The organism is Ruegeria sp. CI8 (genome assembly GCF_056536865.1).
This window is the reverse complement of the sequence record NZ_JBQFQL010000004.1, coordinates 1-55,907: the sequence shown is the minus strand read 5'-3', so window position 1 is coordinate 55,907 and position 55,907 is coordinate 1. Positions and strand designations below refer to the sequence as shown.

The 55,907-nt window shown below is 62.8% G+C and carries 55 protein-coding genes (1 of these 55 running past the window's edge); 21 read left to right on the top strand and 34 right to left on the bottom strand.

All coding sequences use genetic code 11. The annotated features are described in order from the left end of the window. Positions 1–1,069, bottom strand: the 5' portion of a protein-coding gene (glcE, locus tag ACR0DA_RS15340; protein WP_480754776.1) for a glycolate oxidase subunit GlcE. The gene continues 32 nt to the left of window position 1, outside the view; the window shows 1,069 of its 1,101 coding nt (coding positions 1–1,069); it begins with the start codon at positions 1,067–1,069; its stop codon lies beyond the left edge, outside the window. 25 nt (positions 1,070–1,094) lie between these two features. Beyond that, positions 1,095–2,543, bottom strand: a complete 1,449-nt coding sequence (locus tag ACR0DA_RS15335; RefSeq protein WP_170600997.1) for an FAD-linked oxidase C-terminal domain-containing protein — start codon at positions 2,541–2,543, stop codon at positions 1,095–1,097. Positions 2,544–2,624: 81 nt separating this feature from the next. Between ACR0DA_RS15335 and ACR0DA_RS15330 the strand changes: the two genes are divergently transcribed. Beyond that, positions 2,625–3,335 carry a DUF599 domain-containing protein gene (locus ACR0DA_RS15330; protein WP_480754771.1) on the top strand — a complete coding sequence of 237 codons (711 nt, stop codon included), beginning with the start codon at positions 2,625–2,627 and terminating at the stop codon, positions 3,333–3,335. Positions 3,336–3,370: 35 nt separating this feature from the next. Continuing rightward, positions 3,371–3,718 (top strand): hypothetical protein, encoded by a 348-nt coding sequence (locus ACR0DA_RS15325; protein WP_170365640.1) that lies wholly within the window; start codon positions 3,371–3,373, stop codon positions 3,716–3,718. A 3-nt stretch (positions 3,719–3,721) separates the two neighbouring features. Here ACR0DA_RS15325 and ACR0DA_RS15320 read toward each other — a convergent pair whose 3' ends face one another. The 4 genes from ACR0DA_RS15320 to ACR0DA_RS15305 all read right to left on the bottom strand — a co-directional run bounded on the left by ACR0DA_RS15320 (position 3,722) and on the right by ACR0DA_RS15305 (position 6,613). Continuing rightward, positions 3,722–4,207 (bottom strand): flavodoxin family protein, encoded by a 486-nt coding sequence (locus ACR0DA_RS15320; RefSeq protein ID WP_480754769.1) that lies wholly within the window; start codon positions 4,205–4,207, stop codon positions 3,722–3,724. Positions 4,208–4,212: 5 nt separating this feature from the next. Next, complete coding sequence (gene rlmH / locus ACR0DA_RS15315) at positions 4,213–4,683, bottom strand: 23S rRNA (pseudouridine(1915)-N(3))-methyltransferase RlmH (protein ID WP_480754767.1); 471 nt, start codon at positions 4,681–4,683, stop codon at positions 4,213–4,215. Between the two features lie 44 nt (positions 4,684–4,727). After that, positions 4,728–5,087, bottom strand: a complete 360-nt coding sequence (gene rsfS / locus ACR0DA_RS15310; RefSeq protein ID WP_093963679.1) for a ribosome silencing factor — start codon at positions 5,085–5,087, stop codon at positions 4,728–4,730. 164 nt (positions 5,088–5,251) lie between these two features. Then, on the bottom strand, positions 5,252–6,613 hold the full coding sequence (locus ACR0DA_RS15305) for a mechanosensitive ion channel family protein (RefSeq protein ID WP_170343174.1): 1,362 nt from the start codon (positions 6,611–6,613) through the stop codon (positions 5,252–5,254). 266 nt (positions 6,614–6,879) lie between these two features. Here ACR0DA_RS15305 and leuC point away from each other — a divergent pair, with 266 nt between their 5' ends. The 5 genes from leuC to ACR0DA_RS15280 all read left to right on the top strand — a co-directional run bounded on the left by leuC (position 6,880) and on the right by ACR0DA_RS15280 (position 11,731). Continuing rightward, on the top strand, positions 6,880–8,283 hold the full coding sequence (gene leuC, locus ACR0DA_RS15300; RefSeq protein ID WP_480754766.1) for a 3-isopropylmalate dehydratase large subunit: 1,404 nt from the start codon (positions 6,880–6,882) through the stop codon (positions 8,281–8,283). A 38-nt stretch (positions 8,284–8,321) separates the two neighbouring features. Continuing rightward, positions 8,322–8,876, top strand: coding sequence for an HdeD family acid-resistance protein (locus ACR0DA_RS15295; RefSeq protein ID WP_170343176.1), 555 nt, complete (start codon positions 8,322–8,324; stop codon positions 8,874–8,876). Positions 8,877–8,919: 43 nt separating this feature from the next. Beyond that, positions 8,920–9,525, top strand: coding sequence for a 3-isopropylmalate dehydratase small subunit (leuD, locus tag ACR0DA_RS15290; protein ID WP_170343177.1), 606 nt, complete (start codon positions 8,920–8,922; stop codon positions 9,523–9,525). A 332-nt stretch (positions 9,526–9,857) separates the two neighbouring features. After that, positions 9,858–10,688, top strand: a complete 831-nt coding sequence (locus ACR0DA_RS15285) for a hypothetical protein (RefSeq protein ID WP_170359843.1) — start codon at positions 9,858–9,860, stop codon at positions 10,686–10,688. Further along, positions 10,685–11,731 (top strand): endonuclease/exonuclease/phosphatase family protein, encoded by a 1,047-nt coding sequence (locus ACR0DA_RS15280; RefSeq protein ID WP_480754764.1) that lies wholly within the window; start codon positions 10,685–10,687, stop codon positions 11,729–11,731. Before ACR0DA_RS15285 ends, ACR0DA_RS15280 begins: the two co-directional genes overlap by 4 nt. Here the strand turns inward: ACR0DA_RS15280 and ACR0DA_RS15275 are convergent. Beyond that, a complete protein-coding gene (locus tag ACR0DA_RS15275; RefSeq protein WP_480754762.1) occupies positions 11,726–12,637 on the bottom strand; it encodes a Rossmann-fold NAD(P)-binding domain-containing protein in 912 nt (303 codons plus the stop codon). The genes ACR0DA_RS15280 and ACR0DA_RS15275 overlap by 6 nt on opposite strands. Before the next feature lie 96 nt (positions 12,638–12,733). Here ACR0DA_RS15275 and ACR0DA_RS15270 point away from each other — a divergent pair, with 96 nt between their 5' ends. Together ACR0DA_RS15270 and leuB are read left to right on the top strand one after the other, a co-directional pair. Then, on the top strand, positions 12,734–13,627 hold the full coding sequence (locus tag ACR0DA_RS15270; RefSeq protein WP_480754760.1) for a LysR family transcriptional regulator: 894 nt from the start codon (positions 12,734–12,736) through the stop codon (positions 13,625–13,627). Positions 13,628–13,770: 143 nt separating this feature from the next. Then, complete coding sequence (gene leuB / locus ACR0DA_RS15265) at positions 13,771–14,874, top strand: 3-isopropylmalate dehydrogenase (protein WP_093963789.1); 1,104 nt, start codon at positions 13,771–13,773, stop codon at positions 14,872–14,874. Between the two features lie 48 nt (positions 14,875–14,922). Here leuB and ACR0DA_RS15260 read toward each other — a convergent pair whose 3' ends face one another. Beyond that, the gene (locus ACR0DA_RS15260; protein ID WP_480754759.1) at positions 14,923–17,109 is read right to left on the bottom strand and encodes a transglycosylase domain-containing protein; all 2,187 of its coding nucleotides are present in this window, start codon (positions 17,107–17,109) and stop codon (positions 14,923–14,925) included. A 255-nt stretch (positions 17,110–17,364) separates the two neighbouring features. Here ACR0DA_RS15260 and ACR0DA_RS15255 point away from each other — a divergent pair, with 255 nt between their 5' ends. Both ACR0DA_RS15255 and ACR0DA_RS15250 read left to right on the top strand, forming a co-directional pair. After that, the gene (locus tag ACR0DA_RS15255) at positions 17,365–17,703 is read left to right on the top strand and encodes a P-II family nitrogen regulator (RefSeq protein WP_480754758.1); all 339 of its coding nucleotides are present in this window, start codon (positions 17,365–17,367) and stop codon (positions 17,701–17,703) included. Positions 17,704–17,737: 34 nt separating this feature from the next. Further along, a complete protein-coding gene (locus ACR0DA_RS15250) occupies positions 17,738–19,066 on the top strand; it encodes an ammonium transporter (protein WP_170359834.1) in 1,329 nt (442 codons plus the stop codon). A 69-nt stretch (positions 19,067–19,135) separates the two neighbouring features. Here ACR0DA_RS15250 and ACR0DA_RS15245 read toward each other — a convergent pair whose 3' ends face one another. The 4 genes from ACR0DA_RS15245 to ACR0DA_RS15230 all read right to left on the bottom strand — a co-directional run bounded on the left by ACR0DA_RS15245 (position 19,136) and on the right by ACR0DA_RS15230 (position 22,110). Next, positions 19,136–20,320, bottom strand: a complete 1,185-nt coding sequence (locus ACR0DA_RS15245) for an amino acid aminotransferase (RefSeq protein WP_480754756.1) — start codon at positions 20,318–20,320, stop codon at positions 19,136–19,138. Beyond that, complete coding sequence (gene sseA / locus ACR0DA_RS15240; protein ID WP_170391701.1) at positions 20,320–21,174, bottom strand: 3-mercaptopyruvate sulfurtransferase; 855 nt, start codon at positions 21,172–21,174, stop codon at positions 20,320–20,322. The genes ACR0DA_RS15245 and sseA overlap by 1 nt, the downstream gene beginning before the upstream one ends. A gap of 80 nt (positions 21,175–21,254) precedes the next feature. Continuing rightward, entirely contained in the window at positions 21,255–21,524 is a 270-nt protein-coding gene (locus ACR0DA_RS15235; protein ID WP_170359828.1) for a CBU_0592 family membrane protein, read from the bottom strand. Positions 21,525–21,546: 22 nt separating this feature from the next. Continuing rightward, positions 21,547–22,110, bottom strand: a complete 564-nt coding sequence (locus ACR0DA_RS15230; RefSeq protein ID WP_480633911.1) for a helix-turn-helix domain-containing protein — start codon at positions 22,108–22,110, stop codon at positions 21,547–21,549. Between the two features lie 105 nt (positions 22,111–22,215). Between ACR0DA_RS15230 and ilvD the strand changes: the two genes are divergently transcribed. Further along, positions 22,216–24,048: a dihydroxy-acid dehydratase gene (gene ilvD, locus ACR0DA_RS15225; protein ID WP_170436372.1), complete on the top strand. Its 1,833-nt coding sequence runs from the start codon at positions 22,216–22,218 to the stop codon at positions 24,046–24,048. Positions 24,049–24,247: 199 nt separating this feature from the next. Here ilvD and ACR0DA_RS15220 read toward each other — a convergent pair whose 3' ends face one another. After that, a complete protein-coding gene (locus tag ACR0DA_RS15220; protein WP_170367498.1) occupies positions 24,248–25,066 on the bottom strand; it encodes a sulfotransferase family protein in 819 nt (272 codons plus the stop codon). 143 nt (positions 25,067–25,209) lie between these two features. Here ACR0DA_RS15220 and ACR0DA_RS15215 point away from each other — a divergent pair, with 143 nt between their 5' ends. Continuing rightward, positions 25,210–26,787, top strand: coding sequence for a DUF5928 domain-containing protein (locus tag ACR0DA_RS15215; protein ID WP_480754753.1), 1,578 nt, complete (start codon positions 25,210–25,212; stop codon positions 26,785–26,787). 44 nt (positions 26,788–26,831) lie between these two features. On the opposite strand, the gene amaB is transcribed toward ACR0DA_RS15215, so the two are convergent. Then, positions 26,832–28,331, bottom strand: a complete 1,500-nt coding sequence (amaB, locus tag ACR0DA_RS15210) for an L-piperidine-6-carboxylate dehydrogenase (protein ID WP_480754751.1) — start codon at positions 28,329–28,331, stop codon at positions 26,832–26,834. Positions 28,332–28,348: 17 nt separating this feature from the next. After that, positions 28,349–29,455 (bottom strand): saccharopine dehydrogenase family protein, encoded by a 1,107-nt coding sequence (locus tag ACR0DA_RS15205; RefSeq protein ID WP_480754749.1) that lies wholly within the window; start codon positions 29,453–29,455, stop codon positions 28,349–28,351. 246 nt (positions 29,456–29,701) lie between these two features. Between ACR0DA_RS15205 and ACR0DA_RS15200 the strand changes: the two genes are divergently transcribed. Next, entirely contained in the window at positions 29,702–30,700 is a 999-nt protein-coding gene (locus tag ACR0DA_RS15200) for a LacI family DNA-binding transcriptional regulator (RefSeq protein ID WP_480754747.1), read from the top strand. Here the strand turns inward: ACR0DA_RS15200 and ACR0DA_RS15195 are convergent, their stop codons facing one another. Next, positions 30,701–31,834: a Gfo/Idh/MocA family protein gene (locus tag ACR0DA_RS15195; protein WP_480754745.1), complete on the bottom strand. Its 1,134-nt coding sequence runs from the start codon at positions 31,832–31,834 to the stop codon at positions 30,701–30,703. It abuts the gene before it with no gap. Positions 31,835–31,877: 43 nt separating this feature from the next. Continuing rightward, on the bottom strand, positions 31,878–32,981 hold the full coding sequence (locus ACR0DA_RS15190; RefSeq protein WP_480754743.1) for a Gfo/Idh/MocA family protein: 1,104 nt from the start codon (positions 32,979–32,981) through the stop codon (positions 31,878–31,880). A gap of 96 nt (positions 32,982–33,077) precedes the next feature. On the opposite strand from ACR0DA_RS15190, the gene ACR0DA_RS15185 reads away from it, so the two are divergent. The 3 genes from ACR0DA_RS15185 to ACR0DA_RS15175 are packed head-to-tail and all read left to right on the top strand — an operon-like array spanning position 33,078 to position 35,764. Then, on the top strand, positions 33,078–34,082 hold the full coding sequence (locus ACR0DA_RS15185) for a PfkB family carbohydrate kinase (RefSeq protein ID WP_480754741.1): 1,005 nt from the start codon (positions 33,078–33,080) through the stop codon (positions 34,080–34,082). 9 nt (positions 34,083–34,091) lie between these two features. After that, on the top strand, positions 34,092–34,928 hold the full coding sequence (locus tag ACR0DA_RS15180) for a 5-deoxy-glucuronate isomerase (protein ID WP_170452036.1): 837 nt from the start codon (positions 34,092–34,094) through the stop codon (positions 34,926–34,928). Beyond that, on the top strand, positions 34,925–35,764 hold the full coding sequence (locus tag ACR0DA_RS15175; protein WP_480754740.1) for a class II fructose-bisphosphate aldolase: 840 nt from the start codon (positions 34,925–34,927) through the stop codon (positions 35,762–35,764). Before ACR0DA_RS15180 ends, ACR0DA_RS15175 begins: the two co-directional genes overlap by 4 nt. A gap of 42 nt (positions 35,765–35,806) precedes the next feature. On the opposite strand, the gene ACR0DA_RS15170 is transcribed toward ACR0DA_RS15175, so the two are convergent. From ACR0DA_RS15170 to iolG, 10 genes are all read right to left on the bottom strand, one after another. Beyond that, positions 35,807–36,223 carry a VOC family protein gene (locus ACR0DA_RS15170; protein WP_170407128.1) on the bottom strand — a complete coding sequence of 139 codons (417 nt, stop codon included), beginning with the start codon at positions 36,221–36,223 and terminating at the stop codon, positions 35,807–35,809. A gap of 90 nt (positions 36,224–36,313) precedes the next feature. After that, positions 36,314–37,072: an SDR family NAD(P)-dependent oxidoreductase gene (locus ACR0DA_RS15165; protein ID WP_480754738.1), complete on the bottom strand. Its 759-nt coding sequence runs from the start codon at positions 37,070–37,072 to the stop codon at positions 36,314–36,316. Then, a complete protein-coding gene (gene iolB / locus ACR0DA_RS15160; protein ID WP_480754737.1) occupies positions 37,069–37,875 on the bottom strand; it encodes a 5-deoxy-glucuronate isomerase in 807 nt (268 codons plus the stop codon). Before iolB ends, ACR0DA_RS15165 begins: the two co-directional genes overlap by 4 nt. Positions 37,876–37,918: 43 nt before the next feature. Next, on the bottom strand, positions 37,919–39,100 hold the full coding sequence (locus tag ACR0DA_RS15155; RefSeq protein ID WP_480754735.1) for a phytanoyl-CoA dioxygenase family protein: 1,182 nt from the start codon (positions 39,098–39,100) through the stop codon (positions 37,919–37,921). Between the two features lie 42 nt (positions 39,101–39,142). After that, on the bottom strand, positions 39,143–40,042 hold the full coding sequence (iolE, locus tag ACR0DA_RS15150) for a myo-inosose-2 dehydratase (RefSeq protein ID WP_480754733.1): 900 nt from the start codon (positions 40,040–40,042) through the stop codon (positions 39,143–39,145). Beyond that, entirely contained in the window at positions 40,039–41,871 is a 1,833-nt protein-coding gene (gene iolD / locus ACR0DA_RS15145; protein ID WP_480754730.1) for a 3D-(3,5/4)-trihydroxycyclohexane-1,2-dione acylhydrolase (decyclizing), read from the bottom strand. The genes iolE and iolD overlap by 4 nt, the downstream gene beginning before the upstream one ends. A gap of 158 nt (positions 41,872–42,029) precedes the next feature. After that, positions 42,030–42,851, bottom strand: a complete 822-nt coding sequence (locus ACR0DA_RS15140) for an ATP-binding cassette domain-containing protein (protein WP_093963708.1) — start codon at positions 42,849–42,851, stop codon at positions 42,030–42,032. A 1-nt stretch (position 42,852) separates the two neighbouring features. After that, positions 42,853–43,959 (bottom strand): ABC transporter permease, encoded by a 1,107-nt coding sequence (locus tag ACR0DA_RS15135; RefSeq protein ID WP_170343202.1) that lies wholly within the window; start codon positions 43,957–43,959, stop codon positions 42,853–42,855. Between the two features lie 62 nt (positions 43,960–44,021). Then, positions 44,022–44,942: a sugar ABC transporter substrate-binding protein gene (locus ACR0DA_RS15130; RefSeq protein WP_170343203.1), complete on the bottom strand. Its 921-nt coding sequence runs from the start codon at positions 44,940–44,942 to the stop codon at positions 44,022–44,024. A gap of 122 nt (positions 44,943–45,064) precedes the next feature. Beyond that, positions 45,065–46,078 carry an inositol 2-dehydrogenase gene (gene iolG, locus ACR0DA_RS15125; RefSeq protein WP_170367483.1) on the bottom strand — a complete coding sequence of 338 codons (1,014 nt, stop codon included), beginning with the start codon at positions 46,076–46,078 and terminating at the stop codon, positions 45,065–45,067. 300 nt (positions 46,079–46,378) lie between these two features. Here iolG and ACR0DA_RS15120 point away from each other — a divergent pair, with 300 nt between their 5' ends. Genes ACR0DA_RS15120 through ACR0DA_RS15110 form a run of 3 tightly spaced genes read left to right on the top strand, consistent with a single transcriptional unit; the run spans position 46,379 to position 49,406 of the window. After that, positions 46,379–47,341 (top strand): HlyD family secretion protein, encoded by a 963-nt coding sequence (locus ACR0DA_RS15120; RefSeq protein ID WP_480754728.1) that lies wholly within the window; start codon positions 46,379–46,381, stop codon positions 47,339–47,341. Further along, complete coding sequence (locus ACR0DA_RS15115) at positions 47,338–48,264, top strand: ABC transporter ATP-binding protein (protein ID WP_170526259.1); 927 nt, start codon at positions 47,338–47,340, stop codon at positions 48,262–48,264. The genes ACR0DA_RS15120 and ACR0DA_RS15115 overlap by 4 nt, the downstream gene beginning before the upstream one ends. Next, positions 48,261–49,406, top strand: coding sequence for an ABC transporter permease (locus ACR0DA_RS15110; RefSeq protein ID WP_480754726.1), 1,146 nt, complete (start codon positions 48,261–48,263; stop codon positions 49,404–49,406). The genes ACR0DA_RS15115 and ACR0DA_RS15110 overlap by 4 nt, the downstream gene beginning before the upstream one ends. A 65-nt stretch (positions 49,407–49,471) precedes the next feature. Here the strand turns inward: ACR0DA_RS15110 and ACR0DA_RS15105 are convergent, their stop codons facing one another. The 4 genes from ACR0DA_RS15105 to mgtE are packed head-to-tail and all read right to left on the bottom strand — an operon-like array spanning position 49,472 to position 53,283. Continuing rightward, on the bottom strand, positions 49,472–50,515 hold the full coding sequence (locus ACR0DA_RS15105) for a succinylglutamate desuccinylase/aspartoacylase family protein (RefSeq protein WP_480754724.1): 1,044 nt from the start codon (positions 50,513–50,515) through the stop codon (positions 49,472–49,474). 4 nt (positions 50,516–50,519) lie between these two features. Next, complete coding sequence (gene rimK, locus ACR0DA_RS15100; protein ID WP_093963715.1) at positions 50,520–51,425, bottom strand: 30S ribosomal protein S6--L-glutamate ligase; 906 nt, start codon at positions 51,423–51,425, stop codon at positions 50,520–50,522. Continuing rightward, positions 51,422–51,907, bottom strand: coding sequence for an ATP-dependent zinc protease family protein (locus tag ACR0DA_RS15095; RefSeq protein WP_170343208.1), 486 nt, complete (start codon positions 51,905–51,907; stop codon positions 51,422–51,424). The genes rimK and ACR0DA_RS15095 overlap by 4 nt, the downstream gene beginning before the upstream one ends. 2 nt (positions 51,908–51,909) lie before the next feature. Next, positions 51,910–53,283, bottom strand: coding sequence for a magnesium transporter (gene mgtE, locus ACR0DA_RS15090; RefSeq protein ID WP_170373268.1), 1,374 nt, complete (start codon positions 53,281–53,283; stop codon positions 51,910–51,912). Between the two features lie 82 nt (positions 53,284–53,365). Here mgtE and ACR0DA_RS15085 point away from each other — a divergent pair, with 82 nt between their 5' ends. Next, on the top strand, positions 53,366–53,653 hold the full coding sequence (locus ACR0DA_RS15085) for a hypothetical protein (RefSeq protein WP_170440145.1): 288 nt from the start codon (positions 53,366–53,368) through the stop codon (positions 53,651–53,653). A 48-nt stretch (positions 53,654–53,701) separates the two neighbouring features. Here the strand turns inward: ACR0DA_RS15085 and ACR0DA_RS15080 are convergent, their stop codons facing one another. The 3 genes from ACR0DA_RS15080 to ACR0DA_RS15070 are packed head-to-tail and all read right to left on the bottom strand — an operon-like array spanning position 53,702 to position 55,715. Next, positions 53,702–54,931, bottom strand: coding sequence for an RNA polymerase sigma factor (locus ACR0DA_RS15080; protein WP_480754721.1), 1,230 nt, complete (start codon positions 54,929–54,931; stop codon positions 53,702–53,704). A gap of 3 nt (positions 54,932–54,934) precedes the next feature. Next, entirely contained in the window at positions 54,935–55,294 is a 360-nt protein-coding gene (locus ACR0DA_RS15075) for a YciI family protein (RefSeq protein WP_170365705.1), read from the bottom strand. Positions 55,295–55,322: 28 nt separating this feature from the next. Then, a complete protein-coding gene (locus tag ACR0DA_RS15070; RefSeq protein WP_170367475.1) occupies positions 55,323–55,715 on the bottom strand; it encodes an MAPEG family protein in 393 nt (130 codons plus the stop codon). Positions 55,716–55,907: the final 192 nt, after the last annotated feature.

Sequence of the window (55,907 nt, the reverse complement as noted above, 5' to 3'; positions counted from 1 at the left end):
GCGGGTCGAATTTCTGTCGAATCCCCTGTGTCAGAGCCGCAATGCCCTGCGGTTCCGGCTGGAACCGGCCCAACCGGGCAAGGGTATCGGCCCCGGCCCGCACCAGCGTGGCGTGGCCGGAAAACGCGCCAATGCGGGCGCGCAGGTCGGTGCCTGCGGGCACCAGCGCCCAGATCAACCCGCCGCCCCAATCGAACAGGGTGCGGTCGGCCTCGGCCCGCACGGCGATTTCGGGCGCGTCGCCGGGTTTGACCGAAATCCGCCAGACATCGCCGGGCGTGTCGGCTAAATCGGCCGCATCGCGGATCGCCTGCCACAGGGCGTCCGATGGCTCGACCGGATCAACTGCGCCGAACTGGGCAAGCAACTCCTGCAGACGCCCGGTGCGATACGAGACCGATTCCGCAAACCCCTCGATCCGGATCAAGGCGCGCTGCTGCTGCGGATCATAGGCTGCGCCGGTGACCTCAAAGGGTGATTTCAGGGCCTCGGACAGGATGCGAACCGCAGTCGCGGCGTCCTTGGCGGGTACAGCCAGCGTCGCGCTGGCCTCGGGTTTGGGCAGCACTTTCAGCGACACCTCGGTCAGCACGCCCAGCGTGCCCCAGGACCCGGCCATCAGCTTGACCAGATCATAGCCGGTGACGTTCTTCATCACCCGCCCGCCATTCTTGATGATCTGCCCCTGCCCGTCGACAAAGCGCACGCCCAGCAGGAAATCGCGGCAGGCCCCGGCCTGGATCCGGCGCGGCCCCGAGACGTTGGCGGCCACGACTCCGCCGATCGTGGGCGCGCCCGTGGAACCAAGGAGGGCGCGATGGTCCATCGGCTCGAATGCCAGTTGCTGGCCTTCGGCCTCCAACGCGGCCTCGATCTCAGCCAGCGGCGTTCCGGCCTGCGCCACAAGCGTCAACGCCCCCGGCTCGTACAGGGTGATCCCGCGCAGCCCCTCGGTGCTCAGCGTCCGGTCGGAGCCGGTCACACCGCGCGTGCCGCCACCGACAACGCGTACCGGTTCGTTCAGGCCGGCCACGATTTCGGCCAGTTCAGACTCTGATTCAGGTCTCATTGCGGGGTCCGTTCTGTCTTGGGATTCATTCCGCCGCCATCGGCACGACGCGTCGGGCCGCACTGGCATCCAGCGGGAACACCTTGGCGGGGTTCAGCAGCCATTTCGGGTCGAACACGTCCTTCACGGCCATTTGCGCCTCAAGGTCCTGAGGCGCGTATTGATGATGCATCAGGTCGCGCTTTTCGATGCCCACCCCATGCTCGCCGGTCAGGCAGCCGCCGGCGTCCACGCACAGTTTCAGGATTTCGGCCCCGAAGGACTCGCATTTTTCCAGATCGCCGGGCTTGTTCGCATCGAACAGGATCAGCGGATGCATGTTGCCGTCGCCGGCATGGAACACGTTACCCACGGGCAGGCCAAACTCTTTGCTCAGTTCGCCGATGCGGCGCAGCACGTCCGGCAGGGCCGACACCGGAATCGTGCCGTCCAGACACATATAGTCGTTGATCTGCCCCATCGCGCCAAAGGCCGATTTCCGGCCCAGCCAGATGCGGGCGCTTTCCTCGGCCGACTGGCTTTCGCGCAGCTCGACCGGGTTGTGTCGTTTGGCGATCTCGACGATCTTGGCCAGCTGGCTGTCGATCTCGGCGTCCGAGCCTTCGACCTCGACGATCAGCAGCGCCTCGCAATTCGGATAGCCGGCATGGGCAAAATTCTCGCAGGCTTCGATGCACAGCCGGTCCATGAACTCGATCGCCACGGGCAGGATGCCCGATTTGATGATGTCCGAGACGCATTCGCCCGCCACCGCGTTGTCATCAAAACCCATCAGGACCGGGCGGGCGCCCTCAGGCTTGCGGAGGATGCGCAGCGTCGCCTCGGTGACGACCCCCAGTTGCCCTTCCGAGCCGCAGATCACGCCCAGCAAATCCAGCCCGCCGGAATCCAGATGCGCGCCGCCGATCTCGACCACGCGGCCATCCATCAGGACCATGGTCACGCCCAACAGGTTGTTGGTGGTTACGCCGTATTTCAGGCAATGCGCGCCGCCCGAGTTCATCGCGATATTGCCCGCAATGGCGCAGGCCAGCTGCGACGACGGATCGGGCGCATAGAAGAATTCCTGCTCTTCGACCGCGCCGGTGACGCTCAGATTGGTGCGGCCGGTCTGCACGCGGATGAAGCGGTTGTCATAGTCGACCTCAAGCACCTCGTTCATGCGGGCCACGCCCAGGATCACGCAATCGGCGGTGGGCAGCGCCCCACCGGCCAGCGAGGTCCCGGCCCCGCGCGGCACGACCGGCACGCCTTCGTCATGGCAGATGCGCAGAGTATCCGAGACCTCCTGCGTCGAGGACGGCAGCACCGCGATCATCGGCGCGCATTTGTAAGCGGTCAGGGCGTCGCATTCATAGGCGCGGGTTTCGGATGGATCGGCGATGATGGCATCTTCGGGCAAAACCTGCCGCAGACGGGCTAGCACGTTGGCCTTGCGGGCCAGAACGTCGGGGTTGGGCTGTGGCATGTCCATGGCGGATCCTCCAGTTTGGTAAAATAATATTACCAATTTCTGCATCTGGCAAGTTGCCTTCGTCGGACGTACTGTCGCGCCATGACACTGACCGAACGCGCCCTGCTGTTTTCACCCCTGGACTACGCCGCCGTCCTGCTGTTGCTGATCGCCTGGCAATGGATCGGATGGCGGATCGAGAACCCCGCGCCCGGCAAGCGCTCGGTCGCGGTGATGATGGACGAATTCCGCCGCTGCTGGATGCGCGAAATGGTGACCCGTCAGCCCCGCATGTTCGACGCCCAGGTCGTGGGCACGATGCGTCAGGGCAGTACGTTTTTTGCCTCGACCACGATGATCGCCATCGGGGGCGGGATGGCCCTTCTGGGCAATACCGAGCGGCTGTCGGGCGTCGCCAAGGATCTGGCCATCGGCAGCGCGCCGGCCATGGTGTGGGAGGTCAAGATCCTGATCGTGCTGCTGTTTCTGTCGAATGCCTTTCTGAAATACGTCTGGGCGCACCGGTTGTTCGGCTACTGCGCGGTGCTGATGGCGGCGGTGCCCAACGAGCCCGAGGATCCGCAGGCCTATCCGCGCGCGGCACAGGCGGCCGAGATCTGCGTGACCGCCGCGCGCAGCTTCAACCGTGCCTTGCGGGCCACCTATTTCGCGCTGGCCTCGCTGGCCTGGATCCTGGGCCCGATCACTTTGATCATCGGCACGCTTCTGACATTGGGGGTTCTTTATCGGCGCGAGTTTGCCTCGCATTCCCGCGCGATCCTGCTGAGCCTGCCGCCGGACACGCAGACGTGATCGCGCCCCGCCCGATCAGACCCTAGACTGGCGAAATGCGACACCTGATCCCCTGCCTGTTTCTGGCCGTCCCGGCCCTCGCCGACCCGCCGACGGTCGAAAATGTCACCGCGACGCGCACGGGCGAGACCTGGCGATTCGACGTGACCATCCGCCACCCCGATACCGGGTGGGACCACTATGCCGATGGCTGGCGCGTTCTGGCGATGGACGGAACCGAGCTGGGGATGCGGGTGCTGCATCACCCGCACGAGACCGAGCAGCCCTTTACCCGATCCCTGGGCGGGGTCGCGATCCCCGAAGGCGCGAGTCAGGTTCAGGTACAGGCCCGGTGCAGCGTCGATGGCTGGAACGCAGACACCACGCTTGTAACGCTCGACTGATCGTCAGAACACGCCCAGCGACAGCCCGGCGCCCAGCGCGGCGCCGATCTCGCGACATTTGTCCAGTTCATCCTCGGGGATGGTCTTTTCCGCCAATATCGCCTCGGGCGTCTGGGCGTGGGTGCAGAGGATGAGCGGCGGTTGCACCTCTTTCAGGCGCCAACCGGTGGCGATGCGCGCCAGTTGCCGCGCCGCGTTCTGACCGTCGGACCCGGCGCAGATCATCTGCGCATAGGGCCGCCCCTCGATCCGGCCCAGAACCGGATAGTAGCATCGGTCGAAGAAGTCCTTCATGACGCCTGACAGCGCCGCGAGGTTCTCGGGCGCGCAAAAGATGTATCCGTCGGCCGCCAGCAGATCGTCGGGTCCCGCCTGCTCGGCGGGTTTCAGGCTGACCTCGGCCTCGGCGCTGCCCGCCTGAGCGGCCGCTTCGGCCATCTGCCGGCTGCCGCCGGTGCGTGAATGGTAGACGATCAGCAGACGGGCCACAGCGGTCAGGCCCGATGATACGGGCCGCCCGACAGGATCGTCGCGGCACGATAGAGTTGTTCGGACAGCATCACCCGGACCAGCATATGCGGCCAGACCATCGCGCCGAAAGAAATCGAAAAATCAGCCTCGGCCCGCAGCGCCGGGTCGATCCCGTCGGCGCCACCGATGACAAAGGCCAGATCCTGCCGGCCCATGTCTCGCCACCCGGCCAGCTTCCGCGCGAAATCGGGGGAAGCAATCACCTTTCCCCGCTCGTCCAATGTGCAGATCACCGCGCCAGCGGGCAGCGCCTTGCGCAGCAAGCCGGCCTCGGCGCCCATACCGGCGTTTTTCTTGTCTTCGACCTCGATCACGCGCGCAGGCCCAAGGCCCAGGCCGCGGCCGGTCCGGTCGAAACGGGTCAGATAGTCGTCAAGCAGGATCTTCTCCGGTCCGGCACGCAATCGCCCGACCGCACAAATGCTGATACGCATGTCGCTCTCGCCGCCGGCCCTTTAATACGGGCCGGGATGGCGCCTCAGTTCGCCGAGGCGCTGCCGCCCTGAGGCAGCCACATCTTTTCCAGCTGGTAGAATTCGCGCACTTCGGGGCGGAAGATATGGACGATCACATCGCCCGTATCGATCAGCACCCAGTCACCGGCATCCTTGCCTTCGACCTTCGAGGTGAAACCGAATTCCTGCTTGATGCGATCCGTCAGCTTTTCTGCCATCGCCGACACCTGACGCGTCGACCGGCCCGAAGCGATGACCATGTAGTCGGCCACCGAAGACTTGCCCTGCAGGTTGATCTGCACAACATCTTCGGCCTTGTCATCGGAAAGTGAGGAAAGGATGCGTTCAAGCAGCTTGTCGCTGATTGACTGAGAGCGGGCCATCACAGCGGCCCCTTCATCGGCGGGCAAACCCGCCTGTGTGTGTAGAGACAGGACATGGTCCTCCTTGCTAAAGCGCCGTGTAACCCCGGCGCCGGGGTACTATTAAGGTAGCAAGGCAATTGCAACATTTCAATGAACGGCAACCGCTGATGGCACGGGGTTGATCAATCCGTGTCCAGATGTGGCACAGCGGTGTCGGTGGCACCCTGCCCCAGCAGGCGCACTTCGCGCTGCGGGAAGGGGATCGAGATGCCCTCGGCCTGGAATGCATCCCACAGCGCCAGATAGACATTGCCGCGGATGTTGGTCAGGCCGGCCGTCGGGTCCCGGATCCAGAACCGCAGCACGTAATCGACGCTGCTGTCTCCGAACCCGGTGATATGGCAGACCGGTTCGTGCTTGCCGCCGCTCAGAACGCGTTTGACTGATTTCACCGTTCGCACGGCGGTCTCGCGCACCTTGTGCGGGTCGTCGCCGTAGCTGGTGCCGAAGGTCAGATCTAGGCGGACGAACTCGTCGGAATGGGACCAGTTCACCACCTGCCCGGTAATCAGATCCTCGTTCGGGATCAGGTATTCGCGCCCGTCGCGGGTGACGACCGAGACGTAGCGGGCGCCCAGCGCGTTGATCCAACCGAACGTGTCGCCCAGCGAGATCACGTCGCCCGGCTTGATCGACCGGTCCATCAGGATGATGATCCCCGAGATCAGATTCGACACGACCTTCTGCAGGCCGAAGCCGATACCGACGCCAACCGCACCGGACAACAGCGCGATCCCGGTCAGGTCGAATCCCAGCGTCCGGATCCCGACCAGAAAGACCAGCCCGTAAAACGCGACCTGGATCCCCTTGGCCAGCAGCACCTGCATCGAGGGCGAGATGTCGTCATTGCTTTTCAGCCCGCGTTCAGCCGCCCGGGTACCAAGCCGCGCCAGCACCAACAACGTGCCGATCAGCAGAATGGCCTTGAGAATCCCCAATGCCGAGATGTGAAGGCTGCCGATCGAAATCGCCACGCCGTCCAGAAACTCGGCGACGTCATCGGTCAGACTCAGCGCGACCAGCGTGGCGTAGATCCACATCGACCAGCGGAAGATGCGCCGAATCGTCCGGTTGCGGACCAGTCGCGAAATCAGCGCGATCGCCAGCCACGCGGTTGCCAGCGTTGCCAGAACACCGATGATGTAACTGCGCGATGGCCAGGTGACCTGCTGCATCACCAGATAAACGCCCCAAGCCAGCACGACGAAGTAGACCAGCGTCATCCGCTGCATCAGCTGAACCAGAACCCGCAACCGCCATTTGGGCCATCCGCTGCGCGCCCGCGCCCAGGCTTCCCACCGGCCTTTTGTCAGCAGAGTCAAAAGGAAGGACAGCGCCACCAGCCCCAGGATGATGGCGATCTGATACTGCCGCCACCCCGGAGTCACGATCAGCTCGACCAGGTTCCCAAGCTGCAACAGAAAGGCCTCGGCCATGTTGTCGAACAGCTCTGAAATCGAACTTGGGATCAAATCATTGTCCATGCGCGTCTCCTGCCGCCAGATTGAACAGCAATGTGGCGGCTTGCAAGGCCCACCGACCTGTCGCGGGACGCGGATTGAGCCTTGATTGACGAGGGGGCGCGATATATCTGGATCGCATGAGATTCCATCAGGCCCCTGCTCCCAACCTGCAAGACCGCGCGCGCCTGCGTGAACGGTTCTTCGGGGCCGCCCGCACGGTTCTGGCCCGCCTATAATCGGCGCCCAGCCACTCGCCAGCATTTCTCAATACAGACGGGAGAGGACCGATGTCCCCCAAAACACTCTATGACAAGATCTGGGATGCCCATGTCGTGCACGAAGCCGACGATGGCACCTGCCTGCTTTATATCGACCGCCACCTGGTGCACGAAGTGACCAGCCCGCAGGCCTTCGAAGGCCTGCGCATGGCGGGCCGCAAGGTGCGCGCGCCGGAAAAGACCATCGCCGTGCCGGACCACAACGTGCCCACCACGCCCGACCGCGTGAACGGAATCGAGAACCCCGAATCGCGCATCCAGGTCGAAGCACTGGACAAGAACGCCCGCGAATTCGGCATTCACTACTACCCGGTGAATGATATCCGTCAGGGCATCGTCCACATCGTCGGCCCCGAACAGGGCTGGACCCTGCCGGGCATGACCGTGGTCTGCGGCGACAGCCACACCGCCACCCACGGCGCGTTCGGCGCGCTGGCCCACGGCATCGGCACCTCCGAGGTCGAGCATGTTCTGGCCACGCAGACTCTGATCCAGAAAAAGTCCAAGAACATGAAGGTCGAGATCACCGGCAAACTGCAGCCGGGCGTGACCGCCAAGGACATCACCCTGGCCGTGATCGGCGAAACCGGCACCGCCGGCGGCACCGGCTATGTGATCGAATATTGCGGCGAAGCGATCCGCGACCTGTCGATGGAAGGCCGCATGACCGTCTGCAACATGGCCATCGAGGGCGGCGCCCGCGCCGGCCTGATCGCGCCGGACGAAAAGACGTTCGAATACGTCAAGGGCCGCCCGCATGCCCCCAAGGGCGCGCAGTGGGAGGCCGCTCTGACCTGGTGGAAGACGCTCTATTCCGATGATGACGCCCATTGGGACAAGGTCGTCACCATCCGCGGCGAGGACATCGCCCCCGTGGTTACCTGGGGCACCAGCCCCGAAGACGTTCTGCCGATCACCGCGACCGTGCCCAACCCCGAGGATTTCGAGGGCGGCAAGGTCGAGGCCGCGCGCCGCTCGATCGAATACATGGGGCTCAAGCCGGGCCAGAAACTGAGCGACATCGAGATCGACACGGTCTTCATCGGCTCCTGCACCAACGGCCGGATCGAGGATCTGCGCGCCGCTGCCGAGATCCTGAAGGGCAAAAAGATCAAGGACGGCATCCGCGCCATGGTCGTGCCCGGCTCGGGCCTCGTGCGCGCGCAGGCCGAAGAGGAAGGCATTGCCGAGATCTTCAAGCAGGCCGGGTTCGAATGGCGCCTTGCGGGTTGTTCGATGTGCCTGGCGATGAACCCCGACCAGCTGACCCCGGGCGAGCGCTGCGCCGCCACCTCGAACCGCAATTTCGAGGGCCGTCAGGGCCGCGGCGGACGCACCCATCTGCTGAGCCCCGCGATGGCTGCCGCTGCGGCAATCACGGGAAAGCTGACAGATGTGCGTGAATTGATGTAAGGTCCCCTCATATCTAGATATTTGAGGGAGAGACTGAAATGAGTGAATGGGTCAAATGGCTCCTGATGGGGCTTCTGTCGATCGTGTTCGGCATATTCGTGCTGGGCGCACCGGTTGTGGCATCCGTGGCAGTGACCGTGGTCACCGGCGTCCTTTTGCTGGTGTCCGGCGTTCTGCAGGTTGTCGGCGGTTTCACCGTCGAAGGAACCGGAAACAAGATCCTGGCCTTCATCATGGGTGCGGTCATGCTGTTCCTGGGCTGGTCGTTTCTGGACCATCCGCTGGCAGGCACTCTGACGCTGGCAACAGTGGTGCTTATCTTGTTCATGGCAGGCGGGATCGCACGGATCATTCTCTCGTTTCAGATGCGAGGCACGTCATTTTTCTGGCCAACCCTGATCTCGGGCATCTTGTCGATCATCCTGGCAGGCATCATCTGGTCTTATGCAAGCTCGGAACCGGCGGTGCTGTTCCAGTTGCTGGGCATCCTGCTGGGCATCGAGATGCTGTTCAACGGGTTCGGATTGGTCTTCATGGCGTTCTTCGTCAAGAACGCGCCCAAAGACGAAACAACAGAAGCTCAACAAGCTTGAAACGCGGGGCATGGGGCCTGACCTCTCCCGCAGGAGTGTGAACATGGAAAAGTTTGAAAAAGTCCACGGTGTGGCAGCCCCCATGCCCCTGATCAATATCGACACCGATATGATCATTCCCAAGGTGCATCTGAAAACGATCAAACGGTCCGGCCTCGGCGTCGTCCTGTTCGACGAGATGCGCTATCACGATGACGGGCGCGAGAACGAAGAGTTCGTCCTGAACAAACCCGCTTATCGCAATGCAGAGATTCTGGTGGCCGGCGACAACTTCGGGTGCGGCTCATCTCGGGAACACGCGCCTTGGGCGATCAAGGATTTCGGTATCAAGGTGGTCATCTCGACCAGCTTCGCCGACATCTTCTTCAACAACTGCTTCAAGAACGGCATCCTGCCCATCGTGGTCGAAGAACACCACCACGTCATTCTGATGGAGGATGCCCACAAGGGCGAGAACGCACGTATGACCGTGCATCTGGAAGATCAGCAGATCGTCACCTCGGACGGCGTCGTGATCGAGTTTGATATCGACCCGCACCGCAAGCATTGCCTGCTGAACGGTCTGGACGATATCGGCCTGACGATGGAAAAAGACCACCACATCGACACGTTCGAATCCCATGCCGGACAGGCGCGCCCCTGGGTGTGATTCTGGGGATGAACCTGTGGATACTCAACCAGACGGGGTCGCCAAGGCGGCCCCGTTCGCATTCTTGGGGTTAAAGTCAAAGCAACCACAACATGTAGAGAATCATTTCCATTACACGTCGAATTTGCGACGTGAATGATGCAAAGCCGCACCAGTTTCGCCATCTTTTTGCCCGAAATCACGTGTTTTCTGCACCTCGGCTTGAGCGAAATGCCGCTTATCGCCAATGATGGCGCTAAAGGGGCATCCGCCAAATATCGAGATTGGCGGGCATCAAGTTGGAACCAAGTCGGCGAAGAATCGACTGGTCCGGTTTGGAAAGGGTTCGGATAGTGATTGCTCGCACAACAGGGGCTGCGATACGGGGATTGTTGGTGGCACTTCTGGTGCTGACACCCGCATTGTATCTGCCCGCATCAACGTCCAACGGGACCGAGATCGTTGTCTTTCTGGCAATCCTCGCATTCATCCTGACCTTCGCCGAATACAACTCGGCCTTTCCCAGCTTTATTGAATTCCGCGATGCGCCACCCGTGAACAGACTGCGCTTTGTCGGCCTGATGTCGATGATCTCGTTCCTGACCTTGATCTGCAAGAACGCCTATGCGCCGACGGAACTGACCAGCACCGTGTATTCGGTCGGCCTGGCCGTCGCGAATGTCGTGGACTTCCCCTATTCACCTGTCCGCCTGGTGGTGTTGATGCTGCCTGCTGACGCGAGCCAACCCCTGGTCGAGTTGGTACGCATCACGGCAAGTGTCGCCTATGTCGCCGCTTTGGTCACGATCGCCAGCTTTGCCTATGCGGTCAAACTGCGTGGGTGGCCCACTGGCAACGGGGCGTTCAATGTCTGGACCAACCTGCCCCTGTTCGACCCCACCAAGGGCGGAGACGTGGTGACTCGCCTGCAGCGCGACGGTCGGTTGAACATCTCGGTCGGCGTTCTGCTGCCGTTCCTGATTCCGGCCCTGATCAAGCTGCTCACGGATTTCATTGATCCGCTGTCGTTGTCCAATCCGCAGACGTTGATCTGGACCATGAGCGCGTGGGCTTTCCTGCCGGCCAGCATGATCATGCGCGGGATGGCAACCCTGCGCATTGCCGGGCTGATCGTGGAAAAACGCCGCGCCTACTCGACCACCGAGACGACCCAAACCGCATGATCCGTATTCTTGTTCTGCTGTTGCTGCCGTTTGTGGCGCAGGCAGAGCCAGTGCGCGTTGCCAGCTTCAATGCTGAGCTAGGCCGGAAAGGTCCGGGCCTGCTGCTGCGGGATATTCGGCGTGATGATCCCCAGGTGCAGGCCGTGATCGAGGTTCTGACCGCCGCTGCCCCCGATGTTCTGGCCCTGCAAGGCATCGACTGGGACCATGACAACCTGGCCCTGTCCGCGCTGGCTGATCGGTTGCGCGCGGCAGGGCTGGATTACCCGCATCTCTTCGCTGGTCAGCCCAACTCGGGGCTGATGACGTCGCTCGATCTGGACGGGGACGGAGAACGGGGCGGACCCGGAGACGCCCAGGGATGGGGCCGTTTCACCGGAAATGGCGGGCTGGCCGTGCTGTCCCGTTATCCGATCGCAAAGGATGAGGTTCGTGACCTTTCAGCGCTGCTTTGGAAGGACCTGCCCGGCGCGACGCTACCCACCCTTGGCGGGTTGCCTTTCCCGTCCGAACAGGCCCACGCTGTTCAGCGCCTGTCGTCGACCGCCCATTGGATCGTGCCGGTGGAGACACCTCAAGGCCGCCTGAACCTGATGACCTTTCACGCCACCCCTCCTGTCTTCGACGGGCCTGAGGATCGCAACGGATTGCGCAATCGCGATGAGATCCGGCTGTGGTCGGTGTTGCTTGACGGCGGGCTGGGTCCAGCCCCGAAAAGTCGTTTCATCATTGCCGGTGACGCAAATCTCGACCCGAACCTGGGCGATGGGCGCAATGAAGCCATCCGCGATCTGTTACAGCACCCCAGCCTGCAGGATCCGCAACCCGTGGATGGCGCAGGCTCGGCTGTAACGGTGGTTTGGAAGGCGGTGGGTGAACGGCGTGTTGACTATCTGCTGCCATCAGTCGACTGGGTGGTTGAAGACGCCGGCATCCACTGGACCGACGCCAAAGGCGTGCCCCTTGCCGCGGCCCGCAAGGCCAGCCGACATCGTCTGATTTGGGTTGACCTGTCACACCCTGACATGCCGCCGGGCCTATGACAGGCCCTGAACTCGATCCACGTCTGTGGTTCGCGGGATATCATGCGACAGGTCAGACACAGCGGTTTTCAATGCCTCGTGCAGCAGCGTGGATGCGAAATCGCTGATCAACGAGTCGAAGAACGAGCCATCCAAGCGGTGCGGCGTGTCCCACAGATAGCGCATCTCAAGCAGATGCGGGGCCAGTTTCCAGAACGGCTGGGCCAGAACAATTGGCCACCAGTTCATCTGCTTCAAGCGCACCGTAGCCCCGGTCACTTCCGACAAGGCCTGCGCCAATTGGCGGCCGGTCAACGTGTATCCGGCAAAAGGAATGTCGCAATAGCGCGGCAAGTCATGCCGCATCTCGGCCAACTGAACCGCAGCGCGGGCCAGATCCGGCAGGTAGGCCCAGGCATGGGCAATGTCGGGGTCACCGGGATAGACAAAACGCCCCTTGGCCAGCGGCTTGATCATGATCTGGTCGAACCAATTGCCAGAGGCTTGCGTGTCAAGGAAATCCCCGGCGCGCAGGATCACGGTGCGCACGCCCGACGACCGATAGGCCTCCTCCATACGGATCCGAATCTGGCCCAGAGGGTTGGTTGCAAGATGCGGCGTATCTGCCGCCCACGGCCCAGGCGTGTCGGCCCCAAAAACATAAACGTTCCCGGGCACGATCACGGTCGCCCCGGTTGCCTTCGCCGCACCGATGACCTGAGCGTGCAAATCCGGCACCTGCCGCGCCCACTCGGTATATGGCGGGTTCCAGCCATTCACGATGATATCCGCGCCCCTGGCGGCGGTGGACAGATCATCCCTCGCGCGGTCAAATCTCCGCACCGTCCATCCGGCCGCTTGAAACGCGTCTGCGGCATTGCGGCCAAAACGCCCCGAAGATCCCAGGATCAGCACCTTTCCCGTCATCGCAACCTCCTGTCAGCCCCGGCGGTTGAACAAAAGATATCCATTCACTCACCTTTGGGAATTGCCGAAAAACGCAGAGCATGTATTCATCTGCGCATGGATAAAACCTTGGCACTTTCTGATTGGTCTTTGGTGCAGAGCTTTCTGGCAGTTGTGGAAACGGGATCCCTGTCGGCGGCCGCGCGGGAACTGGGGCGCAGTCAGCCGACGCTTGGTCGCCAGGTGCAGGCGCTTGAGACGGATTTGGGCGTGTCGCTGTTCGATCGCCATGCGCGAGGCCTCAAGCTCAGCGCGGCCGGCCAGCAATTGCTGCCGATGGCGCAACAGATGCACGCGGCCATGCGTGAGCTGAGCCTGGCCGCCGCCGGGCAGTCGCAACAGCTGGGCGGTACGGTCCGCATCACCGCGTCGGTCTTCGCGTCGCACCATATCCTGCCGTCCATTCTGGCGGACATCCGCAGGCAAGAACCTTCGATCCAGCTGGAACTGGTCGCCACCGACACCAGCGAGAATCTGCTGTTCCGCGAAGCTGATATCGCAGTTCGCATGTATCGCCCCGAGCAGGTCGATATCGTGACCCGTCATCTGGGCGACGTACCGTTGTGTTTCTGCGCAGCCCGGTCGTATCTGGACCGCGCCGGTCGGCCAACCACCCCCGAAGAGTTGTTTCAGCATGACCTGGTGGGTTTCGACTCCAACGACCTGATCATCTCGAAAATGCAGGCCAAGGGTTGGCCTGCCAGCAAGGAAAACTTTGCCACCCGTTGCGATCTCCAAAGCGCCTATTGGGAGTTGATCCGTGCGGGTTGCGGCATCGGTTTCAGCCAGGTTCAAGTCGCCCAGACTGATCCTGCGGTGGAAATTCTGCCATTGGATGTGGACATCCCGGTCCTGCCGGTCTGGCTGGCTGCGCCGCAGGCCATGCGGCAGACGCCGCGCATTCGCCGGGTCTGGGACCTGCTGGCAGAAGGGCTGAAAGCCAGCTTGTAACCCAAATCGGGTGCCCGGCGCATGTTCAGCGGCGTTTTTCGCGCTGTACGGCCCTGATTCCGCGCATTTTGGCCAGAACGCCTCATTGACCAGATGCACCGCAAACGCTAGGCCCGATGCTGAAAAACGCAAGGAGACCGTTCATGTCCAACCCCTCGCTCCTCATCCTGCCCGGAGACGGAATTGGCCCCGAAGTCATGGCCGAAGTGCGCAAGATCATCGGCTGGTTCGGCGCCAAGCGCGGCCTTGAATTCGACGTGAGCGAGGATCTGGTCGGTGGTGCCGCCTATGACGTGCACGGCAAGCCCCTGTCGGACGAGACGATGGCCAAGGCGCAAGAGGTCGACGCGGTTCTGCTGGGCGCCGTGGGCGGCCCGAAATACGACGATCTGGATTTCAGCGTGAAGCCCGAGCGCGGCCTGCTGCGCCTGCGCAAGGAGATGGACCTGTATTCCAACCTGCGCCCGGCCCAGTGCTTTGACGCGCTGGCCGATTTCTCGTCGTTGAAAAAGGACGTGGTTGCCGGTCTCGATATCATGATCGTGCGCGAACTGACCTCGGGCGTCTATTTCGGCGAGCCGCGCGGCATTTTCGAGGAAGGCAACGAGCGCGTGGGCATCAACACCCAGCGCTACACCGAATCCGAGATCGAACGCGCCGCGCGCTCGGCCTTTGAACTGGCGATGCGCCGCAACAAGAAGCTGTGCTCGATGGAAAAGGCCAACGTGATGGAATCGGGCATCCTGTGGCGCGAGGTCGTGACCCGCGTCGGCCAGGACTATCCCGAGGTCGAGCTGAGCCACATGTATGCCGACAACGGCGCCATGCAGCTGGTGCGCGCACCCAAGCAGTTCGACGTGATCCTGACCGACAACCTGTTCGGCGATATCCTGTCGGACTGCGCGGCGATGCTGACCGGCTCGCTGGGCATGCTGCCCTCGGCCTCGCTGGGCGCGCCGATGGCCAATGGCCGACCCAAGGCGCTGTATGAACCCGTCCACGGCTCGGCCCCCGACATCGCCGGTCAAGGCAAGGCCAACCCGATCGCCTGTATCCTCAGCTTTGCGATGGCGCTGCGCTACAGCTTTGACCAAGGCGCCGAGGCCGATCGTCTGGAAGCCGCGGTCGAAAAGGTTCTGGCCGATGGTGTCCGCACGGCTGATCTGCTGGCCGAAGAAGGCGTTCAGCCGGTTTCGACCAGCGAAATGGGCGATGCGATCGTCGCCGCGCTGGACGAAAGCCTGTAACGACCGATCCGGGCGGCGCCCAGCGCCGCCCGTCTGATCATCTGCGGTCTAGTTGCCGCCAAAGAGATCCTTCAACAGACTGTCGACGGCCTTGGCAAAGCCACCCTGCTGCCTGCGGCGTGGCTGGGATTGCCGAGTCGTCTGGACCGGAGCGGCCGGAGCCAGCATCGGCAGAGGGGTCGGAGTCATGCCTTCGGTGACCCGCACCATGGTTTCCTTCCAAATCTCGGCTGGCAGCCCACCGCCAGTCACGCCCGACAACGGTGTGTTGTCGTCATAACCCATCCAGACACCGGCCACATAGTCCGCGGTAAAGCCGATGAACCACGCATCCCGGGCGGCCTGGGTCGTGCCTGTTTTGCCTGCAACCTGCCATCCCGGCAACTTGGCGCGTTGTCCGGTTCCCTCGGATACCACGCGTTCCATCATCCAGGTCAGTTGCTTGGCAGCTTCGTCTCGGATCACCCGCTCGCCGATCCCGGTCGTCGTCACCATCATCGGGGCATCATCACCCAGCAGTTTCAACTCGGTCAGGCCGTATGGTTCCACGGACGAGCCACCATTCAGGATACCGGCATAGGCGCCGGTCATTTCGATCAGCGTGCTTTCCGAGGCGCCCAGCGCCAGGGCTGGGCCCGCCGCCAGATCGCTTTCGATGCCGAACCCGCTGGCCACCGTGCGCACATTGTCCAGCCCCGCGACCTCGGCCACCTTGACGGCCGGGATGTTCAGCGAGTTCTTCAGCGCATCCGCGAGGGTCACGCGACCGTAGAACTTGTTGGTGTAATTCTTTGGGCACCACTGGCCGGACCCCGGGATGTCGATGCAATATGGCTCGTCCACTACCGTGGCCAGCGGCGAATAGCCCAGTTCCAGCGCGGTGGCATAAACAAAGGGTTTGAACGAGGACCCGGTCTGGCGCAGCGCCTGCGTCGCGCGGTTGAACGCACCCGACACCTTGGTCTTGCGTCCACCCACCATGGCCCGGACCGCACCATCGGCCGACATCACCACGATCGCGGCCTGCGCTTTTGAGCCTTCACTGACCTTTTCGTCGAACACCTGTTTCAGCGCCGCTTCGGCCGCCTGCTGAATCCGCTGGTCCAGCGTAGTCTTGATCACCACGTCCTCGGTGGTGTTGCGGGTAAAAAACTCGGGGCCGCTGGCCATGACCCAGTCGGCAAAATACCCGCCAGCGCGGGCGGCGGCGGCCTCGGACAGCTCGGCCGGGTTGTTGCGCGCCGCGGTTGCCTGTGACGTGGTCAGGTAACCCTGATCCTCCATCAGGCTGATGACCACCTTGGCCCGGTCCTGCGAGCGTTGCAGGTTGTTGGTGGGCGCGTATCGCGTGGGCGCCACCAGCAGCCCCGCAAGCATCGCCGCCTCGGCCGGGTCCACCTCGGCGGCGGACTTGCCGAAATAGCGCTGGCTGGCCGCCTCGAACCCGCGGGCCCCAGCCCCCAGAAACGCCCGGTTCAGATAGATGGTCAGGATCTCATCCTTGGAGTATTTGACCTCCATCGCCATCGCGTAGATCGCTTCCTTGGCCTTGCGCCACAGCGACCCCTGGCGGCAATCGGCCTCGTACGCCGCTTCCGATTCCCACTCGGTCGGGTCGTACGGGACGCCCAGACACAGCAGCTTGGCCGTCTGCTGGGTGATGGTCGAACCGCCATGCCCCGACAGTGGGCCACGCCCCTCGGACAGGTTGATTTTCACCGCACTGGCAATACCGCGCGGACTTACGCCGAAGTGACGGTAAAAGCGCTTGTCCTCGGTCGCGACAACCGCATTCTTCAGATGCGGCGACACGGTGTCGGTGGTGATAACGCCGCCGAACTGATCCCCGCGCCAGGCAAAGACCTTGCCGTCCCGGTCCAGCAGCGTGACCGACCCGCGTGCGCGCCCGTCCAGCAAGGCATCGACCTCGGGCAAGGTGGAGTAGACAACCCCAACGGCAAGCGCCAGCAGAAGAGCGGCTATCGCACCCACCCGCCAGGTAAGCCCCCAGATAAGGCGCCCTATCCAGCGGAACAGCCGGCGAAAGAAGCCGCCCTGCCCGCCTCCCGAAGGTTTGCGCCGGGGCTTGCGGCTGGTCTTTCGGGTCGTGGTCTTGCGCGCCGTCGCCTTCTTGCCCGCCGGTTTCGCCGTCCGCTTGGCAGACGAGGTCTTGCGGCCTCCGGACGGATACCGTTTGTCCGCCACCAGCGGTTTTCGACGCTTGGACTCAGTCATGCTCAAACTCTGCCCGTTTTTGCTTTTGTGGCACCATACCGCGCTGTCGCGCCCATGTAGAGGTGTGAAATAGCGCGAATTCCCCTCTCACACTTGCGTATTTTTTAATCACTTTGCCGTTTTTGTGCAAAAAATGTGCAACTTTGCCCCTCTTCCCCAGCGTCTTTTTGCCGAAATCGTTCCTTGAGCGGCCATGTCGGGCTCTTTTTCTGCAGGTGCAAAGCCGGACCCACCGGAACAGAAGAGGGGAAAGACGTGAAACTGATCATTGCGACAATCAAGCCGTTCAAGCTCGAGGAGGTGCGCGAGGCACTGACCGAGGCGGGCGTGCGCGGCATGATGGTGACCGAGATCAAGGGCTTCGGCTCGCAATCCGGTCACACCGAAATCTATCGGGGCGCCGAATACGCGGTGAACTTCGTGCCCAAGATCAAGCTGGAAATCGTGGTGCCCGCCGCGATGACCGACCAGATCGTCGAGACCATCACCAAAACCGCCAAGACCGGCAAGATCGGCGACGGCAAGATTTTTGTCCTCGATGTCGAGCAGGCCCAGCGCGTGCGGACCGGGGAACTCAACGAAGAGGCGCTGTAAGGCGCCGCGACCGACAATCATTCGAGGACTGAACATGAACCTGATGAAATCACTCATCCCTGCCGCCGCGATCGTCGCGCTGCCGCAGATGGGCCTGGCGCAGGAGGCCGCCGCATCCGGCGAAACCGCGCAGCATACGCAATACATCCTGACTTCGCTGCTGTTCCTGATGGGCGGCTTCCTGGTGTTCTGGATGGCCGCGGGTTTTGCAATGCTCGAGGCCGGTCTGGTGCGTTCCAAGAACGTGGCCATGCAGTTGGTCAAGAACATCGGCCTGTTTTCCTTTGCCGCCATCATGTACTGGCTGGTCGGCTTCAACCTGATGTATCCGGGCGACGGCTGGACCATAACCGGCATTCTGGGCGCCTTCTCGCCCACCTCGCTGGAACCGGTCGGCCTTGATGGTGTCGAAACCGATCTTTCCTATGCGTCGGTCGGTTCGGACTTCTTCTTCCAGTTGATGTTCTGCGCCACCACGGCCTCGATCGTGTCGGGCACCATGGCCGAGCGGGTCAAGCTGTGGCCCTTCTTCATCTTCGTGATCGTCCTGACCGGTGTCATCTACCCGATCGAAGCCTCGTGGCAGTGGGGCGGCGGCTGGCTGTCCGAAATGGGCTTCAGCGATTTCGCGGGCTCGACCCTGGTGCATGCGGCAGGTGGCTTTGCCGCGCTGGCCGGAGCCATCGTGCTGGGCCCCCGGATCGGCAAATACAGCAAGGACGGCAAGGTCGTTCCGATCCCCGGCTCGAACCTGGCGCTTGCCACCCTGGGTACGTTCATCCTGTGGCTGGGCTGGTTCGGCTTCAATGGCGGCTCGCAGTTGGCCATGGGCACGATCGGCGACATGGCTGACATCAGCCGCATCTTCGCCAACACCAACATGGCCGCTGCCGCCGGCGCAGTAGCTGCCCTGATCCTGACCCAGGTGATGTACGGCAAGGTCGACCTGACCATGGTGCTGAACGGTGCGCTGGCCGGGCTGGTCTCGATCACCGCCGAACCGCTGGCACCCTCGCTATTCCAGGCACTGATCATCGGCGGCATCGGTGGCGTGATCGTGGTCTACACCGTGCCGCTGCTGGACAAGATGAAGATCGACGACGTGGTCGGCGCCATCCCGGTTCACCTGATCGCGGGCTTCTGGGGCACCTTCATCGTGGCCTGGACCAACGGCGACGCGTCCTTCGTGACCCAGATCATCGGCTTTGCGGCCATCGGGATCTTCGTCTTCGTGGTCAGCTACATCCTGTTCTCGATCCTCAAGGCCACCGTCGGCCTGCGGGTTGGCGAGGAAGAAGAGATCAACGGCCTCGACATGGGCGAGCTGGGCATGGAAGCCTATCCCGAGTTCTCGAAGGGCTAAGCCGTCTACAAACCAAACAAAAAAACCCGGGCATTCGTGCCCGGGTTTCCTTTTTTGAAATGCCTGAGCTCAGACGCCAACGTCGATGATGGCCTTGGCCAGGATCGGCACGGTGGCCTCGTTCAACCCGGCGATGTTCATGCGGCTGTCGCCGACCATGTAGATGCCATGCTCGACCCGCAGCTTCTCGACCAGCTCGGGCGCGGCGCCCAAGCGCGAGAACATGCCGCGATGCTGGGCCAGGAAGCCGAACCGGTCCGATCCGCTCAGCCGCTGCAGTTCGTCCGCCAGCTGGCGGCGCAGGCCCAGCATCGACAGTCGCACCTCTTCCAATTCGGCCATCCAATCGGCGCGCAGGCCCTCATCCATCAAAATAGTGGTGACCACGCGCGCGCCGTGATCTGGCGGGAACGAGTAGTTCTGACGGTTCAAAAACGCCAGCGTGCCCTGGTTCAGCGCGGTCTGGCCCGCATCGGCGCTGATCGCCATCAGCAGACCGGTCCGCTCGCGATAGACACCGAAATTCTTCGAACAGGACGCCGCGATCAGGCATTCCTTGATCGACGAAGCAACAAGCCGGGTCGCCTGCGCATCCTCGTTCAGACCGTCGCCAAAGCCCTGGTAGGCGATGTCGATCATCGCCACCAGGCCGCGGTCGTTGATCAGGTTCACCACCTCTTGCCACTGGACCATGTTCAGGTTGGCGCCGGTCGGGTTGTGGCAGCAGCCATGCAGCAGCACGACGTCGCCCGCCTTGGCGGTCTTGAGGTCCTCGATCATGCCGTCGAAATCGACGCCACGGGTTTCCTCGTCGAAATAGCGGTAGGCGACGGTTTCGATGCCCAGGTAGTTCAGGATCGAGATGTGGTTCGGCCAGGTCGGGTTCGACACGAACACCCGGGCCGAGGGGTTGGCCATACGGATCAGCTCGAACGCTTGCCGGCAGGCACCGGTGCCGCCCGGGGTGGCCACGGCGGCGATGTTGGCGCGCGGCACGCTGGTGCCGAGGATCAGGCTGATCATCGCATCGGCATAGACCGGATCACCGGCCAGCCCGGTATAGGCCTTTGAGTCCTGCTCTTCCCAGATTCGCTGCTCGGCGGCCTTGACCGCCCGCATCACCGGGGTCACCCCATTGGCGTTTTTGTAGACGCCGACACCCAGATCAATCTTTTGTTCGCGCGGGTCCTCGCGATACATCTGCATCAGGGCCAGGATCTTGTCGGCTGGCTGCGGCTTGAGGTTTTCAAACATCAGGAGTCTCCGGTTGCGACGGGCAGGGTCGGGAAGGCGCCCCATTCGGCCCAGCTGCCGTCATAAAGCGAATGGTCTTTCTTGCCCATGCGCTCGAGCGCAAGGCTGAGGATCGCGGCGGTCACGCCTGACCCGCAGGTGGTGATGGCGGGTTTCGACAGATCGACGCCTGCGGCTTCGAACACCGCGCGGCAGTCCTCGGGCGATTTCATGGTGCCATCGGCACTCAGCAACTGTCCGAAGGGCACGTTGCGCGAACCGGGGATGTGCCCCGCCCGCAGCCCCTCGCGCGGTTCGGGCTGCGATCCGGCAAAACGGTCAGCGGCGCGGGCATCGATGATTTCGTGATCGGCCAGCTTGGCGGCGGCTGAGACCTGGGTCACGTCGCGGACAATGTGGTTCTGCACGCGCACGGTCATGTGGCGATCGCGTATGACGGGGGGCAGATCCTCGATCTCGCGCCCCTCGGCAACCCATTTGGGCAGGCCGCCGTCCAGAACGGCGATGTTCTCCTGCCCCATCAGGCGGAACAGCCACCAGACCCGCGCCGCCGAGAACAGGCCCGCGCCGTCATAGACCACGACCTGATGGCCGTCGCCCACGCCCATGGCCCGCAAGCGCGACATGAATTTCTCGACCGGAGGCGCCATGTGCGGCAGGTCCGAACGGTGGTCCGAGATCTCGTCGATGTCGAAGAACCGCGCGCCGGGAATATGTCCGGCCTCGTATTCGGCGCGGGCGTCGCGCCCCTGCTGCGGCAGGTACCACGAGGCGTCGAGGATCCTCAGATCCGGGTCCTTGAGGTGGGCGGCAAGCCACTCGGTGGAAACCAGGGTTTTTGGATCGTCCAGCATCAAAGCCTCCCCTTTACGCGCAGGGATTTCCCTATACGCGCAAAGGTGCGGGTTCAAGGCTGGATCGGGTCCCTGCGGCCCTATCGCGCCCGTCGCAGGCGGAAATGCTGGATGATGCCGATCACGCTGATGGCGATCCAGAAACTTTCGATCAGCATCGAGGCCAGGTTGAAGTTCTGCAGCAGCGAATAGACGATCAGAACCGACCCCACCAGGTTGACCACCGGAAAGGCCAGATCGTCGGAATTCATCATCCGCATCTGGGTGGCGAAATAAGCCGCGACCACGATCAGCGCCCCGAAGGACCCGATGCCATCGGCCAACGTCAGGGCGTTCAGGAAGTCCGTCATAGGGTCATCTCCTTCTGCCGTATCAACCGGCCGCGGCGGTGGCGGGCCGATGTCCGTAGTGATGCATGTTCAGAAACGCCGCGCCCTCGGGCCCGGCGCGATAGCCATGCGGCAGGTCGGCCGGAAAGCGCAACCCCTGGCCCGCGCTCAGCGGCACCCATTCGCCGTTCCGCAGCACCTCGAGCGCGCCGCTCAGCACAAAGACTTCCTCGGTTACGCCGGCGGCATGGGCGGGGGATTCGTGGCATTGGTTGCGGTCCAGTTCGACGTGAAAGGTCTCGGCCCCCAGAACCGGGTCGAAAGGAAAGACGATCTTGACCTTCAGACTGCCCGGAAAGGTCACGGTGCGGAACCGGGCCTCATCCGCCGGATCGCGCAGGGCGCTGGTGCCGATCAGCGCGCTCAGCGGCATCTGGAACCCCTTGGCGATCTTCCACAGCGTCGCGATGGTGGGGCTTGATTCACCGCGCTCGATCTGGCCCAGCATGGCTTTGCTGACGCCGGTCAACTCGGCCGCTTTGGCCAGGCTCAGCCCCGATGCCGCCCGGACGTCTCTGAGTTTCAGGGTGATGTCGTCCGATTCCATGGCCAAGTCCCGCGATTTACCTTGTGCGTTATAACGCACATGTGCTACGTGCGCTATAACGCACGCACCCCCGGTTTTGCAACCGGGCAAAAGGGAAACAGCATCATGCCAATGTACCGATCCAGAACTTCGACTCATGGCCGCAACATGGCCGGTGCCCGCGGCCTGTGGCGCGCCACCGGGATGGGCGACGACGATTTCGGCAAGCCGATCATCGCCATCGTCAACTCGTTCACGCAATTCGTGCCGGGCCATGTCCACCTCAAGGATCTGGGTCAGATGGTCGCCCGCGAGGTCGAGGCCGCTGGAGGTGTAGCCAAAGAGTTCAACACCATCGCCGTAGATGACGGCATCGCCATGGGCCATGACGGGATGCTGTATTCGCTGCCCTCGCGCGAGATCATCGCCGACAGCGTCGAATACATGGTCAACGCACACTGTGCCGATGCGATGGTCTGCATCTCGAACTGCGACAAGATCACCCCGGGCATGCTGATGGCAGCGATGCGCCTGAACATCCCGGCCATCTTCGTCTCGGGCGGGCCGATGGAGGCCGGCAAGATCGACATCGCCGATCTGGATGTGAAGAAGATCGACCTGGTCGATGCCATGGTCGCCGCCGCCGATGACAAATACACCGACGAGCAGGTCAAACATATCGAAGAAAACGCCTGCCCCACCTGCGGATCGTGCTCGGGCATGTTCACCGCGAACTCGATGAACTGCCTGGCCGAGGCGCTGGGTCTGGCGCTGCCGGGCAATGGCTCGACGCTAGCCACCCATGCCGACCGCAAGGAGCTGTTCCTGGAGGCCGGCCGCCGCATCGTCGAAATCACCAAGCGCCACTATGAGCTGAACGAAAAAGGCTTCCTCCCGCGCGAGATCGCGACCTTCGAGGCCTTCGAAAACGCCATGAGCCTGGACATCGCCATGGGCGGCTCGACCAACACGGTGCTGCACCTGCTGGCCATCGCGCATGAGGGCGGGGTGGATTTCACCATGTCCGACATGGATCGGCTGAGCCGCAAGGTGCCCTGCCTGTGCAAGGTCGCGCCCAACACCGAAAACGTCCACATGGAGGATGTGCATCGCGCGGGTGGCATCTTCTCGATCCTGGGCGAGCTGAGCCGCGCCGGTCTGCTGCATGACGACTGCTGCACGGTGCATTCGGCCAGCATGGCCGAGGCCATCGCCAACTGGGACATCACGGTGACCAACAACCCCAAAGCGCAAGAGCTGTTCAAGGCCGCCCCCGGTGGCGTGCGCACGACCCAGGCGTTCAGCCAGTCGAACCGCTACAAGGAACTGGACACCGACCGGGCAAACGGCGTGATCCGGTCCAAGGACCATGCGTTCAGTCAGGATGGCGGTCTGGCCGTTCTGTTCGGCAACATCGCGCGCGACGGCTGCATCGTGAAGACCGCAGGTGTGGATGAGAACATCCTGAAATTCACCGGCACCGCCTATGTCTGCGAAAGCCAGGACCAGGCGGTGAACGACATCCTGACTGGCAAGGTCAAGGAAGGCGACGTGGTCGTGATCCGGTATGAAGGCCCACGCGGCGGGCCTGGTATGCAAGAGATGCTGTACCCGACCTCGTACCTGAAATCCAAAGGTCTGGGCAAAGCCTGCGCGCTGCTGACCGACGGTCGCTTCTCGGGCGGCACTTCGGGTCTGTCGATCGGGCACGTCTCGCCCGAGGCGGCCGAAGGCGGTGAGATCGGTCTGGTGCAGAACGGGGACACGATCGAAATCGACATCCCAAACCGCTCGATCCACCTGGCCGTGTCCGACGAAGAGCTGGCAGCCCGCAGAGAAGTCCAGGACGAAAAGGGCTGGGTTCCCGCTGCACCGCGCAAGCGCAAGGTGTCCACAGCACTGAAGGCCTATGCCAAGCTGGCCACCAGCGCTGCAAAAGGCGCGGTGCGTCAGGTCTGAACGCTGACGGCCCGCGTCATGCGGGCCGGTCCGTTGCCTGAAACCGAAGTGCTCCCGCGCCTGACAGGACCCATCGGCTGCGCCGCTGCCTCCTTCAGTCTTGGGCCGGGCGCCGCGCCGTGCGCGGCGCCCGGCCCAACCAGAGGAGATGTCTCGCCAGAGACATCGACGATGGACGGGAGCGCCCCTGCCTGTAGGATCAATCACCCAACTTGGCGTGAATCTCATCCAGGTCGATTTCACCTGTCGGCATCTTGTTGGCCGGGTTCTCGAAATCGTATTTGAACAGTTCGAAATCCTGTTTGTAGATCTCATAGACCAGGTGCATCGACAGGTCGTCGAAATAGTCCTCGACCGGGTGCGCACGTTTGGGGCCGTGGCCCTCGGATTCGTTGAAGCGCGGAATTTCGGACAGGGTCACGGGATGCGGGGTTTCCAACGCGTCCAGCACGCCTTGCATCCCGTCGTTGAATTTTTCGGTCCAGAAAATCCGGTCATAGCGCCCGCCATTCACGATGAAGGTCGACACATGCCCCGACATGGCCGACCAGTGGATGTCCGGGTCCATTGGCCGCCGCCAACGGATCGTGTCGCGGGCAAACAGAAGAAACCGGCGGAAACTGGCAATCTGGTCGAATTCGCCCTTGCCGTCCTCGCCCCCGACCTCGATCCCGTAATTGTAGATCAGCGTCGGCACCAGATTGCCCCGGTACCGTTTCCCGTTGCGCTGAATGCCGCAGATCTTGTCGAAGAACGAACTGAGGATCCGCGTGTAGGGGTTGCGCACACAGGTGAAGGCGAACGACTTGTGCCCGCGCACATTGGCCGAGATCACATCCTGGCTGTGGTCAAACGCCCATTTGTGCATCCCGTCTTTGGCGTCGTGGATATCGCCGTCAAAGAACCGACCGTGATCGGAGTAATACATGATCTGCCCGATGGTCGAGCAGGCGCATTTGGGCACGACGCGATAGACCATGCTTTCGCTTTCGGTCATCCATGTACCGGGAAATCCCATCTGCCATGCCTCCTTAGCCGGCCGAGTCTCAAGGTGATGCGCCAGCTTTTGACGCCAGAGAAGCAAAAATATTCTGTTTATTCAATCGCTCATCCTCAGTATCACGGTTGGAACCGGGCAGTAACGGACTTCATACAACGCCAATGGCCAAGATCGCCTACATTCTACTGTGTCACAAAGACCCTGACGCGATTATCGCACAGGCCGAACGGCTGACGGCCGCAGGGGACTGCATGGCCATCCATTTCGATGCCAGCGCATCCGCACAGGACTTTGACCGGATCCAGACGGCCCTGAAAAGCAATCCCAATGTGACCTTCGCGGCCAGGCGGATCAAATGTGGCTGGGGGGAATGGTCGCTGGTGCAGGCAACACTGAACGCGGTGCAAGCCGCGGTCGACGCCTTCCCGCGAGCCACCCATTTCTACATGCTGTCGGGCGACTGCATGGCGATAAAGACCGCGGAATATGCGCATCGGTTTCTGGAAGAAACCGACAAGGATTTCATCGAAAGCCACGACTTTTTTGAAAGCGACTGGATCAAGACCGGCATGAAGGAAGACCGGCTGGTCTACCGTCACTATTTCAACGAGCGCACGCAGAGCAAACTGTTCTATGCCGCCTACGAGGCCCAGAAACGTCTCGGCCTGACCCGCGAGATCCCGGAGGATCTCCAGATCATGATCGGCAGCCAGTGGTGGTGCCTGCGCCGCCGGACAATCGAGATGATCCTGGATTTCCTGCGCCAGCGTCGGGACGTGGTCCGTTTTTTCTCGACCACCTGGATTCCGGACGAGACGTTCTTTCAGACCCTCGTGCGCCACCTGATCCCCAAAACCGAGATCGAAAACCGCACACTGACTTTCTTGATGTTCTCGGACTACGGGATGCCGGTGACGTTTTATAACGACCACTACGACCTGCTGCTGACCCAAGATTACCTGTTCGCCCGCAAGATCAGCCCCGAGGCGCAGTTGCTGAAGCAGAAATTGGGTGCGCTCTATGCCAGCGAAGAGGTCGAATTCCAGATATCGAACGAGGGTCGGAATCTGCACGGATTTCTGACCGGCCGCGGCCGCGTGGGACGCCGGTATGCGCCCCGCTTCTGGGAGACGGCCAACACGCTTAGCGCCGATCGCGATCTGTACATGATCGTCTGCAAGAAGTGGCATGTGGCCAAGCGGCTGATCGACCAGATCGCCTCTGAAACCAACCTGCCCTGCATCGAATACCTGTTCAACGAAGAAGCCGCCCCGCTGCCCGATCTGGGGGGCTTGGAGACCACGCTGGTCAAACGATCCCGGCATCGCAGGGCGGTCACCCGGATGCTGTACGATCACTTCGGCACCGACCAGCTGCTGATCTGCCTCGATCCCGCCAGTCTGGATATCGTACAGGATTTCTGCTCGGACAAGGCGCGCACCCATGTGCTTGAAATCGAGTGCACCTATTCGGACGCGTATCTTGTCGGCCACGCCCACAGGGTCGGGTTGGCCGGGGAAAACAGCCCAGCCGCAACCGTCGAACGCCTGTTACCGACGATACGCAGCGATCTGGCCTATGAATCCGAACAGCTGCGCGGTGCCGGGATCGAGAGGTTCTTACGATTGCGCGAAACCGCTGACCCGGCTGAGAACGTGGGCGCGATCGCAGAATTCCTTGGGGTTTCGGAGGAGACCGCCCAGTCGATCATGCGGCTTGATTACCTGTTTACGGACTGAACGCATGTGTTGGCCCGGCCGCGCTAGGCCGCCGGGCCGGGTTCTCAGATGTCGAACTTCACGCCCTGCGCCAACGGCAGTTCGGCCGAGTAGTTCACGGTGTTCGTCTGGCGCCGCATATAGCCCTTCCAGGCATCCGAGCCGCTTTCGCGTCCGCCACCGGTTTCCTTCTCACCGCCGAACGCGCCGCCAATCTCGGCGCCCGAGGGGCCGATATTCACGTTGGCGATGCCGCAATCGGACCCGGCGGGCGACAGGAACTGTTCCGCCTCGCGCATGTTCAGCGTGAACACGCAAGACGACAGGCCCTGCGGCACGTCGTTCTGCATCTCGAGCGCCTCGTCGAAACCGTCATAGCCCATCACATAGAGGATCGGCGCAAAGGTTTCGGTCTTTACGATCTCGGTCTGGCCCGGCATTTCGACGATCGCGGGCTGCATGTAGACACCGGCCTCGGGCACGCCTTCAATGACGCGCTTGCCGCCAAAGACGGTACCGCCCTCGGCCTCGGCCGCCTTCAGCGCGGCCTCCATCGCCTGCCCCGAGGCCTCGTCCACCAGCGGCCCGACCAGCGTGCCTTCGGCCAGCGGGTCACCGATGGGCAGACCGGCATAGGCCTTTTTCAGCCGCGCAACCAGATCGGCGCGGATCGAGTTGTGCACGATCAGCCGCCGCAGCGTGGTGCAGCGCTGACCCGCGGTGCCCACGGCCGAAAACACGATGGCCCGCACCGCCATTTCCAGATCGGCCGAGGGGCCCACGATCATGGCGTTGTTGCCGCCCAGTTCCAGGATGCATTTGCCGAACCGCTGCGCCACGATCGGTGCGACCGCGCGGCCCATCCGGGTCGAGCCGGTAGCCGAAATGATCGGCACCGCCTCGCTGGCCACAAGCGTCTTGCCCAGATCGGCACCGCCGATCAGCAGTTGCAGCAGCCCGTCGGGCGCATCGCCGAACCGGGCCACGGCCTTTTCAAAGATCTTCTGACAGGCCATCGCGGTCAGGGGCGTTTTCTCGGACGGTTTCCAGATCACCGGGTCGCCGCAGACCAGCGCCAGCGCCGCGTTCCACGACCAGACCGCGACCGGGAAGTTGAAGGCCGAGATCACGCCGACCGGACCGGCCGGGTGCCAGGTCTCCATCATCCGGTGGCCGGGGCGTTCCGAGGCGATGGTCAGGCCATAGAGCTGCCGCGAAAGGCCCACGGCAAAATCGCAGATGTCGATCATCTCCTGCACTTCGCCCAGACCTTCCGAGGTGATCTTGCCGGCCTCCCAGCTGACCAGCGCGCCCAGGTCTTCCTTGGCAGCGCGCAATTCCTCGCCCAGCAGGCGGATCAGCTCGCCCCGGCGCGGGGCGGGCACGGTGCGCCAAGCCTTGAAGGCCGCCGTGGCGCGGGCCAAGACCGCATCCATGTCGGCAACGGGTGTTTCATGCACCCGCGCCAGCACGCGCCCGTCGATGGGCGAGCGGACCTCCAGCGTCCCGCCGGTCAGCTCGGCTGCCGTCAGGCCCAGTTTTTCGAGTGTGTGTTCTGCAGTCATGACTACGTCTTTCATGTTCAGGCCGCCTTGTTCTGGGGGGTCACTTCGCCAGCGCGGTACAGCTGGCCGAATTCGGTGTTCAGGAAGTCATCCAGCCCGACCTGCTCTTGCCGGACAAAGCCTTGGGTGGGCAGCGCGCCGGTGCGCATCAGGTCGACCACGCCCAGAACGCCGGCGGCGGTGGTGATCTGGATCGCGCTCCAGACCTGGCCGTCGATGGTGCGGGCAAAGGATTTGTTGATCAGGGATTTCTCGCGCAGGGCCCCGTCGATCATGCCCTTGGCCGTGCAATAGACCAGAACCACATCCTGATCGGTGCGCGGCAGCGCGGTTTCAAAGATGTCCTTCAACAGGTCGCGGCGCTGGCCCAGGCCCAGATCGGTCAACAGCAGCTTCAGGATGTCGCGATGGCCGGGATAGCGGATCGAGCGATAGGACACCGCGCGCGCCTTGCCGGCCAGCGTCTCGGGCAAGGTGCCCAAGCCGCCCGACGTGTTGAAGCATTCGTATTCCACACCGTCATGGCCGATGATCTCGTAATCCTCGAGCGGCGCGGTCTTGACCCGGTCGCCATTCATGATGGCGTCGCAGGGGTTGCAGTATTCGTTGATCAGCCCGTCGGTGGACCAGGTCAGATTGTATTTCAGCGCATTGGTCGGATAGAGAGGCAGCGCGCCCACCCGCATGTGCAGGCTGTCCAGCGTGTCGAATTCGGCCGCCAAAGAGGCCCCCGCGATGCCGACGAAACCCGGGGCCAACCCGCATTGCGGCATGAAGGCGGTGTCGCTGTCGCGGGCCAGTTCGCGCACGGCGTTGGTCGCGGCGACATCCTCGGTCAGGTCGAAATAATGCGCACCCGCGGCCTTGGCCGCCTTGGCGATGGCAGGCGTCAGGAAAAACGGTGCGGCCGAGATCACCGCGTCGAACCCCGCAAGCCCTTGTGCCAGCCCGGTTTCGTCGCCCGCGTCGATCTGCCGGGTGGTGATGCCCTGCCTGTTCAACGCCGACAATGCCGTCAGGTCATGGTCGGCCACGGTTACGGTATAGTTGTGCGATTTCTTCAACAGGGCGGCGATCATCTGTCCGATCTTTCCGGCCCCGACGACGCAGATTTTCCAACTCATTGCGCGCCTCCTCCTCTGCTCTGGTTCCAGTATGACCGCGCCGCCGTCCGGGCACAGCAATCGAGTTGACGAAACGGGCAGCTTTTCCGTCATATTGACGAGAGTTGAATCACAATGTCAGATCACAGCCCGCAGCGCTTCGGAACCTGACGTCAGTGGTGGAAATGCTTTGCAACCGATTGCACCATTTTTGCAATGATGCGACATTCAACAGACCCGATCGACCGCGCAAAGGAGACCAGGCAGGTGGGCGTTACGCTGAAGGAAGTTGCGGCCTTGGCCGGGGTGTCGCGGTCGGCCGTATCGCGCACCTTCACGCCGGGCGCCTCGGTCTCGGCCAAGACCCGCGCCAAAGTGGAAAAGGCCGCCAAGGAACTGGGCTACAGCCCCAACGCGCTGGCCTCGTCGTTGACGACGGGGCGGACCAAGCTGATCGGGCTGATCTCGAACAACTTCCACAATCCCATCTTTCTTGAGGTTTTCGACCAGTTCACCCGCGCCCTGCAGGAACGCGGGCTGCGCCCGCTGATCGTGAACCTGACCGACGAGACCGAGCCCGCCAATTCCGTGCGCATGCTGCGGCAGTATTCGGTGGATGCGGTGATCGTCGCCTCGTCGACCTTGCCACCCAGCTTTGCCAAGGCGTTCCACGATGCAGGGGTCCCGGTGGTGCACACCTTCGGGCGCTCGGCGACTTCGCCCGAGGTGCATGTGGTCGGAATCGACAACGTCGAATGCGGACGCATGGCCGCGCGCGAGCTGGTCGCGCGGGGCTATGCCAGCGTGGGCTATCTGGGCGGGCCGGTCGATGCGACCTCGGCGCGGGACCGGCAACGGGGCTTTACCGAGGAAATGGCAAACCACCCGCAGGTTCCCGTCAGCCACTCCTTCGCTGGGGCCTACTCCTTCGAGGCCGGCCGGGCCGAGATGCTGCGCCTGCTGGCGGGTGACCCGGCGCAGGCCTATTTCTGCGGCGACGACATCCTGTCGATCGGGGCGCTGTCGGCGCTGGCCGACCACGGGCTGAAACCGGGTTCTGACATCGGGATCATCGGCCTGAACGACATGGAAATGTCGCGCTGGGAATACATCAACCTGACGACCATCCATCAGCCGATCAAGCAGATCATCACCTCGTCGGTCGATCTGGTCGAAGAGATGCTGAAGACACCGGATCGCTACCCCGAGGCGCGGATCTTCCCCTGTCGGGTGATCGAGCGGGGCACGTTGCGGCCCCGCCCCTGATCAGCGGAACATCGGCGGGCGCGCGTCCTGCCAGGTGCCCTCGGCCCGGGCCGAGGCCACCGCTGCGTGCACCGCGGCAATCGAGCGGACGCCATCGGCGGCATCGGGCAGCCCATCGCGCGGCTCACCACGGATCGCGTCGGCCAGATCGCAATAGATATTGGCCACAGCCAACGGAAAGCCCTCGGGATGTGCGATTGCCACGCGCGACAGGCGCATCGCGTCTTCATGCAGGCCGCCCTCGCCCTTTTCGATGATCTGCGTGCGTCCACCGACCGGTGTGTAGAACAGCTGGTTGGGATGTTCGGAAGCCCAGCGCAGCCCACCGGTTTCGCCGAACACCTGGATGTCGAACCCATGCTGCCGCCCGATCGCCACGGACGAGGTCCACAACCGGCCGACGGTGCCGCCCTCCATGCGAAAATTGACCATCGCGTCGTCCTCCAGCTGGCGGCTGGGAATGGTCGAGGCCATGTCGGCCGACAGCGTCGCGACCTCGTCATCGCAGATGAAGCTGGCCATGTGCAGCGCGTGGATGCCGCAATCGGCGAATTGCCCCGACACGCCCGCCATGGCCGGATCATAGCGCCAGCGCACGCGCGGATTGTCCGCGTCAGTGGCATCCCCATGATGGCCGTGGCTGAAATTGGTGACGACCAGGCGCACCTTGCCGATCTCTCCGGCGCGGACCATGGCGCGGGCCTGCCGCACCATCGGATAGGCCGAATAGCAGTAGTTGACCGCGCAGATCCTGCCCGAGGCCCGGGCCACGCGCACGATCTCTTCGCCCTCTTCCACGGTCATGGTCATCGGCTTTTCGCACAGCACGTTGAACCCGGCCTCAAGATAGGCCTTGGCGATCTCGAAATGGGTCGCGTTCGGGGTGGCGATGGTCACAAGGTCGATCCGGTCGGGCCGGTCCTTTTCGCCGGCCAGCATTTCCTGCCAGTCGCCATAGGCGCGGTCGGCGGGCACACCCAGCCGCTGCGCATAGGCGCGCCCCGCCTCGGGCCGGTGGTCCAGCGCGCCGGCGGCGAATTCGAACAGGCCGTCGGCCTGTGCGCCCAGACGGTGGGCGGGTCCGATCTGGCTGCCTTCTCCGCCCCCGATCATGCCCCATTTCAACTTTGCCATGGTCTTGGTCTCTCTGCGAACGATGTTGGAAAACGTGCCGGGCCTAGAACGCGCCAACGTCCTGCCAGCCGCGACTGTCGGCCGAGGCCAGCGCCGCCGCCAGCACCCGGTTGACCTCGTGCCCGTCCCGGAAGGTGGGCCAGTTGCTCCGGCCGGAATGAATGGCGGTCAGAAAATCCTTGGCTTCGATGATGATCTGATCCTGATATCCGGTGCCGTGGCCGGGACCCTGGCAAAAGGGCTCATAATCGGGATGCTCCGGACCGGTCAGGATCTTGGTGAAACCGCGCTGGGTCTCGGGGCCTTCGCGGCGATAGAGCCACAGGGCGTTCTGATCCTCCTGGTCAAACCGGATCGCGCCCTTGGTGCCCGAAATCTCGTAGGCATAACCCATCTTGCGGCCGGTCGCGATACGGCTGAAATATAGGTTCCCCATGACGCCGTTTTCAAACCGGCACATCATCTGGGCGTGGTCGTCATTGGTCACTGCACCGCCCGGGCGGGTGTGGTGAACGGTTTCCACATCGGCCATGACCTGCGCGATCGGCCCCACCAGAGCCAGCGCGCCATTGACCATGTGCGGCGCCAGATCGCCGATGGTGCCGTTGGCCATGCCGGTCGTGCGCCAGGTCGCCGGGGCCTCGGGGTCGGCATAGAAATCCTCGGTATGTTCACCGCGGAACCATGTGATGTCGCCAATCGCGCCGTCGGCGATCAGCTGGCGGGCAAACTGGCTGGCCGGGGTGCGGATATAGTTGAACCCGACCATGTTGACGGTGCCCGAGGCCTCGGCCGCCGCCACCATGGCACGGCTGTCCTCAAGCGACGCGCCCAGCGGTTTTTCGCACAGCACCGGCTTGCCCAGCGCCAGCGCCGCCTCGGCGATCTGCCGGTGGGTGGACTGGGGCGATGCAATCACGACGGCCTCGACCACCGGATCTTTGACCAAGGTCTGCCAGTCGGCGGTGGCACGGCGGAACCCGTAGGCGGCGCGGTAGCGTTCGGCACTGTCAAGGCTTGAGGCGCAAATCATCTCGAGCCGTGGTCTGAGCGCGGTGTCGAACACGGCGCCCACGGCGGACATGGCCACCGAATGGGCTTTGCCCATATAGCCGCCTCCGACGATTCCAATTCCGATTTCTCGCATTTTGGGCGGCTCCGAACATACTGATTGCAACCGGTTGCAAAATCAGTATCGTGAGAATCGATCCAATGCAAGGTCCATCGGATCGGCGGGATCAAAATGCCTGGGAGGAACAGTTTGAGTCACTTGATCGACGGCATCAAAGGAAACCGGTTTGCCGTTTTCGGGCGCGCTGGCATGGACATGTTCGCCGATCCGGTCGGTGTCAAAAGCGAACATGCCGACATGTTCCGCGCGGACTTGGGCGGTTCGTCCGCGAATATCTGCGCGGGTCTGGTCAAGCTGGGCAGCCAGGCGTCGCTGATCACCTCCGTCTCGGATGACGCGGTTGGGCGGTTCTGCCTCAACAAGTTGCATCACTATGGTGTCGACACCTCTTTCATCCGCGTCGTCGGCGGTGAATACCGCATGTCCTTGGCGGTCTATGAAAGCTGCATCGAGGACTTTCAGAACGTCATCTACCGAAACGGCGCCGTCGATTTTCAGGTCACCGAAGATGACATGGACCGGGTCGACTATGGCCGTTTCAGCGCGGCGATCTCGGCCGGAACCGTGTTTGCCGCCGAACCGTCGCGCAGCGCCACCTTCCGCGCCTTCGAAAACGCGCGCAAGGCCGGGCTGCCGGTGATCTTCGACATCGACTACCGGCCCTACAGCTGGCCTTCGGCGCAGGTCGCCGCCAACGTGCTGTCGCGCGCGGGCGAGGCCAGCGACATGATCGTCGGCAATGACGAAGAATTCGGCTTCATGGCCGGCGGGATCGAGAAAGGCTTCCGGAAAGCCTGCGATCTGGCCGAGAAACCCGGCCGCATCGTCGTCTACAAGATGGGCGAAAAGGGCGCCGTCACCCTGACCGACGGGCAAGAGATCCACACGGGCATCTACCCGGTCAGGGCCGTCAAACCCAACGGCGCGGGCGACAGCTTCATGGCCGGGCTGCTGGCCTCGGTCGCGGCGGGCCATTCGCTGGAACAGGCGGTGTTGCGCGGCTCGGCCTGCGCCTCGATCGTCGTGTCCAAACCAGGCTGCGCGCCCGCCATGCCAACCACCGAAGACCTGGACGCTTTCCTTGCGTCCCACCCCGGCCCCACCCCGGCCGGATAGGAGAGCCCGATGCACATCCCCCCGTTCGACAACCAGAACAAACCCATCGTCGATGTCGATGACCCGACCGTACCGCTGAACTTTTTCAACATCGTCAAGTTGAAGCGGGGCGAAGCCTTTGAATACCAGGTCCCAGGGTACGAGACCTGCATCGTGCCCGCCACCGGCAGCGTCGATGTGGATGTCGAGGGCGTGCACTTTGCCCATCTGGGCAACCGGGGCGAGGATGTCTGGGATGGCGAGCCCGAGGGGGCTTATGTCCCGTCAGGGGCAAGGGCGCAGATGGTCTGCGTGTCGGAAACGGCCGAGGTGTTCGTGGCCGGCGCAAAGTATGACAAGGTGCTGGACCCGTTCGACGTGCGCGAGCATGACTTGGTGCAATATGGCAGCGACGACACCAAGACCCATCGCAAGATCAAGCATATCCTGGGCCAGAAACAGCATGACAAGGTCGGCCGCCTGCTGGTGAGCGAGCTGTTCACCGTGGGTCAGGGCGGCTGGTCGGGCTTTCCCAGCCACAAGCACGACACCAACCGCCTGCCGGACGAGACCCGGCATGACGAGACCTACAATTTCCGCTTCAAACCCAACTGGGGCTCGGGCCTGCAGATGCTGCAGCGCGAGGACAATGAGCCCGGCGATGCCTATCACATCGTCGATGGTTCGACGATCTGCATCGACAAGGGCTACCACCCCTGTTGCGTGCTGCCGGGATACGAGATGTATTATTTCACCATCCTCGGCGGGCTGACCCAACGGTCGCTGGTGCAGTATTTCCAACCCACCCATGCCTATCAGATCGAGACGATCCCGGGCATCAAAGACATGATCGCCAAGTTCAAATGACCCTCGTTACGCTCAAAGACGTCCTGCAACCCGCCTATGAACAGGGCTATGCCGTCGGCGGCCTCGTGACGTTGGGCTGGGAGGACATGCGCGCCTATGTCGCCGCGGCCGAGGCCGAGAACGCCCCGGTGATCCTGCAGGCCGGCCCCAGCTGCCGCGAGCACACGCCGCTGCCGGTTCTGGGCAAGATGTTCCGGTATCTGGCCGAAAACGCCTCGGTGCCCGTCGTGGCGCATCTGGACCACGGCTATACGTTCGAGGAGTGCAAGATCGCGCTGGACAGCGGGTTCACCTCGCTGATGTTCGACGGATCGCGCAAGCCCCTGCAGCAGAATATCGACGAGACCGCCGGGATTGCCGAAATGGCCCACGCCGCCGGGGTCTCGTGCGAGGGCGAAATCGGCTTCGTCGGCTATTCCGGCGGCGAAGGCTCGGCCGGGACCGACCCGGACGAGGCCGCCACCTTCGCCGCCCAGACCGGCGTGGATGCGATGGCGATTTCGGTCGGAAACGTCCACCTTCAGCAGAACAAGGAAGGCGGGCTGGACGAGGACCGCATCCGCCGGGTTCAGGCCGTGACCAACGTGCCGCTGGTGATCCATGGCGGATCGGGCGTGCCCGTCGAACAGCGCGCGCGGCTGGCGCGTGAAACCGCGATCTGCAAGTTCAACATCGGGACCGAGCTGCGCATGGCCTTCGGCGCCGCCCTGCGCGAGGCCGTGAACCGCGACCCCGACCGGTTCGATCGGGTGACGATCCTGAAGGAAACCCATGATCCGGTCGAGGCTGCCGCCCGCGCCGTGATCCGCGCCTTTGGTGCGCCGCCGCAGCGCTAACCGTCCCGACCTGTGCCGTTCTTCAAAATGCGCTGGCGGGTCCTAATCGTCGCGCCCCGGTTCGTTTGGATTGCTGGAAAACAGGGCGATCTTGTTGCCCTGTGGGTCCCGCAGATAGCCGACGTAAAAACGCGGCCCGTACATGGCGCGAAAGCCCGGCTGACCTTCGTCCGATCCGCCGGCCCGCAGCGCGGCGGCGTGCAGGTCTCGTACCTGCTGCTGATCGCAAGCCTCAAAGGCGACCATCGCACCATTCCCGGCCGAGGCCGCGGCCCCGTCAAAAGGCGGTTTGACATAAAATTCCGGCTGAACCGGTTGCTGGCCCGGCGGGACCGGCAGGGCGAAACTCAGCCCTTCGGGACCCTCCTCCAGCGCATAGCCGAGATCCGGCAGAAAGGCGCAGTAAAACCGTTTTGCATGCGCGATGTCGTCCGCGCCGACCGTAACATAGGAAATCATGCTGCATCTTTCCTTGCCGGGTGTCGATCCGTCAACCGGCCCCAGCGTATCGACGCACGTCCATTCCGGACGGGAACGACCCCATGGCCGTCAGATCGAGCCGCCCTCGACCATGAAGTTCCCGGCACTGCACATGGCCGCGTCGTCCGAGGCCAGAAACAGCACCATCCGCGCCACATAGACCGGGTCGATCGGGTCGGGCAGGCATTGGCGGTCGATCTGCTTGGCCAGCGCCTCGGGCGTGACCCACAGGTCTTTCTGGCGCTGGGTCATGATCCAGCCGGGCACGACCGTGTTGACCCGGATCCGGTGATCGCCCAGTTCCCGCGCCATGGTGCGGGTCAGGCCGTGCACTGCGGATTTCGCGGTGGCATAGGCGGGAAAGCCCGCGCCGGCCTCCCACCAGGAATTCGAGCCGATATTGATGATCGACCCCGCGCCCTTGCCGATCATGCCGGGCGCCACGGATTGGATGGCAAAGAACATGTGGCGGAGGTTGGTCGCCATGCGCTCGTCCCAATAGTCCGGCGTCACCTCGCGCCAGTCGTGCCGGTCGTCATGTGCGGCGTTGTTGACCAGAACGTCCGCCGCACCCAGCGCGCCGGTGAGTTCTTCGAATGCCGTCCGCAGCGCCGCGATGTCGCGCAGGTCGCAGGCGGCAAAGGCGTGGGGTCCGTCCAGTTCGGCCAGCAGCGCGTTGCCGCCCTCGGCGTTGATGTCGACAAAGCCGACCTTGGCCCCCTGCTCGGCAAAACCGCGCACGATCTCGCGCCCGATGCCCGAGGCCCCGCCGGTCACGAATACGGTGCGCCCTTTCAGGCAGGGATAGATGGCAAAGGCCTTGGTCATTTGTCGCGCTCCATGATCCATTCCACTTCGGGCGCCGGAACGAAACGCCATTTGCGCAGCGGCCCGGCCATGACGTTCAGATAATACATCTCGAACCCGTAGGGCGCCCCGCAAGGGTGGTGCCCGCGCGGCACCAGTACCACATCGCCATCGGACACGGCCATGGTTTCGTCCAACTGACCGTCATCGGTATAGACGCGCTGGATGCCAAAGCCGCTGGCCGGGTTCAGGCGGTGGTAATAGGTCTCCTCCAGATAGGTGATGCGGGGATAGTCGTCCTCGTCATGCCGGTGGCTGGGGTAGGATGACCAATGGCCGCTGGGGGTGAAGACCTCGGTCACCAGCAGGCTGTCGGCGTAGTCCTCGGCCTCCATCGCGATGTTGTTGATGTGGCGCGTGTTTGTTCCCTTGCCGCGCTCGGTCAGGGTGATGCCCTCGGGCCCGATCCGGCGCGCGGCATGGCCGCCCTTGCCCGGGGCCGAGCACACGGCGATCACGCAGTCGGTTTCGGCCACGGCCTCCCACTCGGTGCCGTTGGGCAGGTACAGGCAATGCGGCGGGGACTTTTCGAACACGTTCATCCGGTCGCCCAGCACGCCCCAATCCTGCCCGGCGCCGGTGATCCGGGCCTTGCCCTCGACCATTACCAGAATGACCTCGCGGTCGCCGGTGACCTCGGCGGCGCGCTCGCCGGCCCGCAGGTGATAAAGGCCAAAACCCACATAGCGCCAGCAGGCGCTGGCCGGCGTGATGTCATGCACCTTGCCATGGGTTCCGAACGGTTTTCTCAGCAGTTCTGCCATCGGTTTCACCTGTGTTGGGGCAGCACCGGCCGCCCGGGTTCCGTCATGCCGCCTGCCGCGACTGCAGCGCGTCCAGCGCCTGTTGCAACTGTGCCTGCGTCCAGCTTTCCGACACCGCCCGGCGCAGGATGTCCGCCTGGCTGGGCGGAGCATTTCCACCTACCGGCGGATCGGTATCCAGATTGGTCGGAAAGGGATAGCCTTCGGCGGTGGCCGCGATCGCGGCGCCGATGCGGGCATCATCCAGATCGCCGCGCTGTTTCAACGCCATCAGTGCCGGGAATACGGCCAGACACATCGCCTTGCGGTCCACTGCCTCCATCGCCCGCCCGAAGGCTGACGACACCTGCAGCAGGTTGGCCATCCGGTGGATGTCGGCGCTGCTGTTTTCGCCGGCTGCATGGAACAGCGCCGGGTTGAAGAACACCGCATCGCCCTTGGCCAGCGGCAGCTGGATGCAGGCCCGTTCGAAATACGCCCGATGCGCGTCGTCGTGAAAGGCGACATAGCCAGGGCCATACAGCTGCGAGAAGGGCAACAGCTTGGTCGGGCCGCTTTCAATGGGCATGTCGCAATGGGCAACCGCGCCCTGCAGAGTCAGCGCGGCGGTGACCATATGGGCGTGCGCCGGGAACTGGGCCGCCTTGTCGGCGGTCTGGAACCCCAGGTGATAGTCGCGATGCGCCTGCTGCGCCTTGCCGCCTGGCCGCACCTGGTTGATCTGCGCGGTCACCTGGTAATCGGGGCCCAGCCAGGCCTCGCAGGCGGCGGCAATCGCCGTGTTGCCGAAATAGAGCGCAAAGCCCTCAGGGTCGCGCAGGCATTGCTTTTGCAGCGCGTTCCACACCCTGTCATTCGCGCCCGAGGCCGCAAAGTGATCGCCCTCGCCGCCCCCGGCCTGACGCTCATCTTCGATGATCCGGCGAAACACCTCGGTCGCCCGGTCGATGACCGCGGTATCCGCATAGGCGCCTTTCAACGCGATCACCCCGGCAGATCGGCCCAGAACCCAGCCCCATTCAGCCAGCAGGGCGCGCCGGGTGTTGGGGGTTTCCAAGGCGGGCCGCAGCGCGTGCATGTCATAGACCGGCACGTTCTTCTCCACAGCGGCCGCGTGGCGCACCTGCTCGGGCCGCAGGCTCTGCGAGGTCAGCACCTTGAATTCGTCCAGATCACAGGACTCGGGGCCGAAATAGCCGGCGAAACCAGGTTGCTGACGGACCATGAAACGCTCCTTTCCCATGGCGGCGCCCCGGGGGGCGAAAGATCAGGCCGTGATCGTCAATCCGGCCTGACCGCAGACCTCGACGATGTGGTCATAGCCCATCTTCGAGTATTCATAGGGCGGGGCCTTGGCCGGGTCCTGCTCGGCCTCGACCACGATCCAGCCTTCGTAATCCATGGCTTTCAACGCATGGGAGACCTCCTGAAAGCCGATGCAGCCATCGCCGGGCACCGTGAAGGCCCCTGCGATCACTGCATCCAGGAAACTGCGCCGGTTGCCGCGGGTGTCGCGCACGATGCCGGGGCGGATGTCCTTGAAATGCACGTGATGCACCCGATCACCCCAGCGGTTCAGCGTAGCCAGTACATCACCGCCGCCGAACAGCAGATGCCCGGTGTCAAAGCACAGCTTCACCTCCGGCCCCGACCCCTCCATCAACCAGTTCACGTCATCTTCGCTTTCTATGATCGTGCCCATGTGGTGGTGATAGGCCATCGGCATCCCCTGATCGGCCATCCACTTGGCCAGTTCGGTGATCTTGGCGCCGTAGGCCTTGATCTCGTCTTTCGACAGCTGCGGGCGGTCATTGACCGGGGTGCCGATCTGGCCCTGAACCGTGTTCGAGCATTCGGCATAGACGATGCAGGGGCTGTTCAACGCCACGAACTGTTCGACCTGCGCGCGCACCGCGTCGCGTTCGGCGGCGAAATCGTTGATCAGCGAATTGCCCGAACACCAGCCGCCGCACAGGGCGATGTCGTTGCCTTCCAGATAGGCGCGCAGGCCTGCGGTATCGGCGGGCATGCGCTGCCCACGCTCAACCCCGGTATAGCCGATCTGACGCGCCTCTTTCAGGGCCTGTTCCATCGTGAACGCCGCCGTCAGGTCGGGCAGGTCGTCATTTTGCCACGCAATCGGAGAGATGCCGATCTTCACGCTCATTTGGTGTTTCTTTCCTTGATGGCAGCCTCGTAGGCCGCACGTTTTTCATTCACTGCAGGGCGGGTGCTGACCTCGGGCACCGCCACTTCCCACCACGTGCCGCCATATTCGGTCGAGGGGTACGGGTCGGTGTCGATGACGATCACATAGGGGCCTTTGACTTCAGCACGCTTTGCCAGCGCCTCTTCCAGCTCGGCGATCGAGCCGACCTTGACCGAGGTCGCCCCCATCGCCGCCGCATGGGCCGCAAAGTCGATGGCCGAGGGCGTCTCGTGCACCGCATGGTCCAGCAGGTTGTTGAACTCGGCCCCGCCGGTGCCCATCTGCAGCCGGTTGATGCAGCCAAAGCCCCGGTTGTCGGTGATCACCACGGTGAAGGACACCCCCATCATCGCCGCCGTCGCCATTTCCGAGTTGGCCATCATGTAGGTGCCGTCCCCGGTGAAACAGATCACGTCGCGATCGGGCTGGGCCATCTTGATGCCCATGGCGCCGGCGATCTCGTAGCCCATGCAGCTGAAGCCGTATTCCATGTGATAGGCCCCCGGACGCGGCGCCTTCCACAGCTTGTGCAGCTCGCCCGGCATGGTGCCGGCGGCGCACATCACCACCGTGTCGTCATGTGCCGCGCGCTGCACCGCGCCCACCACCTGCATGTCGGTGGGCAGTGCGTTGGCGTCGCCCGGCGCGTCGGTCAGCGCATCGACCTTGGCAAACCACTCAGCCTTGAGCGTGTCGGCCACCGGATCGGCGCGATAGCCCTGCAGGGCTGCGCCCAATTCCTCGATCCCGACCCGCGCGTCGGCCAACAGCGGCATCGCGCCGTGTTTCGCGGCGTCATAGGCGGCGGTGTTCAGGCAGACCATCTTGCGCGCTGGGTTGGAAAACAGCCCCCAGGACCCGGTTGTGAAATCCTGAAACCGCGTGCCGATACCCAGGATCAGATCCGCCTCGGCGCACACGGTGTTGGCGGGTTCGCCCCCGGTCACGCCGACCGGGCCCAGGTTCAGCGGGTGATCCCAGGCCAGGGCCGATTTGCCGGCCTGCGTCTCGGCAACAGGAATGTTGTGGGTCTCGGCAAAGGCCTGCAGCGCGTCGGTCGCGCCGGAATAATGGACACCGCCGCCGGCCACGATGATCGGGCGTTTGGCCGACCGGATGGCCTCGGCCGCGCGGGCCAGCTCACCTTCGTCGGGGCGGATGCGGCGCTGGTGCCAGATGCGCGGCTCGAAGAAGCTGAGCGGATAGTCATAGGCCTCAGCCTGCACGTCTTGGCAAAAACCCAGGGTCACCGGCCCGCAATCGGCCGGGTCGGTCATGGTGCGGAAGGCGCGCGGCAGGGCAGTCAGCAGATGTTCGGGCCGGGTGATCCGGTCGAAATAGCGGCTGACCGGGCGGAAACAGTCATTGGCGCTAACGGTGCCGTCGGTGAAATCCTCGGTCTGTTGCAGCACCGGGTCGGGGCCGCGGGTGGCGAAAACGTCCCCCGGCAACAGCAGCACCGGCAGGCGGTTCACATGCGCCAGCGCGGCGGCGGTGACCATGTTGGTCGCCCCCGGCCCGATCGACGAGGTGACCGCCATGGCGCGGCTGCGCCGCATCTGCTTGGCATAGGCGATCGCGCAATGGGCCATGGTCTGTTCATTGTGACCGCGATAGGTGGGCAGGCTGTCGCGCACACCGTGCAGCGCCTCGCCCAGACCGGCCACGTTGCCATGGCCGAAAATCGCCCAGACGCCGGCGATGAAGGGCTGGCCGTCTTCGTTCATCTGCGCACCAAGGTAACGCACCAAGGCCTGCGCCGCGGTCAGTCGGATTGTCTTGCTCATCATGATCCCTTTCAGAACGAGGCCGCTATGGGCAATCCGTTGCAATCATTCTGTCGTGAAAGGATCCGACACGCCCACCACCCAGACCGGGTGGCCCGGCCTGCCGGACCCTGGTGATATTGGTGCCCCGCATGATGCGGGACACCGGGGAGAAACCTTCAGACGGTGCCGCCCAGCGACCCTTCCAGCTCGGCCATCTCCTGCCCGCCGGCCATCATGTCCTGCAGCTCTTCGGGCGAGATTTCACCGCGCCGGGCGGTGCCCAGCGTCTTGCCGCGGTTCAGAACCGTGAACCGGTCGCCCACGGCCAACGCGTGGCGGACGTTGTGGCTGATGAAGACCACGCCGATGCCCTGGTGGCGCACCTTGTCGATGGTGGCCAGCACGTTCGAGGTCTGCCGCACGCCCAGTGCCGAGGTCGGTTCGTCCAAAATCAGGATCTTGGCGCCAAAATAGACCGCACGGGCAATCGCCACGGTCTGACGCTCGCCCCCCGACAGGGTGCCCACCGCCTGATCGGGGCCGCGCAGGTTGATGCCCATCTTGCGCATCTCTTCCATGCAGACCTCGTTGGCGTGCTCGATGTCGAACCGTTTCAACAGGCCTTTCCCCTTGGTCGGCTCGCGCCCCATGAAGAAATTGCGGGTGACGCTCATCAGCGGGATCATCGCCAGGTCCTGGAACACGGTGGCGATGCCCGCCTCCATCGCGTCGCGGGGCGTGTCGAAGGACATCGGCTGGCCTTCGAAATAGATCTCGCCCTTGGTGGGTTTGTGCACGCCCGACATCGTCTTGATGAAGGTCGATTTGCCCGCCCCGTTGTCACCCAGCAGGCAGTGGCATTCACCCGGCTTGACGTCGAAACTGACGCCCGCCAATGCGATGATGTTGCCGAAATGCTTTTCAATCTCTTTCATTTCGACGACCGGGGCCACGTCCTTGACCGCATCGCCGTGATGGAACTTGGTATCTTCGGTCATGTCAGCGCTCCCCGGTTACGCGTTTGCGGATCGCGTTGTTGAACAGAACGGCGATCAGCAGCATCGCCCCTAGGAACACCTGGAACCAGTCCTGATCGAAATCGGTATAGGTCAGGCCGATGACTACCATGCCGAAGATGATCGCCCCGAAAAACGCCCCGATGGCCGATCCATACCCGCCGGTCAGCAAACAGCCACCGATCACCGCGGCGATGATCGCCTCGAATTCCTTCTGGAAGCCACGCCGCGCATCGGTCGAGCCCGCGTCGATCACGGTGATGATCGCCACCAGCGCGGCACAACAGGCAGTCAGCATGAACAGTGAAATCTTGACCCGGTTCACCGGTACGCCCGAGTTCGACGCCGCAACCCGGTCGCCGCCCGAGGCGAAGATCCAGTTGCCGGCCGGGGTGCGCAGCAGAACATAGGTGGCGGCAATGGCGAAAGCCACGAACCACAGGATTTCAACCGGGACACCCGGCACTTTGGGCGCGCCGCTTTTGAACGTGTCGATCAGGCCCTTTTCGGCCAGCCAGGTGAACAGGCTGGCAAAGGCTTCGCCGGAAAAGAACGGCGCGAGCCAGTCATTTTCGACCTGGTCGCGCACGCCGCGCAGCTGGGTCGACCCGCCGGTGGCGGCCTTGAGCCCCACCAGGGACAGGCCGCGCAGAATGAACAGAAACGCCAGCGTCACGATGAAGGATGGCAGGCCCGAGCGGATGACGATGGTGCCGTTGATTGCCCCGACAAAGGCCGCAAAAACAAAAGTCATCGGGATCGCAGCGACCAAGGGCAGCTGCCAGGTCACCACGCAGACCCCGAAGAACAGGCCGGCAAAGGCCACCATGGAGCCGATCGACAGGTCAAACTCGCCCCCGATCATCAGCAGCGCCGCGCCGATGGCCAGAATACCCAGTTGGGCGGCCGGGGTCATGAAGTTCATGATGCCGGCAAGCGTGAACATCGATTCATCGGCCGTGATGGCGAAGAAGATGAAGACAAGGATCGCCCCTGCGATGGCCCCCAGTTCGGGCCGCTTCATCAGCTTGGTCAGGAACGGTTCCTTCTTGATCCGTTCGTCCATCGCCGCTTGTGCAGACTCGGTCATGGTTTCCTCCCGTTTGGCAGGGGCGGCGCCCTGACGCCGCCCCGATTTTCAGCCCGCCGGTATCAGCGGATGCCCTGAGCGGACAGCTCGACCACCTGACCGGCCTTGTCGGCGGTGATCAGGTTCGGACCCGAGGGCACGTTGCCGCCCGGCATCAGGCCGTACTTGGCGTTCAGCGCCATAAACACGACCGGCAGGTAACCCTGCAGATACTGCTGCTGGTCCACGGCAAAGGCCGCGTCACCATCGACGATCGACTGCAGGAAGTTGGCCGACAGGTCGAACGAGGCCACGTTCACGTCGCGCCCCGACCCTTTGACGGCGGCCACTGTGGGCTCACCGGCCGAGCTTGCGCCCAGCGCCATCACGGTATCGACGCTTTCATCCGAAGCCAGAGCCGCCGAGACTTTCGACTCGATCTCGGACGGGTCGTTGGACGTCGGCAGAACGGTCACATTGCCGCCAAAGCCTTCAGCAAAGCCCGCGCAGCGCAGGTCCAGCGCGACGTTTCCGACCTCGTGGTTCACACAGATCGCGTTCTTGCCGCCCATTTCGGCCAGCTTCTCACCGGCGGCCTTGCCGGCGTCGAACTCATCCTGACCCACATGCAGCGCCGCGCCCAGTTTCTTGGACACGTCCGAGCCCGAGTTCATCGAGATCACCGGGATGCCTGCGGCGACCGCGCGTTCGATCGAGGGGCCAAGCGCGTCGGCGTCCGGGATCGAGACGATCAACCCGTCGGGTTCCTGGTTCACGGCGGCATCGATCAGCTGCGACATGGCGACCATGTCAAAGGTTTCGGGCGCGCGGTATTCGACGTTCACGCCCATATCCGTGCCGGCCTGCTCGACCCCGTTCTTGACCACGTTCCAGAACGCGTCATTCGCCTGGCCGTGCGATACCACGACGATGTCCTGCGCAAAGGCCGGAGTGGCCAGCGCCAGCGCGCCGGCGGCCAAAGCACCTTTGAAAAATTTGTTCATTACGTTTCCTCCCACTAGGACAGATTTTTGTCTTGTCCGGGTCCTGGACCCATTCATCCGGCAAGGCCGAATCTCTGTCGCACCGATACGCATCGGGGCCGTTTCAGTTTCAATACTTCACGTCATTTTGCAACCGGTTTCAAAATTTCCTCCAGCTTTACCGGAATACCCGTCCTGGCCGATCGGGTCGCAGCTTCGGCCAGGGCCAGCGCTGCGACGCCGTCTTCCAACGTCACCGGCACGGCGGATCCGGTCTTGACCGCAGTCACGAACGCATCCCATTCCGCCCGATAGGCAGGCATGTAGCGTTCGAGAAAGAAGTAGGTCGGCTTGGCACTGATCACGCCGTCGGACGTGGATTTCACCAGGTTGTTCTCGAGCACGTTGCGCGCCTGCAGCAGCCCGCCGGACCCCAAGACCTCGACCCGTTGATCATAGCCGTATACGGCCCGGCGAGAATTCTTGATGACGGCGATCCGACCGTCCTTGTAGGTCATGGTGACGACGGCTGTGTCCACATCCCCCGCCTCGGCGATGGCGGGGTCCACGGTCGATGTGCCAACGGCCGAAACAGTGACGGGTACGTCACCCATGATGAAATTGGCGAGGTCGAAATCATGTATCGTCATGTCCCGAAATAATCCGCCCGATACTTTGACATAGGAAATCGGGGGCGGCGCCGGATCAAAAGAAGTGATCGACAGCAATTCGGGGCTTCCGATCTCGCCGGACTGAACGGCGGATTTCAATGCGCCAAACCCCGGATCGAAACGCCGATTGAACCCGATCATGACCGGTTGACCGGTACCTGCCACGGCTTGCTGGCAGGCGAGGGCGCGGTTCAGGTCCAGATCGACCGGCTTTTCGCACAGAACGGCCTTGCCCGCCGCCGTCGCCGCCTCGATGAGGTCCGAATGCGTATCCGTCGGCGTGGCGATCAGCACCGCGTCGATATCCGGGTCGGCGATGATGTCCTCCGACGTGCGCGCCACGGCTCCATGCGCTTGCGCCAGACGTGCGGCGGCGTCTTCCATAGCGTCCGAAACCGCAACAAGCGTGCTGTCCGGGTGGTCCGAAATGGCTTGCGCGTGGACGGTTCCGATGCGCCCTGCTCCAAGCAATCCGATTCTGAGCATTGTGACCTCTGGGTATATTTCTGGCGGGAGCATGTTCTTTTTTGCAACCGGTTGCAAGGATTAATTGCGGCCTGAGCGCGCCCGTGTTTTGGCCCAACATTGCAACGCGGTCACGAAGGCACTCAGCCGATCGCGTGCGGGACCAATCTCTTGAGTTTGCTGCCTGGGCGTCCTTGAGTGGCTTGGTATTGGCCCATTCGGTTCGGCTTTTGTGATTTCTCCGTCCTCTGTTAAACCTTTGAGTCGGGGCAGAAATTGACACCGATACCAAACCGCCCCGACCAAGGAGACGATGATTTGATGAATGTGTCCCTGCCGATTCCGCTGCTGGTCATGGCCATTCTCCCTGCTGCGTTGCTGGACCGATGTTCGGGCCAGAACACCGGCACCGCGCTGGGAGTTCTGGCGCGGGACCGGGTCGCACTGACGGCAACGGCCAATGAGATCATCGTGGAACTGCCTGTTGCAGAAGGGTCTCCGGTCAAGGTCGGCGACGTGCTGGTCAGGTTTGACACGGATCTGCAGACCGCGAAGCTGAACCTCGCGCAGGCGGAACTGGAGAAATCGCAGGCCACGCTGCTGAAACTGGAAGTCGGTCCGCGCGAGGAGGAGATAGCGATCGCGCGCGCCAACGTCGCCGGGGCCGAGGCGCGTCTGCTGGACGCAGAAGCCGTGTATCAGAGGAATTCCCAGCTGGTCGTCAACTCGGTCGTCAGCCAGGCGCGCCTGGATCAGGATATTGCCGCACGCGATTCCGCTCGGGCGGCACTGGAAAGCGCTCGGGAGTCCCTGAAAGAACTGGAAAACGGAACCCGCCCCGAAGATCTGTCGGTGGCCCGGGCCAATGTGCGGGCGGCCGAAGCGGCGGTTGCCGCCGAGCAGACCGTTCTGGATGACCTGACGGTTGTTGCGACACGGGACGGCATCCTGGATTCCCTGCCCTGGAACCTGGGGGAACGGGTCGCCCAGGGCAGTCCGGTCGCGGTGCTGGTGTCCGGCGCGGCCCCTTACGCCCGCGTCTATGTCCCCGAACCCAGCCGGGTGGACATCGCACCCGGAGACTCTCTCGAGGTTTGGGTCGACGGGCTGGACCAACCTCTGACGGGCACCGTGCGATGGGTCAGCGACGACCCGTCCTTCACCCCCTACTACGGGTTGAACAAGGATGATCGGACGCGCTTGGTCTATCTGGCTGAAATCGACCTGCCGGAAACCGCCCGAGATCTGCCCGCAGGCGTTCCCGTCCAGGTGAAGATGCCATGAGCGATCTGGTGGTCTCGACCCAGGGTCTGACGCGCCGGTTCAAGGAAAAGACAGCCGTCAGCAACCTGGACCTGGAGATACGCCAGGGTCAGATCTATGGGTTTCTGGGCCCGAATGGCTGCGGCAAGACAACGACGATGCGAATGCTGACCGGACTGCTGACGCCCAGCAGCGGATCCGTCTCGGTGCTGGGCCGACCGATGCCGCAATACGCCGAGCCGCTGAAGAATGAGATCGGGTACATGACGCAGATCTTTTCGTATTACCGCGACATGACGGTGCTGGAGAACCTGCGCTTTGCCGCCGAGATCTACGGAATGCCGCGCCGCAAATCCGCCGACCGGATCGACGAACTGCTGACAACCTACGACCTGACCGAAAACGCCAATCAACTGAGCGGCAGCATGAGCGGCGGGCAGCGGCAGAAACTGGCGCTGGCCGCGACGGTGCTGCACGGCCCCAAGCTGTTGTTTTTGGACGAGCCGACATCGGCCGTCGACCCCGAAACCCGCCGGTCTTTCTGGGAACAGCTGTTCGACCTGGTCGATCAGGGCGCGACGATGATCGTGTCCACGCATTTCATGGACGAAGCGGAACGGTGTCACCGGCTGGCCATCCTCGAGCATGGGGTGAAAAAGGCGGATGGATCGCCCCGGCAACTGATGGAAGACCTGAACGCCACCGTGATCGAGGTCGAAGGCGAGGGTCTGCGGCAGGTCAAACACCTTCTGGACGACACGCCCAAGGTGCTGTCGACGGCGCAGGTGGGTGCCCGATTGCGCGTACTGGTGGACAAGTCGGAAAACGATCCGATGGCGATGATCACGTCGCGCCTGTCGGACTTTCCCAACGTGGCGATGTCCGTGCAGCGCCCCAATCTGGAAGACGTGTTCGTCAGCGCGACGAAGGGACCCGCCCAATGAAATCGCTCCGCCGCATCACCGCCGTTCTCAAGAAGGAGCTGCTGCAACTGCGGCGCGACCGGATGACCTTTGCCATGGTCGTCATGATCCCGCTGATCCAGCTGCTGTTGTTCGGATACGCAATCAACACAAACATCCGCCATATACCGGTCGGGATCGTGGATCAGGCCGACTCGTCGCTGTCCCGGACCTTGGCTCAGATCGTTCAAGCCACGCAGGTCGTGACCATCACCGAGGTCTTCGCGACCCCGGAAGAGGCCGAGCAGGCGATCACCGAATCCACCGTGCGCGCCGCGTTCATCATTCCGCCCGACGTCGATGACCGGCTTGCCCGAAGCCCGTCCATCGGACTGGGCCTGCCCAACGCCACCAACCAGACATCCAGCCGCCCCGTGGCTCATTGGATCGTGGACGGGTCGGACACCATGGTGGCCAGCGCCATCAAATCCCTGCGCAGCATGTCACTGACCGAATTGCTGCGACAGCCGCCAAACCGTCAGGTCCCGACCTTCGAGGTCACGCTGTATTTCAATCCCGAGCAACGATCGGCGGTGAACATCGTGCCCGGCCTCGTGGGTGTCATCCTGACCATGACCATGATCCTGTTCACCTCGGCCGCCATCGTCCGAGAGCGCGAGCGGGGGAACATGGAGATGCTGATCAACACCCCGGTCAAATCCATCGAACTGATGATCGGCAAGATCATTCCCTATATCTTCCTGGGCTTGCTGCAGGTCGCGATCATCCTTGGGCTGGGACATTTCCTGTTCGACGTCCCAATAAACGGAGGACTGATCCCGCTGCTGGTGGTAACGCTTCTGTTCATCATCGCCAGCCTGTCGCTTGGCCTTGTGATATCGACGCTGGCTCAGAACCAGCTGCAGTCCATGCAGATGACGATTTTCGTTCTGCTGCCCTCGATCCTGATGTCGGGATTCATGTTCCCCTTCGACGGGATGCCCAAGCCGGTTCAGGTGATCGCCCAAGTGCTGCCGGCCACCCATTTCATGGACATGATCCGCGGCGTGGTTCTGCGGGATGCAACGCTTTACGCTCTGCGCGGTGACATCCTGTGGATGATCGGGTTTGCCGTCCTTGGGATGCTGGCCGCGACGCTCAGGTTCAAGAAACGCCTGGGATAAAAAGAAGGGCGGCCAAGGCCGCCCCAAGTGTCTGGATTGCCAGTCTCTTATCCGTGTCGGACCGTTCAGATGATCTCGTCCTCGTCGAACATGGGATCATCTTCCAGCTGCGCGTTGATATCTTCCATCGAGTCTTCGGCCTTTTCCACGGACCCGACCCGCCCCAGGTGAAACACGGCATCGCCCTCATTCACCACAGGCATGACCGCACGCCCGACGATCAAGCCGTCGAACGGAGCGATGATGTCCTCGCTGGCTTCGCCGAACGGGTCCGATACGGCACCCAGCAGATCACCTTTGCGAACCAGTTCACCGTCCGCTTTGTAGATCCGAAGGATTCCGCCCATCGGGGCACGCAACCACTTGCTGGACGAACAGAACTGCGGTGCCGCTTTGGGCTTGGAAATCCGCTTGGCGGGAACCATCCCCATGTGCCTCAGCACCCGCAGAATGCCAGCAAGGCCCGCGCGGATCGACAGTTCATCCAGGCGAAGACCCTCGCCCGCTTCGTACAACAGGATATCTTTCCCCTGCGCCTTCGCCGCGCCGCGCAATGATCCGTCGCGCAGGGGCGACTGGATGACGATCGGTGCTCCGAAAACGCTGGCCAGTTCCTTGGTCCGAGGGTTGTCGGGCGAGATCCGGATCTGCGGATAGTTCGTGCGATGTATCGCCGCCGAATGCAGATCGATCCCCAGATCCGAGCGGGCGACGATTTCGGTCATGAACAGATGCGCCAGCCGCGAGGCCAACGACCCGTTCTCGCTGCCGGGAAACACCCGGTTCAGGTCGCGACGATCGGGCAGATAGCGGGAATGGTTGATGAAGCCGAACGCATTCACGATCGGCACCGCGATCAGCGTGCCTTTCAATGTCGCCAGGTTGGGCGCACGCAATAGACGGCGAATGATCTCGACGCCGATCACCTCATCACCATGCACCCCACCGCTGACAAAAACAGTGGGCCCGTCCTGTCGGCCATGCACCACATGCGCGGACATGGTCACCGGGGTATGGTCCGACAGAACGCTGACCGGCAGATCCACGGTAAACCGCGACCCCGGTGCCACCGTGGCGTGGCCGATCGTGAATGGCTGCCGCTTTCCCATGCCGTTACCCTTTGCCCTTGGTCTTGGTGGCTCCGGCTTTTGCGTTCTTTTCCAGGAACTCGATCATCTTTCCGGCAATATCCAGACCAGTGGCTTTTTCCACACCCTCCAGGCCCGGCGAGGAATTGACCTCCATCACCACAGCGCCGTGGTTGGCGCGCAGCATGTCGACGCCGCAGGCATTCAGGCCCATCGACTTGGCCGCGCGAACGGCCGTTGCACGCTCTTCCGGTGTCAGCTTGACCACCTTGGCCGAACCGCCGCGATGCAGGTTCGAGCGGAAATCGCCCTCGGCGCCGGTGCGTTTCATCGCAGCGACAACCTTTCCGCCCACCACGATGGCCCGAATGTCGGTTCCTCCGGCTTCCTTGATGAACTCCTGCAGCAGGATGTTCACACCCGCACCGCGGAACGCCTCGACAACCGATTTGGCGGACCGGTCCGTATCGGCCAGAACGACACCGATGCCTTGCGTCCCTTCCAGCAGCTTGATGACGATGGGCGCGCCACCGGCCAGTCTCAGCACCTCGTCGGTCTGTTTGGGGTCGTGAGCAAAGGTTGTGACGGGCAGGCCGACACCGTCGCGGGCCAGCAACTGCATCGACCGCAGCTTGTCGCGCGACCGGCCGATGGCGACGCTTTCGTTCAACGGGTAGACACCCATCATTTCGAACTGACGTAACACTGCGGTTCCGTAGAAGGTGACCGAGGCACCGATCCGCGGAATCACCGCGTCATACCCCGTCAGCTTTTCGCCATTGTAATAGATCTCGGGGCGACGGGTTGCGATGTTCATGTAGCACCGCAGGGTGTCGATGATGTCGAGCTGATGCCCACGCTCCTCGGCCGCTTCCTTGAGGCGGCGGTGCGTGTACAGGTTGGCATTGCGCGCCAGCATTGCAATCTTCATGACAAATCCCCTTTGTCCTGGTGTTTTGGTTTGCCGCGCAACAGATGCGCGCGCTTGGTGTGAACGGCGATCGCGTGGTTCTTCAGCGCCGCCCGGCCCACGATCATCTGAAAGGTCATGTTCGTGCGATCGGTCAGAGACAGATCCAACGGCCAGGTTTCGTCGCCCAACCGGATGGTGGTTCGGATGACGATCCTGTTTTCAGGAATTCCGCTGGTGTTCTTGATGTTGCGCCGTTCCTTGATCGGAGCCTCGATACGGACCATGCCTTCTCCACCCGGCACCTCCGTCAGGAAGGACACCCAATGATGTCCGTCCCGTTGAAACCGCCGAATGTCGGTTGCATGCAGCGCTGACGTGCGGGCGCCGGTGTCGATCTTGGCCTTGATGTCGTTCAAAGGCAGGTCGGGAAGGTCGATGTATTCCATCCAACCAATGACCTTCGGCGTCTGCGGCTGACCCTTGTCGGAAACGTTTGCCATAATCACACCAGCCAGGGCATCAGAAGGGTTGCAAGGCTGAGCACGAAGAAGAAGCCGGCCATGTCCGTAATCGTGGTCAACAGCGGGCCACTTGCGGCGGCCGGGTCCTGTCCGATCCGCTTCAGCAGCAAAGGAACAACACCGCCGATGGATACCGCCAGCATCGTGTTGAGTGCCAGCGCAGTACCAATCACCAGACCCAGAGCCGGATTGCCTTTCCAAAACCACGCGACCAGCCCGATCAGAATACCCAGCGCAATCCCATTGATGACCCCGACTGAAATCTCCTTGATCCAGACCCGCACGGCATCTTGCGGCCGCACCAACCCCAGGCTCAATTCACGCATGGTGACGCCAACGGCCTGGTTGCCGGAACAGCCGCTCATGTCCGATACCATCGGCAGGAAGATGGCCAGCGCAATCACGGCGGCCAGTGTTTCTTCGTAGGCCGAGATCACGCTGGCCGCGATGATGTTGAGCACGATGTTGGCCGCAAGCCAGGCCAGCCGGCGACGGGACCGCACCGACAAAGGCATCGAGCGCAGCTCGTCGCCAACCACACCCTGACGTTTGAGGCTTTCACTTTCCGAGCGTTCCAGAGTGGCTTCTGCCACCGCCGTGCGGGACACGACACCCGCCAGGACACCGTCGGCATAAACCACCGGCACCCCCAGGAAAGGATGATCGTTGAACACGTCTTCCAACTGTTCCAACGGGGTATCCACGGTCACGGTCAGTGGTGGAACCATGATGCTTGTCAGCTTTTCGCTGCGCTTGGCGGTCAGCAGGCTGCGCAGCGATACCACGCCCACCGCGCGCCCCTCGGAATCGACAATATAGGGGTGCTGCCCGCGATACCTTTCAAAATCCTCGTCGTCCGAAGCAAGTTCGCGCAGGACATTGCCAACGGTCTGCGTGTCGCGGAACTTGAACACCTCGGTCATCATCAGACCGCCGGCGGTGTCATCCTCGAACGTGCTGAGCAGGCGGACATCCGCAGCCTCTTCGGCGTCCATTTCGGACAGGATGGCCTCGGCATCCGGCGTATCCAACTCGCCGATAACGTCGGCCTGAATGTCCGAATCCAGCTGTTCGATGATTTCGGCAGCACGCTCGGGCTTGAGGCGTTCCACAAGCTCGACCGCCATCTCGTTTGGCGCTTCTTCGACCAGTTCCGCCGCAAGTCCAACGGGCACGATCTCCAGAACGGTATCGCGCTCGGCCGGTGTCAGCTGAAGAACTTCGCGCAGGGCTTCGCTGCTGGTCAGCGGATCCAGAAGCGCCTCAAGCTCGGACGCATTGGACTGCTCGACCGCTTCCTTGATCCGAAGCGAAAGCTCTTCGTCGGTTGAGGGAATGTCTACGTTTCCGTCCATGCCTTGGCCATTCAATTGGGTTGTCGTTCCTTTATATAGGTGATAAATTTTTGTCTATAGGCAAAATTTCATGAGATATAGAATGTCTGACTTCACGAATGCCGCGGAAACCCTGGCCGGGCTGTATGCCCGGGAGTTCGGAGGAAAGGCCTCGGGCCGGTATCGCATCCCGCAGAAGCTGCTGCGTGAACTGTGTGGCCGGAGAAGGCTGTACCAGGAGGACATCACGGCTCTGACCCGTGAACTTCTGGAAATGGGCTATGTCATGATTGATTTGGACAGCTTCTTTGTCGTCATGAGCGCCAATTCCTTCGTGAACTATCGGCGAGTCGGCAAGGAAATGCTGGCCCACACGGAAGGCACCAGCTGAGTCCCATTCCAGGCAATCGTCGCAATGGCGCGCGATCTTGTCAGATCCTCAGTGCGCGAGCCGCCGCAGTCTTTGTTGCAGAAACTTTCTGGACGCCAGGTTCGGTGCCGCTTCTATGGCCTGCCGATAGGCCGCGACCGCCGCGGCGGTGCGGCCCGTCTTCTGAAGAATATGCGCGCGGGCCGCGTGCCATGGCTGAAAATCGTCAAGATCGGGCCGCAGGCTGTCCAGCTTGTCCAAGGCCAGTTGGGCATGACCTGCCTCGGCCATCACGACGGCCCAGTTCAGGGCAACCACCGGGGTTGGCTCGCAGGCCCAAAGGGACTGATACAGCAGCGACATCTGCCACCAATCCGCGGCCGGCGCCATCATGTGGCAATCCGCAATGGCGGCCTTGAGTTGAAACGGTCCCGGTTTTCTCTGGTCGACCGCAGCTTGCAGGAGCCGCTGCGCCTGACGTATCTGACCCTGCCGCCAAAGTGTTCGGTCCTGATCCTCTACGGGCACCATAGCGCCATCAGCGTCGATACGCGCAGGGCGGCGGGCATCGGTCAATAGCATCAGGGCCAGCGCACCTTCGATCTCGGGCTCTCCCGGTTGGAGATCTCGCAGAACCCGCGCAAGGTAGATACCTTCGTGGCAGAGATCCCGCGGTCCCGTATCCTCGGTCACGTATCCGGTGGTGAAGATCAGGTAGAGGGTCGTCAGCACCGTATCCAAACGTTCCGGCCAGATTTCCGGATCGGGAACGGAGTACCCAATCCCCTTGGCGCGAATCTTGGCCTTGGCTCGGGACAGGCGCTGGCCCATCGTCTGGTCGTTGTCCAAAAATGCTGCGGCGATCTCCCGTGTGGTCAGGTTGCAGACCGTGCGCAAGGTCAGCGCGATGCGTGACTTCTGGTCCAGCGCGGGGTGGCAGCAGGTGAAGATCAGACGCAACCGGTCATCCGGTATCTGCTCAGGCAGGTCGTCCGTCACGGAGTCGGGCAGGGTTACGGCCAGGGCTGCTGTTTTCCGACCTTCCCTATGTTGCGCTCGAATGCGATCGATGCCCTTGTTCAGACCAACCCGCATCAACCATGCGGTCGGGTTGTCCGGAACTCCGCTGCGGCTCCAGTGTTTCACGGCCGAGATTGCGGCCTCCTGCAGTGCGTCCTCGGCCAGTTGGAAGTCACCCAACCGGTTGATCAGGCCGGCCAAAAGCCGCCCCCGATCCCGCCGCAACACATCATCAATGACATGCCCAACTGCGATCGCTTTGGGGGCGGCGTTCTTCATGGATTATCCAGCCGGATTGTAGTCCATCAGAGGCCGAACCTCGATGGTGCCGTAGTTGGCGGCCGGGATCAGCGCCGCGTATTTCAGCGCCGCATCCAAGTCGGCAACGTCAACCACATAGTATCCGCCCAGATGCTCACGCGTCTCGGCATAGGGCCCGTCCATGGTTTCAGCTTTTCCAGAGCGGATCCGAAGGGAGGTTGCAGTTTCGATCCCTTGCAGACCCTCGCCATCGCAAAGAACACCATCCGCTTTCATCCGCTCATTGGCGGCAAAGAAGCCACTCATCATCTCGTCAAACTCCGGGGTGCCATAGGCCGGTTCTTGCGCGGGGTCGGTGTAGATCAACAGCATGTATTTCATAGCAATAATCCTTTTCAAAAGTTCTGGGTCAAAGACCGAAGATCCGGGCTGCGATGCAGATCATCATGATCAGCGCGGCCAGGACATTGGTGCCATTACCGACATAGCGGAGCGGGTGGCCGGCATTGTCAATCTTCAACCCGAAGGGATGCACAGCTCGTCCGATCACCAGCAAAATGCCCGCCGCGTTGAGGAAAAGCGCTGATGTACAGACCCCTTCCCCCAGCATCATCAATATCAATATGAAGGTCGCCCAGTCCTGGCAGTTTCCATGTTGGCGCACGCGCAACATCAGCGCCATGTCGCCGCCATCGCCGATGGATTGGCCCGTGGCCGACCGCATCCCCGAGACACGAAACCATAAGACGAGCCAGATCATCGCCACTAGCAACGCATAAATCGGTGTCGTTGAAAAAACCATCTATCGTCCTTCCTGTTTTCAGGTTCGTGCCCCAAGGACGTCGGGTTTTCTCAGATTTCGACAGGTGCTGAGATTTTTTTGGGTGGCGCGCTGCAATTCTTGCGCATTTTGCGCGTTTCTTACCATTTATTTGTCGGCGATTGTTGGGTTGGTGCTGAACGAGCGGTTGAGAACGAGCAAAGCCGCCCTTGG

Bases quoted from the DNA above. Each gene is read 5' to 3' on its own strand.
- ACR0DA_RS15335 (WP_170600997.1), bottom strand. From the start codon at position 2,543: ATGGACATGCCACAGCCCAACCCCGACGTTCTGGCCCGCAAGGCCAAC.
- ACR0DA_RS15330 (WP_480754771.1), top strand. From the start codon at position 2,625: ATGACACTGACCGAACGCGCCCTGCTGTTTTCACCCCTGGACTACGCC.
- ACR0DA_RS15325 (WP_170365640.1), top strand. From the start codon at position 3,371: ATGCGACACCTGATCCCCTGCCTGTTTCTGGCCGTCCCGGCCCTCGCC.
- rlmH (WP_480754767.1), bottom strand. From the start codon at position 4,683: ATGCGTATCAGCATTTGTGCGGTCGGGCGATTGCGTGCCGGACCGGAG.
- rsfS (WP_093963679.1), bottom strand. From the start codon at position 5,087: ATGGCCCGCTCTCAGTCAATCAGCGACAAGCTGCTTGAACGCATCCTT.
- ACR0DA_RS15305 (WP_170343174.1), bottom strand. From the start codon at position 6,613: ATGGACAATGATTTGATCCCAAGTTCGATTTCAGAGCTGTTCGACAAC.
- leuC (WP_480754766.1), top strand. From the start codon at position 6,880: ATGTCCCCCAAAACACTCTATGACAAGATCTGGGATGCCCATGTCGTG.
- ACR0DA_RS15295 (WP_170343176.1), top strand. From the start codon at position 8,322: ATGAGTGAATGGGTCAAATGGCTCCTGATGGGGCTTCTGTCGATCGTG.
- leuD (WP_170343177.1), top strand. From the start codon at position 8,920: ATGGAAAAGTTTGAAAAAGTCCACGGTGTGGCAGCCCCCATGCCCCTG.
- ACR0DA_RS15280 (WP_480754764.1), top strand. From the start codon at position 10,685: ATGATCCGTATTCTTGTTCTGCTGTTGCTGCCGTTTGTGGCGCAGGCA.
- ACR0DA_RS15275 (WP_480754762.1), bottom strand. From the start codon at position 12,637: ATGACGGGAAAGGTGCTGATCCTGGGATCTTCGGGGCGTTTTGGCCGC.
- ACR0DA_RS15270 (WP_480754760.1), top strand. From the start codon at position 12,734: ATGGATAAAACCTTGGCACTTTCTGATTGGTCTTTGGTGCAGAGCTTT.
- leuB (WP_093963789.1), top strand. From the start codon at position 13,771: ATGTCCAACCCCTCGCTCCTCATCCTGCCCGGAGACGGAATTGGCCCC.
- ACR0DA_RS15260 (WP_480754759.1), bottom strand. From the start codon at position 17,109: ATGACTGAGTCCAAGCGTCGAAAACCGCTGGTGGCGGACAAACGGTAT.
- ACR0DA_RS15250 (WP_170359834.1), top strand. From the start codon at position 17,738: ATGAACCTGATGAAATCACTCATCCCTGCCGCCGCGATCGTCGCGCTG.
- ACR0DA_RS15245 (WP_480754756.1), bottom strand. From the start codon at position 20,320: ATGTTTGAAAACCTCAAGCCGCAGCCAGCCGACAAGATCCTGGCCCTG.
- sseA (WP_170391701.1), bottom strand. From the start codon at position 21,174: ATGCTGGACGATCCAAAAACCCTGGTTTCCACCGAGTGGCTTGCCGCC.
- ACR0DA_RS15235 (WP_170359828.1), bottom strand. From the start codon at position 21,524: ATGACGGACTTCCTGAACGCCCTGACGTTGGCCGATGGCATCGGGTCC.
- ACR0DA_RS15230 (WP_480633911.1), bottom strand. From the start codon at position 22,110: ATGGAATCGGACGACATCACCCTGAAACTCAGAGACGTCCGGGCGGCA.
- ilvD (WP_170436372.1), top strand. From the start codon at position 22,216: ATGCCAATGTACCGATCCAGAACTTCGACTCATGGCCGCAACATGGCC.
- ACR0DA_RS15220 (WP_170367498.1), bottom strand. From the start codon at position 25,066: ATGGGATTTCCCGGTACATGGATGACCGAAAGCGAAAGCATGGTCTAT.
- ACR0DA_RS15215 (WP_480754753.1), top strand. From the start codon at position 25,210: ATGGCCAAGATCGCCTACATTCTACTGTGTCACAAAGACCCTGACGCG.
- amaB (WP_480754751.1), bottom strand. From the start codon at position 28,331: ATGACTGCAGAACACACACTCGAAAAACTGGGCCTGACGGCAGCCGAG.
- ACR0DA_RS15205 (WP_480754749.1), bottom strand. From the start codon at position 29,455: ATGAGTTGGAAAATCTGCGTCGTCGGGGCCGGAAAGATCGGACAGATG.
- ACR0DA_RS15195 (WP_480754745.1), bottom strand. From the start codon at position 31,834: ATGGCAAAGTTGAAATGGGGCATGATCGGGGGCGGAGAAGGCAGCCAG.
- ACR0DA_RS15190 (WP_480754743.1), bottom strand. From the start codon at position 32,981: ATGCGAGAAATCGGAATTGGAATCGTCGGAGGCGGCTATATGGGCAAA.
- ACR0DA_RS15185 (WP_480754741.1), top strand. From the start codon at position 33,078: ATGCCTGGGAGGAACAGTTTGAGTCACTTGATCGACGGCATCAAAGGA.
- ACR0DA_RS15180 (WP_170452036.1), top strand. From the start codon at position 34,092: ATGCACATCCCCCCGTTCGACAACCAGAACAAACCCATCGTCGATGTC.
- ACR0DA_RS15175 (WP_480754740.1), top strand. From the start codon at position 34,925: ATGACCCTCGTTACGCTCAAAGACGTCCTGCAACCCGCCTATGAACAG.
- ACR0DA_RS15170 (WP_170407128.1), bottom strand. From the start codon at position 36,223: ATGATTTCCTATGTTACGGTCGGCGCGGACGACATCGCGCATGCAAAA.
- ACR0DA_RS15165 (WP_480754738.1), bottom strand. From the start codon at position 37,072: ATGACCAAGGCCTTTGCCATCTATCCCTGCCTGAAAGGGCGCACCGTA.
- iolB (WP_480754737.1), bottom strand. From the start codon at position 37,875: ATGGCAGAACTGCTGAGAAAACCGTTCGGAACCCATGGCAAGGTGCAT.
- ACR0DA_RS15155 (WP_480754735.1), bottom strand. From the start codon at position 39,100: ATGGTCCGTCAGCAACCTGGTTTCGCCGGCTATTTCGGCCCCGAGTCC.
- iolE (WP_480754733.1), bottom strand. From the start codon at position 40,042: ATGAGCGTGAAGATCGGCATCTCTCCGATTGCGTGGCAAAATGACGAC.
- iolD (WP_480754730.1), bottom strand. From the start codon at position 41,871: ATGAGCAAGACAATCCGACTGACCGCGGCGCAGGCCTTGGTGCGTTAC.
- ACR0DA_RS15140 (WP_093963708.1), bottom strand. From the start codon at position 42,851: ATGACCGAAGATACCAAGTTCCATCACGGCGATGCGGTCAAGGACGTG.
- ACR0DA_RS15135 (WP_170343202.1), bottom strand. From the start codon at position 43,959: ATGACCGAGTCTGCACAAGCGGCGATGGACGAACGGATCAAGAAGGAA.
- ACR0DA_RS15130 (WP_170343203.1), bottom strand. From the start codon at position 44,942: ATGAACAAATTTTTCAAAGGTGCTTTGGCCGCCGGCGCGCTGGCGCTG.
- iolG (WP_170367483.1), bottom strand. From the start codon at position 46,078: ATGCTCAGAATCGGATTGCTTGGAGCAGGGCGCATCGGAACCGTCCAC.
- ACR0DA_RS15120 (WP_480754728.1), top strand. From the start codon at position 46,379: ATGAATGTGTCCCTGCCGATTCCGCTGCTGGTCATGGCCATTCTCCCT.
- ACR0DA_RS15115 (WP_170526259.1), top strand. From the start codon at position 47,338: ATGAGCGATCTGGTGGTCTCGACCCAGGGTCTGACGCGCCGGTTCAAG.
- ACR0DA_RS15110 (WP_480754726.1), top strand. From the start codon at position 48,261: ATGAAATCGCTCCGCCGCATCACCGCCGTTCTCAAGAAGGAGCTGCTG.
- ACR0DA_RS15105 (WP_480754724.1), bottom strand. From the start codon at position 50,515: ATGGGAAAGCGGCAGCCATTCACGATCGGCCACGCCACGGTGGCACCG.
- rimK (WP_093963715.1), bottom strand. From the start codon at position 51,425: ATGAAGATTGCAATGCTGGCGCGCAATGCCAACCTGTACACGCACCGC.
- ACR0DA_RS15095 (WP_170343208.1), bottom strand. From the start codon at position 51,907: ATGGCAAACGTTTCCGACAAGGGTCAGCCGCAGACGCCGAAGGTCATT.
- mgtE (WP_170373268.1), bottom strand. From the start codon at position 53,283: ATGGACGGAAACGTAGACATTCCCTCAACCGACGAAGAGCTTTCGCTT.
- ACR0DA_RS15085 (WP_170440145.1), top strand. From the start codon at position 53,366: ATGTCTGACTTCACGAATGCCGCGGAAACCCTGGCCGGGCTGTATGCC.
- ACR0DA_RS15080 (WP_480754721.1), bottom strand. From the start codon at position 54,931: ATGAAGAACGCCGCCCCCAAAGCGATCGCAGTTGGGCATGTCATTGAT.
- ACR0DA_RS15075 (WP_170365705.1), bottom strand. From the start codon at position 55,294: ATGAAATACATGCTGTTGATCTACACCGACCCCGCGCAAGAACCGGCC.
- ACR0DA_RS15070 (WP_170367475.1), bottom strand. From the start codon at position 55,715: ATGGTTTTTTCAACGACACCGATTTATGCGTTGCTAGTGGCGATGATC.